The following is a 57245-nucleotide window of genomic DNA, read 5'->3' as shown; positions in this document are numbered from 1 at the left end:
CAGGCCAATGTGCATATTCATCAAGGTATTTCAGAAACAACTTTCTGTCACATGCGCACAACAAAAGACGCTACGTTAGGCATGCCACGCTTAATTTGGCCATCCGTACAGATCAATATGCGCGCTGGGGATTTACCGCCTGCCGAAGAAAATGGCACGTGCTACATTAAAACTCCCATTAACTTGGTATAGGATTCGCAATGAATCGATTACTCCGCTACTTACCGGCAACGGTATGGCTTAAAGACTACACCCGGACAGACATGCAAACGGACATGATGGCCAGTGTCATCGTGACCATCATGCTGATTCCGCAAAGCTTAGCCTACGCTATGCTAGCAGGCCTTCCGCCTGCCGTAGGTTTGTATGCCAGTATTTTGCCTTTGGTTGCCTATGCCTTATTTGGTTCAAGCAGAACGTTGGCTGTCGGACCGGTAGCGGTTGTTTCTATGATGACAGGCACAGCGGCGTTGCAATTCGCGGCGCCCAACACGGCGGAATATTTAGCGATTGTTATCTTGTTAGCCGCTATCTCAGGCCTGTTTTTACTGTTACTAGGGCTGTTTAAACTCGGCTTTCTCGCCAATCTACTCAGTCATCCCGTAATCTCTGGATTCATCAGCGCATCAGCGATCTTAATAGCACTGGGTCAAGTAAAGCATTTACTTGGAATACAGGCATCAGGTCACAACTTGATCGATATGATGACCACCTTGTGGTCGAATCTACCTCAAACTAATGTCGACACTGTTTTAATCGGTGTCAGTGCCGTGTTAGCACTGTATCTGCTACGCCAGCACTTTAAGTCAATATTAATCATGTTCGGCTTATCTGATCACCATGCTCAGCTCGCATCGAAAGCCGGCCCTGTATTGGTCGTCGTGATCATGACGTTAATCGTGGCGGTTTTCCAGCTGAACACTGAAGGGGTCAAAGTGGTTGGCGACGTACCAAGTGGGTTTCCACCACTGGCGTTACCTAAGATGGATTTTCTGATGGCGATGGACTTGCTCCCCGCCGCTATCCTGATCAGTATTGTGGGATTTGTTGAATCCGTATCAGTGGCTCAATCTTTTGCAGCCAAACGCCGTCAAAGTATCGATCCGAATCAAGAATTAGTGGGGCTGGGGGCGGCAAACTTAAGTTCTGCGTTTAGCGGTGGATTCGCTGTTACAGGTGGCTTTTCTCGCTCAGTAGTGAGCTTTGATGCGGGAGCAAAAACGCCGATGACGGGGGTTTTCACGGCACTGTTAATCTTGCTGACACTAAGCTTTTTAACCGGCGCGTTTTACTATCTTCCTAAAGCAGTATTAGCCGCAACAATCATTGTTGCTGTTGTACAGCTCATCGATCTGAAAAGTTTTATTCATATTTGGCGTTACTCTAAACAAGATGTCAGCGCCTTGCTGGCAACCTTCTTTATGGTACTTTTTGTCGGCGTTGAGGCAGGCATCATAACAGGTGTCAGCTTATCTTTGATTCTATTTCTTTGGCACGCTAGCCACCCGCACATAGCCGTAGTAGGACGTGTCCCAGGAACAGAGCACTTCCGTAATGTCGAGCGTTTCCAAGTGGAAACAAATTGCGAAGTACTAACGGTTCGTATCGATGAAAGTTTATTTTTTGCGAACGCGCGTATGCTAGAAGATAAAATCAATCAACTGGTTGCCGAGCAAAAACAAGTAAAAGACGTCGTTCTCATGTGTACCGCCGTCAACATGATTGATGCCAGCGCCTTGGAAAGTCTTGAGATGATCTGCGCACGTCTACAATCCACAGATATTCGGCTTCATCTTTCAGAAGTGAAAGGACCAGTAATGGATCGGCTCAAAGGGTCCGCTTTCATTTCTCATCTTACCGGTGAGATTTATCTTACGCAAAATCAGGCTTTTGAAGCACTATGCCATCAAGAAGGGTGATCACCAGATCCCCCTTCTTTTCTCGTTTCCGCTATTCTCCAGCTTCTTTAACCTGAATCACCATTCGATTTTTTTCCAATAACGCCGGGCCGATCCCTTTCACTTTGGTCAGGTCTTCAATCGTGGTAAAAGGGCCATTCTGATCACGATACGCAATAATAGCTTCCGCTTTACTTTGCCCTACGCCAGTCAATACCAGATCTAACTCAGCCGACGTTGCTGAATTAATATCTAAAGGCTCTACCGCCATGGAAAAAACAGGAAAAGACAACAGGGAAACGGCCACAATACGCTTAAGTAATGATTTCATTCGCATACTCCTTATGCAGGGTTAATGGCTTCATGCCAATCAAATAAAAAGCCGATCAACAATTTGATCGGCTTTCAGAATATCACATACGTAAGTCTGCTCAATGTTTATGCAACAACACCTAACTCATTATTGACCTGAGTTAATACTTGGATAGGATCTTGTGCTTGCGTAATAGGACGCCCCATTACGAGATAATGACTGCCTGCCGCCATGGCTTGTACTGGCGTCATAATACGTTTTTGATCGCCTTGGTCTGATCCAGCTGGACGAATACCTGGCGTCACCAGCACAAAGTCTTTGCCTAATGTTTCAGACAACATGGAAGACTCTTGAGCAGAGCACACCACGCCATCCATACCGGACGATTGCGCCAGTTTGGCTAAACGCATCACATGATCCTGTGGCGATAAGTCAATACCAACTTCCACTAGATCCGTTTCGTCCATACTAGTCAGCACTGTTACCGCAATCAATAGCGTATTGTGGTCGTGAATCTGAGCCAGTCCATTCGCTGAAGCCTCCATCATACGACGACCACCACTGGCATGAACATTGACCATCCAAACACCTGCTTTGGCTGCTACCGCTACAGCGTTGGCAACCGTGTTGGGGATATCGTGAAATTTAAGGTCTAAAAAGACATCGAAGCCTAACGTATGCAACTCATCCAAAATCGCCGGACCCGCTTTGGTAAACAACTCTTTACCAACTTTAACGCGACACAATTTTGGGTCTAAGCGCTTTGCCATCGCAGTAGCTTGTTCGATTGTCGGATAGTCTAATGCTACAACGATTGGGGATGGGCAAGTCATTTAAAATCCTCTGCAATAAAATCTATTCACCCTCTAAACCATGAATCGGTTTTACCGTGCCCCAGCTCTTGCAACTCGGACACTGCCAATGCAGCTGATGACCAGAAAAGCCACACTGACGGCAACGATGTTTTGGTTTAGAAGAGGTTAACTGTTCAATAAGTTCGTATAAGACACTTAAGTTTTCTTGATCGTGACCATCTGATTCCGCGCGCTGCATATCAATCAGCTCTTGAAACCCCTTAATCGTTGGATGGGCACGAAGCTGCGTTATTATAAACTGTTCTGCGAACTCTTTGTCATCTTGCGCGTAATGTTCCGTCAGAGCTCGTATTAAGGTTGCCGACGGGTGCATTTTAAGCTGTTCTTGCAAAAACTTAAGATAGCCACCACTGCCCCATACTTTTAAGTAGCTGTCTCGCAGCATAGGGATGACAATCGGTAAAAACTCATGATCCTGATCGGCTACGGATTTAAGCTCCTTTATGGCATCACGGTAGCGTTTCTGACTGAGGTAAATATCAGATAAACCAATACTGGCGCGCACACAATCAACATCCACATCAATGGCGGATTTGTATTTCTGAAAAGCCGTCGTCCATTGCTCTTTTTTGATGGCTTCTTCTGCCAATTCACAGTAAAAGTGCGCTAAACGCTGAGCTTGTTTACGTGTGGGGAAATCACTTTGAAGTTGATGACCCATGCGGATGGCTTTGTCCCAGCTCTGCTCGAACTCATACAAATCCACCAACAACGTAAAGATTTCTTTTTGAAACTCTGTTTTACGAGCAGCAATATTCAACAACAGGCGTTCAGCACGATCCAATAAACCGGCAGACATAAAATCGCTAGCGAGTTCTAGTTGAACAAGTCGCGTATCTCTAGGTGAGATGTCAGGGCGAGCTAATAGACTCTGATGAATATTGATCGCTTTTTGGATTTCTCCTTTCTTACGAAACAAGTTACCCAGCGTCAAATGGATATCGAAGGTATCAGAATTAACTTCTAATGAATCAACGAAGGCATCAATCGCTTCCGACTGCTGCCCATTAAGTAAATGATTTAGGCCCCGAAAATAATCGTTTGGGACTTTTTTAAAATCTTCTTTCTGATTTTCTTTAGTACGACGACGCCCTAACACCCAACCGATGAATAAGGCGACAAAGAGAACTACAAATAAGCCCCATTCGGTCAAGGGACTACTCCCGCTCCGCTAATTCGGTAGACAAAGATGCTTTGCGCAGATTATCAATTTCAGTTTGTAAATTCACAAGCTGCTTATTTTGCTTGCGCGCACGACGCTCTAATCTAAAAAGCAACATGCTAGACGATGCCAACGCCAAAATGACGCCTACTGCAAAAGCAATAATCATATACAAAGCGATACTTAACTCTGGCGATTGCCACAAAACCAGATCAAGCGTTATCACTTGTCCGTTTCGGATTGCAAAGAAAAGACCGATAAATAAGAAAAAAGCTAGGACTACTAAGAGTACCACTCGCTTCAGCCATTTAAGCATAAAACACCCATATACTGCGTCATTCAGCTTATTATGCCGTCGAGCAGAGAAAATTTCGATAGAAAATTAGCCAAACTCTTTCGTATCTGCGACAGAGTTCACTAATTCACGCAATTCTTTACCAGGCTTGAAGTGGGGAACGTACTTAGAGCCCAGCTCAACTGATTCACCAGTTTTAGGGTTTCGACCAATACGAGGTGCACGGTAATGCAGAGAGAAACTACCAAAACCACGAATCTCAATACGTTCGCCATTCGCCAATGCTTCAGACATATGCTCTAACATTGCCTTTACAGCCAACTCAACCTCTTTGACTGGTAGATGCGGTTGCTGGTCTATTAGCATTTCTATCAGCTCAGATTTTGTCATCAGTGTCCTCTCGACTATATTTTGATCACACCCTTAGACTAGCTAAATTTAGAAAGAAAGCAATAACTTAACGCGTATTAAGGACATTTTTCCCGCTTTTTTTGGCTTTCTATAACGATTATTTCTTCTAAGACTTTGGGATGACTAGCATCCAAAGAGGCGAACTTCTATAATTGCCGCCATTACTTAACACAAGTGGATATTAAACATGAGCTTCAAACACATTCCAGCTGGCCGCGACGTGCCAAACGACATCAACGTAATCATTGAAATTCCTGCCGAGGCAAACCCAGTTAAGTACGAAGTAGACAAAGACATGGACGCGTTGATCGTAGACCGTTTCATGACGGCGCCTATGTTCTACCCCGCTAACTACGGCTACGTAAACAACACACTAGCTGACGACGGCGACCCAGTTGACGTTCTAGTTATCACACCATATCCAGTGGTTGCTGGTTCCGTCATCCGTTGCCGCCCAGTTGGCGTACTTAACATGTCTGATGAAGCAGGTATGGACGCTAAGCTTGTTGCAGTTCCACATGACAAACTAAGCAAAGAATACACTCACATCCAAGATGTGAATGATATTCCTCAACTACTTCGCGACCAAATCGAGCACTTCTTCGAAAACTACAAGAAGCTTGAGCAAGGTAAGTGGGTAAAAGTTGAAGGCTGGGCAAATGCTGACGAAGCACGCAAAGCATTGGTTGAAGGCGTAGAAGCTTACAACGCTCAGTAATCGTTTGATTACAAGATGAACCAATAAAAAAGCCGACCCAATGGATCGGCTTTTTTCGTTTTAGCAAATACTAAGCCTAAACGGCAATTAGCCTTCTAATCCATCTAGGAAGCGCTCTGCGTCTAATGCCGCCATACAGCCTGTGCCCGCGGAGGTAATCGCTTGACGATAAATATGATCGCTCACATCACCTGCTGCAAACACACCTTCAATGCTGGTTTGCGTTGCGTTACCGTGTGTTCCGGATTGCACCGATAGGTAACCATCTTTCATGTCCAGTTGACCTGCAAACATGTCCGTATTTGGTTTGTGACCAATGGCAACAAAAAGACCGGCTACCGCTAGCTCTTTGAATTCACCTGTTTGATTATTCTTAATACGTACACCTGTCACACCCGAACCATCACCCAGTACTTCGTCTAATTCGCTGTGCCATTCGATGTTTACATTACCATTCTCTGCTTTTTCAAGTAACTTGTCGGACAAGATCTTTTCAGAACGGAATTTATCACGACGGTGAATAACCGTTACTGTTTTAGCAATGTTCGCTAGGTAAAGCGCTTCTTCAACGGCCGTATTACCGCCGCCGATCACGGCAACATCTTGGCCACGGTAAAAGAAACCATCACAGGTGGCACAAGCCGACACGCCTTGCCCCATAAATTTCTGCTCGCTTTCCATACCTAGGTACTGAGCACTCGCACCGGTTGCGATGATCAACGCATCACAGGTGTAAACACCACTGTCGCCTTCTAGACGGAATGGACGGTTTTGTAGATCTACTTTGTTAACGTGGTCAAAAATAATTTCTGTTTCAAAACGCTCTGCGTGCTGACGCATACGATCCATCAATTCAGGACCTTGCACACCGTTTACATCACCGGGCCAGTTATCTACTTCCGTTGTCGTGGTTAGCTGACCACCCATCTGCATGCCTGTTACCATAACAGGGTTAAGGTTGGCACGAGCCGCATACACTGCAGCAGTGTAACCAGCTGGGCCTGAGCCCAAGATCATTAATTTAGCGTGCTTAACATCGCTCATATGGAATGCTCCTTAAATTAAATATCCTAGCCGAGGTGTAACACGGCTTCGTTATGGGCGTAGGATAAAGAAACCGCTAGCAAATAGACACCGAAAAAAATTAATTGAGAAAATAGGGGTATTCTATGAATTTTGAGCACCGCAACAAGGGCACTCAGGGTCCGGAGACAACCGCATAGTGCGCCAATCACCGCTGAGCCCATCAAATAACTGCAATGACCCATGTTTAACTTGGCCCACTCCACTGAGTAACTTTATGGCCACAAGCGCCTGCTGAACTCCAATCGTACCAACAACAGGACCAATAATACCGTTGGTATTGCAGCTGAGCTGTTGATCTGACAAATCAGGGTATAAGCATTCATAGCAAGGCGTTACGTTTTGGTCGTAGCGAAAAGTGATCAACTGCCCTTCCCAACGAATGGCCGCACCACTGACTAAAGGACACTGACGCGCCAACGCCCAGCGATGCACCATTTTCCGTGTAGTGAAATTATCACAGCAATCCAAAATCACATCGGCGCCATCTAAGTATTGATCGATGTTTGCGGCACTCAAACGCGCATTGATTGGCACGATATCGACATGTTCATTGCGGGCGATCAACTGCTTATATGCAGCCGATACTTTAGGTTGTTCCACATCCTCCTGCGTATATAACACTTGACGCGGCAAATTACTGACATCAACAACATCATCATCAATCAGTGTTAATGAGCCAACCCCTGCTCCCACAAGATACGTGGCTGCAATGTTACCAAGGCCACCAGCCCCAATAATGACAGCGCGCTTGCCAGACAGTGACATCTGACCTTCAACATCAAAATTAGTAAGAAGCAATTGTCGACTGTAACGCATCAGCGCTTGTTCATTCATACCACTTATTTCCTGCCCGTATGGTCAATATTTTGTTAAAATGAGAGCAATTAACTGCTGGATTACAAAGATGAAATTTCCCGGTCGACGCAAACTTAAACATTACTTCCCAGTCACTCAGGCAAATTCCAATTTACCTAAGTCTGAAGTTCAGCCAAGCAAAGATACCTACATCGTCGGTTTAGATGAAACCATTGTCGATGTTATTGCAGCCGTCGAAGACGATTTTATGGCGCGACATGGTATCCGAAAAGGCTTATCAAACCTAGTCGACACAGAAACCGCGAGCAAAATCTATCGCGAACTGCTCGCAGAAGGACGAATATCTGATCATTTTGCAGGCGGTACGATTGGTAACACCTTGCATAACTACTCCGTTTTAGCCGATGACAAATCTGTACTGCTCGGAGTGATGTCTAATAGCATCATGCTTAATTCGCCAGAGTATCACTACATATGTCATACCAGCAGCAAGGTCGATATGAGCCACTTACAAGGTGTTGAGGAAGACATTGGCCGAGGTATTACACTTATAAGTCAAGATGGTGAGCGTACGTTTGCTATCGCCCCTAATGCGATGGACGATATCTGCCCAGAGGTTGTGACGGAAGAGATCATTTCTAATGCATCGGCCTTTGTTACCTGTGCCTATCCGCTTCGACACGCCAATAAGCCGATCAAAGCCACACTAATGAAATGTCTAGAACTGGCAAACAAGCATAATGTTCCCGTGGTGCTAACGCTGGGCACCCAGCATTTAGTCGAAGAATACCGTGATGAGATAGAGCACATTATCAAAGACTACGTGTCTGTCGTTGCGATGAACGAACAAGAAGCGCAAGCATTAACAGGTCAATCAAGCGTACTTCTGGCTGCGCAAACAGCCTTAGATTGGTGTGATATGGTGCTACTAACAGCGGGAGCGGAAGGGCTGTATCTATGTGGCTACAGTGATGACGTTCATAAACGTGAAACAACGCACCCCATTAAGTCCGCTGAGATAGCAGATTTCAATCGCTGGGAATTCTCTCGCCCTCAGCGCCAACAAGACTGCCAATCCCCTATAAAAGTATATTCGCACATTGATCCCTACATGGGTGGACCTGAGCGCATCCGCAATACGAATGGAGCTGGTGATGGCGCTTTATCAGCATTATTACATGACATCGCGGCCAATGGTTTTCATCAACAGCAAGTACCAAACAGCAGTAAGCACGAAACCAAGCATTTAACCTATTCTTCTTTCGCGCAAGTCTGTAAATATGCAAATCGTGTAAGCTATGAAATTCTAAGCCAACACTCTCCAAGGCTATCAAAAGGACTACCTGAGCGAGAAGACAGCTTAGAACAAGCCTATTGGGCTCGATAGAAAATTAAAAAGCCGACTTAGGAACTAAGTCGGCTTTTTAATATGGTACCAGTGGCCGGACTCGAACCGGCACGCTTTATAGGCAATGGATTTTGAATCCATCGTGTCTACCAATTCCACCACACTGGCTTTGAAATTGTGCCGCATATTCTAGCGTTTTTTAGAACACTGTCAATGGCTTAGTGGAAAATTATTCAAGTGTACTTAAAATACCTTGTGACCACACTAACGACTCAAAATAGTGTGCACTAAGTTGGTTACGAATCCCTATAGGAAGTTTGAAAAGTTCTTCTAACCTCCCTCGCTCCATGCACTCTACACTGTAAAGGACTTTCCCCAAGTTACCTTTATATTGTTTCAATGCGTCTTCTAACTCACTATTAAGTTTAATTTGCTGTAGTAACTCGCTTTTTGGAATCTGAAGAATTACATCCATCCCCGACATCAAACCAACCATAAACGCTTCATCACTGTTTATATGTTTAGATTGCAGCGCTATGAGCTCACAACACCGAGCCCGTGCTAAAAGCTGTCTAATATCAGTTGAATTGCTTTTATTGTTAGCGCTTAGCGCTATTAGCATTGTCCAACGCTTAAGCTGCGTTAACCCAAGATAGGTAACAGCCTCTTTAATCGAAGAAACAGACACCCTTAACCCAACGACTGGACTATTCAGCAAACGCAACATTTGGAAAGACAGTGCGGGAGCCTGTGCTACCAATTTAGACACTTCGTTAATACATACATCTATATCTTGCAATATATTAAGCAGGCGTAAGGCATTCTGCGTATCCGATTCTATACGTCGCCCTTTAACTATTTCAGGTCGACATAAATGATAGCCCTGAAAGTAATCAAACCCCATCTCAAGACACGACATAAACATCGCTTCATTTTCAACTTTTTCTGCAACTAACTTTAAGCCTAAATTTTTTAGTCGCTCAATCTCGTTGACAATGCTGCTTGGAGGAGTACTGAGCACATCAATTTTGACAATCGACATGTAAGGCAAAAGCGGCTGATAGGACTCTGTATATTCATAATCATCTAAAACAAAACGAAAGCCCTGCTCATGCCACCTTTTAATCGCCAAAATGAATTCAGGCGTAATCGTTTGATTTTCTAGAATTTCAATGAAGACGGTATCAGGGGAGATAGGAAAAAAAGCTTCTGACAACACAAGCTCTGCTGTCATGTTGATAAAAAAAGGCTGCCTAAGTTGAGTATTAAGTTCACTGATGCCCATGCATAAGTTCACCAACACTTGGCTTGTTGCCATTTGCGGGTTATCAAAGACAGCATACTCTTCATGCTCCCCGCGAAACAGTAATTCATAGCCAAACAGCTTTCGATTCCTGTCGAAAATAGGCTGTTGCGCCATTAAAAGTTGATCAAAAGCCACTGCTTCCATTATTGAGCACCCTCGATTCGCAAAAAAACTGTGAGCTTAATAAAACCAACGCTCCCAAAATGCCGATTCATGATAAACAGGAATTGTGTAAATTAATAGACTTCCCATGTAACGGTTTGTTTTTGTTGCTCTGATTTTATTGACATGCGATACCGACATCCATAAAATCCATTTCCGTTAATTAGTTCACATCTTTGAATTGATTGGGGCCTTAGCTCAGCTGGGAGAGCGGTTCGCTGGCAGCGAACAGGTCAGCGGTTCGATCCCGCTAGGCTCCACCATACTTCCTAACACTCGTCATATCCTCCCTAATACACAGTAAGACTAAAAACAGCATTATTTATGCATTTCGTATTGGCGCGTAGGGATTTTATATATGCGAATGCGGCTTAACGGATCTCCACTTATTGAGTAAAAAGCTGTAGGCAGCAAAACCACCAACGATAACATTACGACTATAATTCCCTTATTACAAAGTGATCCGAAATACGGGACAACCGAGTAATCATCTGTTAGTAGTTCGCACAAATAAGGGCATCGACGTAAATGAAAGATCTCTTCTCACAAATTGAATCGGAGCCTTTGTCTCTTTTGCCATACGATGGCGATGTAACGTATTACGGCCATTTGATTCAACCAGAGCAGTCCCACATTTACTTTAACCAACTACTTAACGAAATCGATTGGCAACATGATCAAGCCGTGATTTTTGGCAAACGCATCGTCACCAAACGTAAAGTAGCCTGGTATGCGGAACACGCCTTTCAATACACTTACTCTAAAACCACCAAAACAGCCAAGTTATGGACTCCTCTTCTATTAGAAATAAAAGAACACGTTGAACGACAGACGCAAGAACATTACAACTCCTGCTTATTGAATCTTTACCATGATGGTTCTGAAGGTATGTCTTGGCACAGTGATGCAGAACGCGAACTGGTCGAACAAGGCGTGATTGCGTCTCTAAGCTTTGGCGCAAAACGTAAGTTTTCTTTCAAACATAAAGACACTAAAGAAACCTATTCAGTTGAACTAGACTCGGGCAGTTTACTGGTTATGAAAGGCGCGACTCAACGCCATTGGTTACACAGCCTTCCGTCCACTAAAAAAGTCGACACACCACGTATCAACCTTACCTTTCGTCAGATTCGAACCGAGTAAATAGTAGTGGCTTTTCCACGTTTGAAATAGGATGGTTTTAGGCTACGTGTACCCTAACTTTTATGATAGGGTACACACACCTTTTTATATGATTGAGTAAGGAAAAATGGGTAAAGAAATTGTTTTAACCGGTATCACAACGTCGGGGACACCCCACCTAGGCAACTATGTTGGCGCAATTCGCCCAGCCATTGAAGCCAGCCAACGCGAAGACACAGAATCTTTCTTCTTTCTAGCCGATTACCATGCCTTGATTAAATGTCAGGATCCAGAGCGTGTAAAACAATCTCGTCTAGAAATCGCGGCAACTTGGCTAGCGTGTGGCCTAGATACTGACAAAGCAACTTTCTATCGTCAGTCTGATATTCCTGAAATCTCTGAGCTTAACTGGCTACTGACTTGCGTCACCGCAAAAGGTTTAATGAACCGTGCTCATGCTTATAAAGCAAGCGTTGATGACAATGTCAATAAAGGCCAAGACCCCGATTATGGCATCACAATGGGTCTATTCTGCTACCCCGTTTTAATGGCAGCGGACATTCTGGCTTTTAATGCCAATAAAGTTCCCGTCGGCCGCGATCAGATTCAACACATCGAAATGGCGCGCGATATTGGCTCTCGCTTCAACCATTTGTTTGGTGAGCATTTTGTCATGCCTGAGGCTGTGGTCGCTGGCGATGACAGTGCCATTTTAAAAGGCTTAGATGGCCGTAAGATGAGTAAGAGTTACAACAACACCATCCCACTTTTTGATACTGAAAAGAAATTAAAAAAAGGGATTAACAAAATCGTCACCAACTTGCTTGAACCTGGAGAGCCTAAAGACCCTAATAGCTCTACCGTATTTGATGTCTATAAAGCCTTCGCAACACCTGAACAAACAGCTGAGATGCACCAAAAATTCTTAGAGGGTATCGCTTGGGGTGAAGCTAAGAAGGAACTTTTTGAACTGATTAATAGTCAACTAGAAGAGCCAAGAGAAAAATATCTTGAGCTTATGGCGAACCCTGCCGAAATCGAAGCAGTTTTACAGGCCGGTGCTGAAAAAGCCCGTGCCCGAGCACGAGCTCTGATCTCTGACCTTCGTAAAGCAGTTGGTTTGGTTAACTTCGTCTGATTTGGAGAAATAACGTGAGAACATCAGTTTATGCCTTACTTATGGCATTTGTATTAGCAATCGGTATGGGAGGTTTTGCCTCTGATGCGGAAGCAAAACGTCTTGGTGGCAGCAAAAGCTTTGGTAAAAGTTTTTCTACCAGTAAAAGTGCAACTAGCCCGACAAGTAGCAGCACATCAAAAGCGGCTGCTGCAGGCGGTACTACTAAGAAATCCGGCTTCCTTGGCGGCTTAGGTGGTGGACTTTTAGGTGGCCTATTGGCGGGTGGCTTATTTGCCGCACTCATGGGCAGTGGTGCATTCGATGGTATTTCCTTTGGTGACATTCTACTGTTCGCAGTGATCGGCTTCTTGATCTACAAATTCTTCTTTGCCAAGAAACGTCAAGCTGCGCAAACAGCTGGCGCGCAAGGTATGTACCGTGAAATGCCTAATTCGACACGCGACAACGTACAGCCGTCACCGATGTCTGGTATTTCTGGCTTCGGCTCTCAACCTGAGATCCAACTTCCGCCAGGCTTTAATGAACAAGCCTTCATTGCTGAAGCCAAGAACCATTATGTGACGCTGCAAAAAGCATGGGACAACAACAACTTCGAAGAAATCAGTGACTACTTTAGCGCAGATGTTTGTGCTATGTTGCGTGAAGAGCGTGCTAAATATGGTTCAGATAAACCTCGCACAGAAGTCGTTTCCTTAATGGTAGACCTTGTTCGTGGTGAGTTTATCGGCTCAACAGCTTCTATTTCATTACGTTTTAGCGGTTGGATCAAAGAAGGTGATCAAACCACTGAAGCCAATGAAGTATGGCATTTAGAGAAAAACCTTGAAGATGCTCAAGGCAATTGGACAATTGTTGGCATACAACAAGACAACTAATTGTTACTTAATTTATCAAGCCAATGCGTTGTATTTCGTCTATTCTACTAAGTAAACGAGCAGCGCATTAGCGCATATCATCGGATTGATAATAGGTTTAGAGCCATGTCTGAATTAGCGACAATCAAAGAATCAGGAAATTTGCCTACTGAAAGTAAGAAGGGAGAATTACTTCAATACCTTACTTTCAAACTTTTGGATGAGACTTACGGCATCAATGTAATGCAAATCAAAGAAGTTTTGCGTTACAGTGAAATTGCTCCTGTTCCAGGAGCTCAGTCTTATGTCCTTGGTATCGTCAACCTTCGCGGTAATGTTGTAACGGTAATTGATACTCGTGTTCGATTTAGTTTACCTGAGTGTACTATTTCCGATGACACACGCATTATCATTATTGAACATGATGGCGAGCAAATAGGCATGCTAGTTGATGCTGTAAAAGAAGTATTTTACTTGTATCAAGGTGAAATCGAACAAAGCCCTAGTGTCGGTAACGATGAAGCGCTGATGTTTATCCAAGGTGTCTACCAGAAGGAAGAAGAGTTAGTGATTCTTCTGGACCTGAACAAAATGATTGATTCAGACAATGAGCAACTTGCGATTGGCTCGATGATTTAATGGTTGATTTTCAATAAAAAAGCAGCTTAGGCTGCTTTTTTATTGTGCGAAATACGGATATTAGAATTCGTTCATAGATTCATGAACATAATCCGGCAGATCTTTTTCTGCTGGAATCGGTGTTGATTTCCCAGCATCGTCTATAGCAACAAACTTAAACAGACCTTCTGTTACTTTTTCACGTATTCCGATCCGTCCTCGGCGAACCCATGCTTCCACATGAATATCCATGGAGGTACGCCCTACTGCTTTCACATACGTATAAACACCTAATATATCGCCCACCTTAACTGGACGAATAAAACTCATCCCATCCAATGAGACGGTCACCACACGTGACTGAGCACGTTGCCCAGCACAAATACCAGCCGCGATGTCCATTTGAGACACTACCCAACCACCAAAAATATCACCTGCTGGGTTTGTATCCCCAGGCATTGCTACGGTACGCGTAGTAAGGCGACCTTTTGTTTCGTTTACTTCCCCAGACATTCATTTCTCCTACTGTCGGAATCGACACTTTATAACAAAGCTGAGCATCAATATCAGTAACTGTTTTGACTCTTTAACTCCGCAGCACTCTGAATTAGCATTAGCAACGCGATTTCGCCTAGAAGGAAACAAAATTATGCGCCAATTTGATAGTAAACTCCCTAGTACTGGCACCACCATTTTTACGCAAATGTCTGAATTGGCCGCCAAACATCAAGCGATCAATCTCTCTCAAGGTTTTCCAGATTTTGATGGGCCAAGCGAGCTATTAAACCGAGTGGGTCATTACATTCAGCAAGGCGCCAACCAATATGCTCCGATGACAGGTGTTCCTACCCTGCGTCAGGCGATCCAAAGCAAGTTGTCGCGTTGCTACAATCACCAAGCCGATGTAGACACCGACATTACCGTCACATCCGGTGCGACAGAAGCCTTGTTCGCAACGATTTCAGCGTTTGTACAACAGGGTGATGAAGTCATTGTATTTGACCCAGCTTACGACTCCTATGATCCCACTATTCGCCTAAATGGGGGCATACCGGTGCACCTTGCCCTATTGCCACCCTCCTTTGCCATTGATTGGCAAACCGTCGCAAATGCCGTTACCGAGAAAACTAAGATCATTATCGTTAACTCACCTCATAATCCAACGGGGACAGTATTCTCGAGCAATGATTTAGATGCGTTGTACGAGTTAGCGGAGCAGCATGATTTATTAGTTCTGTCCGATGAAGTATACGAGCACATCGTATTTGAAGGCGCTGAACATCAAAGCGTGTTACGTCACAAGGCTCTAGCTAAACGCAGCGTTGTCGTGTCTTCATTTGGAAAGACGTACCATACAACAGGCTGGAAGATTGGTTACTGCGTTGCCCCCGCGGCATTAATGGCTGAGGTTCGAAAAGTCCATCAATATCTGACGTTTAGTTCCAGCACACCGATGCAGTTGGCTTTAGCTGACTATCTAGCGGCGCACCCCGAACACGATGAAATACTACCGAGCTTCTATCAGCAAAAACGGGATTTCTTCAATAAAGCAATGAGCAATAGCCGGTTCACATTTACACCGTCGCCAGGCACCTACTTCCAACTAATGGATTACAGTGCTATCCAAGATATACCTGACAGCGAATTTGCATTGTGGCTGATTGAAACCGCAGGTGTCGCGGCCATTCCGATTTCTGTTTTTTACCAAACACCGCCAGAAGACCTGCGTTTGGTACGTTTCTGCTTTGCCAAGCAAACAAGCACGTTAAGTGCCGCTGTTAAACAACTGGTCACGCTGTAGGTTAATTGACCTACACCTGATAACTTCGAGCCACCGCGCAGGTGGCTTTGGTGTTCTTGATTTTGTTTAAGCAGAGCTCCGGTGAGGCGCCTGTTCTACTTCTCGCGCCCACTAAGGCAGCCGACTCGGCAACGCCATATACACCAACGGTTTTAAACACATAGTCCGAGCGCGTACTCAGTAACGGCTCAACCTCTGATAGAGCGTGAGCTGAGTACGTTATAAAAGGCCATTGATACTTACGCGCCAATTCAATCAAATGCGTTTCATCGGCTTTAATATCGATACTGTAAAGTCCCGATACTTGCTCGGGTGTTAAGCCTATTTGTGCCAGCCCTTTCAGCATTAAGTCTTCTAAATAAGGTAATGGACAATGACGCTCGCATCCCATGCCAAGCGTATACACTGGATTTAAATAGGCATTAGCAGTGGTCATAACCAATTGCGCCCCCATTAACTCTGACATTTCCAGCCCCCACTGATTAGCGCCACCCTCATGTCCTGACAATAATGGAATCACGAATTGCCCTAATTCATCCATTACCAATACAGGGGGATCTTGGTGCTTGCTTGCAATGACGGGCGCTAGGGTACGCATGACAATGCCGGTAGCACAAATAAACAACAGCGCATCGCCCTCGCGAAAATAGCCTTGTACGACATCAGCAAACGGCTTGGGCTTAAAATGTAATTGGCTATGTGGTAACGCTGCATGAAGTTGCTTACCCAACGCCAGCCCTGCATCCGTTAAGGCAATGATACGTATCACCGTGTACCTCGCTCTTGACGTGTTATTACAAACAACGAAAAGTAAGGCCCAGCGTCATCCGCCAACTGACTCACATTTCGCTCAATACGCTCGTTGTCACGGCCGATGTGCTCAAGATACTGAGCATCCGCCACTCGCTGTGTCTCACGTAAGGCTTGCAAAATCTTCGATCGAGCACGCCCAGCCTTCATGATCACAACGGAATCATGTTGCTTAAGCGCTTCGCTTAATTGCTCCTGGGTATGACGACCACTCATGACACAAAAAGACTCTTTCAATACCACCAAAGGATGCTGTAACGCTGAAGCCGCCGCATGAACACTGGAAATACCAGGAATGACTTGTACTTTGAAGCGATGAATTAAGCGTTCCATCACATAAGCAAAAGAGCCAAAAAACAAGGGATCCCCCTCACATAAAAAAGCGACATCTAAGCCTTGCTCTAATGCGCAGGCGATTAAGGTGACTCCTTGATCATAAGCCTCATTCGCTGCATCCCGTTGCGTCGACATCGGCATTCCGATCACAATATCATCCAACTCTGGCTGACGACGATCTAAGGCAACCTGCGCAATTTGCTTGGCTTGAGATTGACCTGACTCACCAGCAAGATACGCAATAACATCGGCCTCTTCGATATGACGAACCGCTTTTAAGGTCAATAACTCAGGGTCACCTGGCCCTACACCTACTCCATATAAAATTCCGTGTGACGCCATTAGGCTTTCTCTCCTGATAAACATTTTTCAAAGCGCCACAAACTAACGGGTAAATGTGGTCGGCGTATACGTTTACCGGCCAATCGTTCGCCGCGATACACTTGAAGCGTTGAGCTTTCATCATAGGCATCTTGCGCCGTATCGCGTTTTGCTAAAAATGTCATGGTTTCCATCATCGTGGCATCGGTCACAGCATTGACTAACAACACGCCTCCTAAAGGCAAACGCTGCCATACCTCATCGAGAAGCGCCTGCATTTCACCATCACTCCCGCCAATAAAGACGCGCTTAGGTGCCGGTAAATTAGCCAACGCCTCTGGCGCTCGCCCTTGCACAACATGCAGGTTTTTGACCACGCCAAAACGCTCACGATTCGCCTCTAAGCATGATAATCGCGTGTCATGATGCTCTATTGCGAAGACCTCACTCTCGGGGTTCCAGTAAGCCAACTCAACGCTAACTCCGCCACAGCCAGCGCCGATATCCCATACAACTTCTTTGGCTTCAACACCAAGATAGGAAAGTACTGCTAAACGCACTTCGCGTTTGCTGATCATCCCTTGACCATCACCTTTATCTGTGACGAATAAACTATCTTTAAAACCCGGTGTGGAAGGCAAACGTCCCGGCTGAGCGCTGGTATTAACAATAACCACATTTAGGGGATCAAATGCGTCTTCCACATGAGCCAAGCTATTGGCCGTATAGCGAACCACACGTTCATGTTCGTAACCTAGGCGCTCGCAGACAAACAACTCACTCAAACCAAGTCCCATCTCAACACACTCTTTGGCAATGGCTTGAGGATTGTTGGTTTTGTCGGTCAGCAACAACAGCGTTTTAGATGGATGAAGCTGAGTACGAATCGAGGCCAACGGGCGGCCATGTACACTGAACACCTGAGCATTCTGCAGGGAGATCCCCAAACGATGACAAGCAGCTTGGATACTGGAAACATTTGGGTAAAAGCGCACTTCTTGATCACTAAAGCAACGATGTACCCATGCACCAATACCATAGTACAGCGGATCACCTGAGGCTAAAATCACCACACGCTGCACACCTAAAGAAGCCCATTCATCCATGTGATGCTTCAAGTCCTTTAGTTTAGGTAATAGATGCGTTTGCGCGGTGGTGCCATACATTTTCACCATCGACAACTGGCGCTCACTGCCCACCAATTTATCTGTCTCAGTAAGCTTAGCGAGTACTTCTTGCGCTTCTTTTGGTAATTGCGCCTGTTCATTTATCCCTAATCCAATAACATGAATTTTCACAGCATTCCCTACCCTGAATTTAATAATATTCGCCGATATTACAGCGTAATAAAGCGTTGCAGCTGGCCGATGTAACAGCACTGCCGCCCATGCGACCGAGTAAGGTCACACACTCAACGCCCAACACTTTATGGTCATTCCATAGAGCTTGCTTGGATTCAGCCGCTCCAACAAAACCAACTGGCATACCGATGATCAACGCCGGTTTTGGCGCGCCTGCACGAATCATTTCCAGCAAACGAAACAGTGCCGTAGGCGCATTGCCAATCAATACCACACTGCCGGCAAGATGCTCTTGCCAAAGACTTAAGGCGGCCATAGAGCGCGTCTCATCTTTACTTTTAGCCAGCTCAGCTGTTTTTGGATGATTCAAAAAGCACAAAGGCTCGCGTTCGATCATACGTTTGGTCACCCCCTGCTTCACCATTTCTACATCGCAAAGAATCGGACAGTTTTGCGCCAAGGCGATTCGGCCCATCTCACAAGCGTTATCACTTAAACGTATCTGTTTGGCGATATCTGGCAGCCCTAAGCTGTGTACGATTCGCATGACGACTTGTTGCGCATCACGGGATAAATGGTCTAATTGGGTTAAGGCACGAATTTGTCGAAAGCTTTCCTGCTCAATGCCCTGCGGGCTTGCATCGTATTTGTAAGTCACTGCTGTTGCGTTCCCTGAGTACGAGATGAAGTTGATACGATCGCTTGAACCGCATTAATGAGTTGAGAATATTCTGAAAAGGTTTGCTTAGCATCCCGTACAGTTGGGCGTTGATGCAGTAACACGGGGATACCTAGCTCACGTGCGGCTTCAAGCTTAGCTGAGGTCGAATCTCCCCCACTGTTTTTGGTCACGATCACATCAATTGCATGCGCTTCGAGTAGCTGTCTTTCGTGCTTTACATCAAACGGTCCAATGGCTTTTAACCAAGTAATGTTGGCGGGCACATCACATGTCGGCGACGCTACCGTACGCCAAACACCTTGCTCAAAAGAGCTTTGAGATGTTAATGCTTGAAGCAATGGAAGCGTCATCTGCCCTGCACTGAGTAAAGGTCGTTTAAAGCCGTTTAATTGCTCCAGTAACGTGTCATTATCAGCGTACTCGCGCCAGTCGTCTCCGGCTTGGGGTGTCCAAGCTGAGCGTAAAAAACGCCAAACAGGCACAGCTGTTTGTTCACCTGCTGCTATCGCTGCTGTACTCATATTCGCCGCATAAGGGTGAGTCGCATTAATCACTAAGTCTACCTGCCGCTCTTTTAGAAACATCGCTAGGCCACCAAACTGAGTAAAACCACCCACAAGCACCTCACAAGGCAGCGTCGGCACTCGAACTAATCCAGCAATGGAATACAACACCTCATGGCGTAACTGACTCAAACGCTCCGCCAAATGGCGACCATCAGCTGTGCCGCCTAACAATAGAATTCTCATAACCGCCCCTTTGGCTCAATGGCTTGCCCAACAAACTGCCCTTTACGGTCTATGGCCAGTACCTCTAAATCCATATGCGAAGGTATAAATCGTCGACAAAAGTCGAGTGCCTGCTGACAAACCGCATCCGCCAACGGCAGCGCTTCAGCCTGAGCAAACGTCAAAGCTTCGACACTGGTATTCGCCTGAGACATTGTCTTTTTCAGGGATTCACTGCCTCCCAGCGTACTCGCCAATTCAGCTAAGGACATTAAATCGATCGAGGATGCACGCGAGTTTAAATCCATGTGCTGCTGAGCCAATTTGCTGATTTTTCCAAAACCACCGCAAATCGTCAGTTTGTTTAAATGCATTGTTTGATTTTCAAGACGCCTCACATGCTTGAGTAATGCGCCAATAAAGTCACCCATTTCGATTAAGGCCATATCCTCTAAAGCATCACGCTCGCGAATGGCCGTTTCACTGGCATTTCCCGTTGTCGCGGCAATGTGATGATGACCATTGGCACGCGCCACATCAACCCCCTGTTGAATCGATGCGATGTAAGCACCACAGGAAAACGGACGCACAATTCCCGTTGTCCCAAGAATCGAAATCCCCCCCACTATCCCTAAACGAGGGTTCATGGTTTTCAGCGCGATCTGCTCACCCTTTTCAACGCCAACCGTCACTTTAAACCCACCTAAATAGGCTTGCTCTTTAGCCAAGGCTGTTAAATGGTCTGAGATCATTTTACGTGGTACCGGATTAATGGCCGGTTCGCCCACATCAAGCAGTAATCCTGTGCGAGTGACGATACCAACCCCTTGCCCTGCTGCAAACTGAATGCCTGTTTGTGGCGTAAGCGCTATTGTCACCCAAACCGTGGCACCATGTGTCACATCAGGATCATCGCCCGCATCTTTAACAGTAGATGCCGTCACGCTGTTGTTATGAACCTCGTAAGACGTGATAGTAAGCGGCACCTCTTGCCCTTTAGGCAACGTGATAAACACTTGCTCTGGTTGCGTTTTGCCCAACAACACCATCGCTGCAGCAACGCTGCAGGCGGTGGCACATGCCCCTGTCGTCAACCCTGACCGAAGAGGTTTGGCTTGCTCACTGCTTTCCGGCCACATACCGTATTACTCACTCTCGCCAAGAAACAGCGCGGCTGTGGCGGCAAAGTTCGAGGCAAAGAATAAATGCAGGTAACTGGCCGTCAGTCCTTTGTCGCGAAAAATAGGCTCCCCCGGCGCTGGATGTCGTTGGCGACGGCCATGACTGAGCGGCTCAGGCGTATTTTCACTTAAAGAACGATGATGCGCATGAGCGCGAATGTCTCCTTCTGGTAACGCAGCGGTTTGCATACCTTGGCAACCCCGCTTACCACGCATGGCGCCGTCACCTTGAATCAATCCCAACATTGGATAGGTGTTATGCTCCAAGTCAGTCAAGGTTTCTAAGCAATACAGCAGCCCACCGCACTCCGCTAATATCGGTTTATTTGCGGCAAAGAAGGTTTGGATTTGATCTGACATGACTCGATTTTCAGAAAGCTTTTGCGCATGCAATTCCGGATAGCCACCCGGTAACCATAGCGCATCCGCTGGCGGCAACAATCGGTCTCGCAACGGTGAAAAGAACGTCACCTGTGCACCTAGGGCTTGCAACACGCGCAGGTTGGCATCGTAGATAAAGCTAAAGGCTTCGTCTTTAGCAACAGCGATCGTTTTGCCCTGCAACGGTGTACCTACGTCTGCTTGAGGCGCTCCTTCTGGCGCATAAAATGCGATCGGTTCTGGGAGGGTTAATAAACTGGTATCTTCGGTTTCACTTAACCAACGAACGGCGGCACTAAAACACGCCTCTAGCTCATCGCCAACCTCTGACGCCTGAACCAATCCCAAATGACGCTCAGGCAGCGTCACTTCATCATTGCGCTTCAGACTGTTTAATAACGGTAAGTTCTTAGGCAAGGCATCACGGATCAATTGCGCATGACGCTCACTGCCACAACGGTTGGCGATCAACCCTGCGACTGTCACATCATCGCGAAAATTTGCCAAGCCAGTTGCTACCGCAGCGGCCGTTTGCGCCATCCCTTGAACATCCATAACAATCGCTACGGGTATCTTGAATCGTGCCGCCAAATCGGCGCTTGAGGGCTCTCCATCAAACATGCCCATCGCGCCTTCCACCAAGATTAAATCCGCTTCTTGCGCAGCGTCAAACAGCATTTTTTGACAATACTCGTCTCCAGCCATCCAAATATCCAATTGCTCAACAGGCTGCTTGGAGGCTTGCGCTAAAATCTGTGGATCAAGATAGTCTGGACCGGTTTTAAACACACGTACCACTTTCCCCTGCTCGGTAAAGTAACGTGCTAATGCCGCAGTAATGGTGGTTTTGCCTTGGTTAGACGCCGGAGCAGTTAAAAATAATGCGGGGCAATAGGCCACGTTTGTTGTCATTGTCATCACTTCTATTGAAAGTTGCTATGGAGCAAGTAGGTTGCTTAATGGAATGTAAACGGCCGACATGGCTTGCGCCAACTCCTGAGCACGACCACGCTTAACCGATGCGAGCTCTGTGTCTACGACAGTCAATTGTCCCGGCCATGATTGGTTCGCAAAAGCACCTGTGACTCGCCCATCGGTCAAAATATAACTGTACACTTCTAAATCTGGCTGTTGATGTTTGACTTGAGCCAAGTAGCGCTCAGCATCCTCAAGCGCTTGATTGATGGGCGTACCGCCTCCGGCTGTGAACACATCGAGTTGAGTGCGAATACTGTGTGGAGCACGTACCTGTGGTAGCAACCAATCGACCTGCTCGCCACCAAACCCTAAAATACTGATCCTTTCTCGTTGCAAATAGGCGCGCTCAGCAATGTCGAGTACCACCCCTTTGGCTTTAGCAAAGGTCTGATCACTCAACGTAGAACCGGAAGTATCTAGCAAAATACAATGCAAAACCACTTTGCCCTCACGGCCTTTACGCCGCACTAATTGTTGCGGAGGCCATTGTCCTAAACTGCTACGCAGCGTTTGCGCCATATCAATAGCGCCGGTTTGCCGCTTGCCTTGACGAGTGCCACCTTGATTTCCCCCACGCTGTTTGCCAGCACCGAAGGAGCCATAAAGGGACGGTCGAACCACAGCTTCGCTAAACAATCCGGTACTTAGCCCAAGCACGTCTTGGGTCGTTTGTAGTTCAGGGGGCATACTACCAAACTCACCAACAGATTCAGATTCATTCTGCGGTGAAGGTAAAGACTTTCCCGGCGTTGCTTCCTCCTGCTTCGACTCTGGCGGGCGCCTTGAACTCGGTGGCGGTGAGCTAGGAGGCGCGGAGCTTTTAGGAGCCTGAGCTTGCTGACGACGATGAGCTAACACAAACTCTTCAACTGCTTGTACATCGTCAATGGAAACGGTGTCCGTACCTCGCCATGCGGCATGAGCGACAGCGGCCCGAACCCAGACAATGTCAGCTCGCACACCGTCAACGTTTGCATCTTGGCAGCGGCTGGCAATATCCATGCGTAAAGCATCGGCACACTTAATCTTTGTTAAGCGTGTTTTGGCTTGGTTAATACTTTGGCGTAAATTGCGCTGTTTGTATTTAAAGGCATCGCAAAAACCTTTTGGGTCTTGGTCATATTCATCCCGTAATCGGACAATTTGCACGCGTTCCTCTAAGCTGTATTGATTCGATAAAGACACCATAAGACCAAAGCGATCTTTTAATTGCGGACGCAATTCGCCTTCTTCGGGGTTCATGGTGCCCACCAGCACAAATCGGGCTTTATGTTCGTGGCTGACGCCATCTCGCTCTACTCGGTTAACGCCACTGGCGCTGACATCCAACAGTACATCCACTAGGCTGTCAGGCAATAGATTCACTTCATCGACATACAGGATGCCTTGATCGGCTTTGGCCAACAACCCAGCTTGAAACCTGACGTGTTTGTCATTAAGTACCGCGTCGATGTCTAATGAGCCAAGTAATCGATCTTCCGTCGCGCCTAACGGCAAGGTGACAAATGGCGTATCCAATGCATCGTGTTGAGGCATGACTCCGGCTAACCCTCGGGCCAATGTTGACTTGGCACTGCCACGGGGACCGGCAATCAATACCCCACCAATACGAGGGTTAATAGCGCTTAGAATCAACGCCAATTTCAGAGTGTCTTGCCCTGCTACCGCGGTGAATGGAAAGTTACTGAACATCACATCTGCCATGAGTACCTACCGAAAAGGCTTCACTCTTGAAGCCTTTGTGTAAAACGAATCTCGAACCTTAGCGGCGCCCTGAAACCAAGTCAAATTGAAAACGCGCGCCATGACTTGAGTGTATTCGATGACACCCGGATAGCGTTACAATACGAACATCTGTTCAGGCTCACAGGAACGCTTTACATGAAACGCGCAAATGCTAACCGCAATACTATTGATATGAACATGCTTGGCGTGTTCCGTTACAGCAAACGCGCACTGGAATTGGTGTGGGCCACCTCCTCCCAGCTGACCATTGGCCTCGCTGTTCTAACGTTAATTGCAGGGGTGCTTCCGGCCGCTATGGCGTATGTGGGACAACTGATTGTCGATGCCGTGGTCGCCGCCATGGACAGCTATCAAACCACCGGGACCATTGATTACTTCCCGGCACTCTATTACGTCATGATCGAAGCCTTTATTGTGCTGATTATGAGTGGCAGTCAACGAGGGTTGGCAGCGTTGCAGGCGATTTTACGAGAGCTATTAGGTCAACGCGTCAATATGACTATTTTGGAGAAAGCACAATCCCTTTCACTGGCGCAATTCGAAGACTCTGAATTTTATGACAAGCTGGTTCGCGCCCGCCGAGAAGCCTCAAGCCGCCCGCTGGCATTGGTCAACAAAACGTTCGCCTTATTGCAGAATGGCATCTCTTTGATCAGTTTTGCTGTTTTGCTATGGCAGTTTTCGCCATGGGCATTAGTACTATTAGTGTTGGGTGCGTTGCCTGCGTTTATTGCCGAAGCGAAATTCAGTGGCGATGCGTTTCTATTAGCTCGCTGGCGTTCGCCGGAATTTCGCCAGCAAAACTACTTAGAGACTTTGCTGGCACGCGAAGACAATATTAAGGAAGTGCGCCTTTACCAGCTGAGCAAACGTTTTCTAGGGCGTTATCGAGACATATTTTTAAAGCTGTTTCGTGAGAACAAACGCTTAATAGTACGCCGCGAAACATGGGGCTTTGCACTTGGGTTTATCGGTACCTTAGTGTTTTATAGTGCTTATGGTTGGATCGTCACTTCGACGGTCATCGGTGCCGTTACGCTTGGTCAAATGACCATGTACTTATTACTGTTTAAGCAAGGCCAAGGTGCGGTGGCTTCTTCGTTAACCAGTATTAGCGGTATGTACGAAGACAACCTGTATTTATCAAACCTATACGAATACCTTGAACAGCCAACGCTAGCAAGTCAAATTGGGCAAACAGTTGGCCCTCAGCCGGGGGATGGCATCCGTTTTGAGCAAGTTAGCTTCTCTTATCCGGGAAATCCTGCGCCATCGTTAAACAATGTTGATTTACACATTCGCCCAGGCACCAGTCTTGCCATTGTCGGCGAAAATGGTTCAGGCAAAACCACGTTAATAAAGCTGCTTACCCGCCTTTACCAACCGACACATGGTCGTATCCTATTGGATGGCTTGGATCTAAAAGACTGGGATGAACAGGCCCTACTGACTCGTATTGGTGTGATCTTTCAAGATTTTGTTCGCTATCAATTTATCGTCGGTGAGAACATCGGTGCTGGAGATGAAACACGTTTTCATGATGAAGACGGCTGGCACCAAGCAGCAGAGTTGGGCAAAGCCACAGACTTCATAGGGGACTTAAGCGATGGCTACCACACACAATTAGGGCGCTGGTTCAAAGGCGGACAAGAGCTCTCCGGTGGCCAGTGGCAAAAGATCGCCCTAGCGCGCGCGTTCATGCGCGAAAAAGCCGATATATTAGTGTTGGACGAGCCCACCTCAGCCATGGATGCCGCGGCGGAGGCCGAGATATTTGCTCACTTTCAAGAGCACACCCAAAGCAAAATGGCAATTTTGATATCCCACCGTTTTTCGACGGTGCGCTTGGCCAACGAAATCATTGTCATGGAGCACGGTGAAATTAAAGAACGTGGTACCCATGAACAATTACTAGAACAAGCGGGACAGTACGCGCATTTGTTCGCGTTACAAGCCAAGGGCTACCAGTAAATCACTCATAAAAAAGCCGTGACGACCGTCACGGCTTTTAAAACTAAGCTTCTTTAGCGTTACTTCTCAGCACGGCCTGAGAATTTGCGCTCTTCTACATTCACGCGGATACGATCATTTGTACCGATGTATTCAGGCACTTGAATGGTTGCACCCGTAGACAATAATGCTGGCTTAGTGCGTGACGTTGCTGATGCACCTTTAATGGATGGGTCAGTCTCTGTTACCGTCAACTCGACCACTTGCGGTAGTTCTAATGCGACTGGCGCATCGTTTACCAACACCACTTGAATACCCGCCGTTTCTTCATTGAAGAACAAAGCTTCATCAGCAATCGCTTCTTTATTTAGGTTATAAGGCGTGTAGTCTTCTTGATCCATAAAGACGAAGTCGTCGCCATCCATGTACGAAAACATCGCTGGACGACGAATTAGGTCTGCTAGGTTTAGCATCTCTGAATCTTTGAATGTCTCATCGATTTTACGACCAGTCACCACGTCATACATACGCATGCGATATAGACTGCCTCCGGCACGGCCCTGTGGCACCGAACGCTCGATGTCACGCACAATATAAGTTTTACCATCGTAATCAACGGCTGTATTACGCTTAATTTCACTGGCTTTTGGCATGTTCTAATGTCCTAACGATTTTAAAAAACATTGTAATGCGCCGCAAATAGGCGCTGATGCAGATGCTAAGCGACTTGCTAAGTTTGTGCCAGTCTTTAATACTAATAACCACTCTGATCTAATCTACACTTATCAGCGTAAGCTACCTATGCCTTATCGGCCACATCACTCTAAAAAGGAAGCTCCATGCGCGAATTGTCTGAGATCGAGCAAATGCTTATCGACATAGCCAAAGGAAATCAACAAGCCTTCTCTGAACTTTATGACTGCACCAGCGCGAAACTTTATGGGGTTTGTCTACGTGTATTAGAGGACGAGGCAACAGCACAAGACGTTCTTCAAGAGGCATACATTAAAATCTGGCACAAGGCGGCTCAATACCAGTCAAATGGGCTAAGCCCAATGACATGGCTGATTACCATTGCACGTAACAGCGCTATTGATCGACGCCGATCTCAAGCCAGCAAGCCGACTGAATCCATGGAAGACTATGAGCTGGAATCACAGCAGGATGGCCCGGAGCAATGCGCCCATTCATCGCAAACTCAACGTCAATTGGAAGACTGTCTGAATACACTAGAGCCCGACCGCGCCGATGCCGTAAAAGGCGCTTACTTAGAAGGGTTAAGCTATGCCGATTTGGCAGAACAATTTTCTGTTCCATTGAACACGATGCGGACTTGGTTAAGGCGTAGCTTACTCAAACTACAGGGGTGTATGGGCCAATGAATTCATCACCAGAACAACATGTCATCGCAGCCGAGTACACATTAGGACTGCTATCATCAGCTGACGCGCAAGCCTTTGAACAAAAAATGCAGACGGACCCTGTTGCCAAAGCGGCCTATATTTATTGGGCAGAACATTTCGCAAACTTGTCGGATCAGTGGGATGAAAGTATTCCTCCAGAACACATTAAACACCAGCTAGAGAACTACCTAAAAGCACAATCAGACGTGATTCCTTTAACTAAACTCGACCAAAAAGAGAAATATCGGTCGCCTTTATGGGCGATGGCGGCTGCCGTGGTATTAGCCGTAGGCATTTGGTTAGCCATTCCTGCTCAATTTGAAGCGAATTATCAAACGCATTTAGTGTCTGAAACAACGGATCTGGTGGTTGATGTCTTTGTCGATGTAGACGACAAGCAATTGCGTATCGAACCTTTACAAGGCTCCGCTTCGTTAGAGGGAGATTATGAGCTTTGGGTTGCGATTGGTGATGGCGCGCCTATGTCCTTGGGCGTCTTAGACATCAACAATGTCCAAGAGATTTCATTGGATGTGAGCTGGTTAGCCGGACTCTCTAATGCGCATATGGCAATTAGTTTAGAACCTAAAGGAGGTTCACCGACAGGACAACCCACTGGGCCTGTGTTAGCCGTCGCCGACACAGTGGCACTTTAACTTAGTAGCACTGTAAGAAAAACGCACTTTGCGGCGTCTAAAGCCAAGAGAGATGAAACTTTCTTGGCTTTTTTTACGTCTCTTATAAGTATATTGATAATAGGAGTCACCTCATGAACAGACGTCACTTTTTAAAAGGCACGTTAGCCGTGGCACTAATGAGCCGTGGTATGACTGCAATCGCATCAGCGGTCAGCGAAGCCAACTATGAAATAACGAGAACAGAGGCGGAATGGCGCACACTACTGACAGACTTTGAATACCAAGTCATGCGTGAAGAGGCCACAGAACGTGCCTACTCAAGCCCACTTAACGATGAAAAACGTACAGGACTGTTCCACTGTAAAGGTTGCGATCTACCTCTTTATGATTCTGCAACGAAATTTGACAGCGGAACCGGCTGGCCAAGCTTTTACGACAGTCTACCTAATGCGGTCGGCACCAAAGATGATCGCAGCTGGTTCGTGACCCGCACCGAAGTGCATTGCCGTCGCTGCGGCAGCCACATGGGCCATATTTTCGAAGACGGGCCAAAGCCTACAGGCCTGCGCCATTGTATAAATGGTGTGGCAATGACTTTTCATCCAAATTAATTTTAAAAATTTTGAAACTTTCTGAATAACGCCACGTGTGTAGGAGTACAAGGTTCATAATTCATAACAAAACGGGAGCACTACCATGAAACTTCTTACAACACTAACGGTGACCACTGCATTAGCGATTACTGGCTGTTCAAGCACGCCATCAAGCCATGACAGCATGGCAGACAAACATGACAACCCTATGGTGGGCGGTGCACCGATGTACGCTAGCAAGAACATCATCGAAAATGCCGTAAACTCTAAAGACCACACGACTCTAGTGGCGGCAGTGAAAGCAGCAGGTCTTGTCGATACATTGCAAGGTGAGGGTCCATTTACAGTGTTTGCGCCAACGAATGCAGCGTTTGATAAATTACCTAAAGGCGCGGTAGCAAACTTGTTAAAACCTGAAAACAAAGCCGCTCTACAAGAAGTGTTAACCTGCCATGTCGTCGGCACCAATGCTCTATCAAGCGCGATCACTACCATGATTGACGATGATATGGGCGCTCACCCAGTACCCACATTAGGCGGTTGTATTCTAACCGCAACCTACAAAGGCGATACGATTATGCTGGAAGATGAAAACGGCCGTATGGCGCATGTCACCATCGCTGATGTGAAGCAGTCAAACGGTGTTATCCACGTCATCGACACAGTATTGCTGCCAAAATAGTCAGCTCTAAAAAATAAATCTGCTAACCGAACACTAAAAAGCCCAAACAGAGCGCTGTTTGGGCTTTTATAATGCGATCGATTTTACCACCAACGTGGTACACGATTGGTGTACTCTTGAAAGGTCTGACCAAAGCGATACCCTAAAATACGCTCTTCAGGAATAATTTGATAACGCGTCAAGAAGCAAACAAACGCAGCAATGTAAAGCACCATCAGCGGCGAACCTTGCCAGAACATATAACTGCTTAATAATAAAACAAAGCCCAAATACATAGGATTACGAGTTTTGCTGTAAATACCTGATGTTACCAGCGTACTGGACTGCGAGGGATCACGCGGATCAGGCGTTGTCTGATGAATCACAAACCACAACACACCTAGCACACAAAACAAGCCACCAACGACAAAACTCAACCACCCCAAAGCACATAAAAACCACCCTACCGAGTCAAATGCAGGTAAACACCCAGCACTGGCCCACATCACAGCCGCTGTTAAAATGAACAACAACGCTGGTGGGACTTTTAATTCAAGACTATCCATTTGCAACACCTCGTTAAAAAGCTATAGCAGGGATTTTGCCATACTCGTGTTTTCAAGCAAAACACCGAATCGCTCAATTTGATTGCGCTGAGTAGGTAAAAAGCCAAACTTCAGAAAAAACTCATACGCGGCATCCGACGCCTGGACTCGCCACTCTGTTTTATTTCCATAGTGATGGACGACATACTCTCTGGCCTTGATCACTAGGGCCTTTGCAATGCCTTGACGTTGAGCTCGCGGACACACATAAAGGCATTCAATATCGCCCTTTAGATCTAATTCAATAAATCCTAAGCACTCTTTATTTTGCTCCCCCAGAGCGACCCAAACCTTACGTTCTTGAAGCCGTTGGCGCCAGCTTGAAACCTCTAAACAGTCCGGGGCCCAAACAGACTTTTGCTTAGGTGAATAAATCACATCAGGAATGGCATGGACGCTACGGTGGCAAACATCCAATAACGTTCGATAGGACACCAACTCTTCATCGAAATGATCAATAACAACTTTTTGAGCGTTCATTAGGCGTGCTTGGTCTCATTGTTTTGCGCCCATTTTGGCGGACGATGATAGCGTCCAACAACCGAGCTTAATAATAGGAATGCTAATAAAGAATACAGCAGACTCCACCCGTCGAGTACAAGTACCGCGACAGACAGCACACATAAGTCAGCAATGAGTGTGGTACGACTCGCGTGTATGTTAAAACGACGCTCTAAATAGACCGCCAAAATATTTAAACCACCTAGTGATGCATTGTGACGAAATAAAATGATCAAACCAAACCCTACCAGCATACCGCCTAAGATCGCCGCGGCAATTGGATGAATCTCAAGATGTACGATATGACGGAACAATTCAGATAGCAGGGACAATATGCTCACCGCAGCAAAGGTACGAAACGCAAATTCTTTGCCGAGCGCGCGCCACGCTAAAATGTAAAAAGGTAAATTTAAAACGAAAAATAATTGTCCGAAGCTTAAACTGGTCAGTTTTAACAGAATCATGCCGATGCCTGCGGTACCGCTGATCAAAAGACCGACTGAATTCAGAATATGCAGGCCTAGGGCCACGAGGATGCAGCCTTCAAGAATTGAAAGCCATTGATGTGTCAGTTTCATAGTTGTTTTCCCAATCATCACGCTTACTTTTGGTTGAGCGCAGGTTAGTAACGTAAACCTCTTGTGGAGGTATTAACGCGGGTGTTAGCACCGTGTCTAATTTGATCAATGCATAACGTATACCAATAATGGGGCTGAATTATGGGAGATTTTCGAAGAGAATGCACCTTTTTAAGGGTACTTTTGCTATTACGTGAACAAGTTGGTGCAAAGGACGACCACATAGTATGCAGTCGTCCTTAATCTATTAACGGGTTCTGCTTGCTGCAGGTCGTTTCGATTTTGAACGGTTCGCACCACCACCTGTTTTAGCTGGACGGCTCTCTGTGCTGGACGCATTTGTCTTATTTTGCTTGCGCTGAGTACGCTCGTTTTCAGCGATTTTTTCAAACGTAGGACGATTACTAGAGTGCGATGCACCCGTTTTTTGCCCTGGTTTGGCTTTCGTTGGACGACGTGGCGTACGCTTGTCTTTTTCTTCGTCTGGTACCAATTGACCTTTGCCATTACCAATCAGATCAGCACGCCCCATGACTCGCAAGGTCTCACGTAACGCAGGCCAGTTACTTGGATCATGATAACGTAAGAAGCCTTTTTGAGTCGTTCGCTGCTTGTAGTCTTTCGGGATGTAAACATCTTCACTCTTGTAGGTCACCCCTTGTAATGGGTTTTTACCTGAATGATACATCGCTGTTGCTAACGACATTGGCGATGGGTAGAACGTTTGCACCTGATCTGGCTTGAAGTCATTTTCTTTCAACCAGACCGCTAAATTCATCATGTCTTCATCGCTAGAGCCTGGGTGAGCCGCGATAAAGTAAGGAATCAAATGCTGTTTCTTACCCGCTTCTTTTGAATACTTATCAAACATACGCTTGAAGCGATCATAAGTGCCCATACCCGGTTTCATCATTTTCGACAGGGTACCCATTTCAGAGTGCTCTGGCGCAATTTTTAATAACCCGCCGACGTGATGTGTTACTAATTCGCGCACATACTCGGGGTCTTCTACCGCCAAGTCGTAACGTAAACCTGATGCGATCGAGATTTTATGAATACCTTCCACAGAGCGTGCTTTGCGATAGAGTGACGTCGTCGCGCTATGATCAGTCTTAAGGTTTGAACAGATCGTTGGGTACACACAAGACAACTTACGACACGACGCTTGAACCTCATCATCGTTACAGTTCAACGTATACATGTTCGAAGTCGGTCCACCCAAGTCAGAAATGTGACCGGTAAAGCCGGGCACCTTTTGCTTGATGTCTTCGATTTCATTTAGGATCGATTCATGCGAACGCGATTGAATGACACGCCCTTCATGCTCAGTAATAGAGCAGAACGTACAACCACCAAAACAACCTCGCATAATATTGATCGACGTTTTGATCATGTCATAGGCTGGGATACGCGCTTTCTGATATTTAGGGTGTGGTACACGAGCGTACGGTAAATCGAACACACCATCCATTTCTGGGGTTTCCAATGGAATTGGCGGTGGATTAACCCAAATCTCTTTTTTACCATGCTTTTGAATCAAGGCACGCGCATTGTGGGGGTTGGATTCCATGTGCAAAATACGCGAAGTATGTGCGTATAACACAGGGTCTTTTGATACTTTTTCAAAAGACGGTAAGCGAATATAGGTTTTCTCAGGGTTGAGTTTCTCACCTTTACGTAACGGCGCTGGAATCACACGAATCGGCATGACATCGTCGTCTTCTTGCTCACCAGTTTGACACTTACCTTCCGGAATGTATTCGTAGGGGCTATAAATTTTATCTACTTTGCTCGGCCAATCAACACGCGTCGAGTCGATTTCAGTGTAGCCACCTGGAGGCGTATCACGAATAATCGTGGTACCTCGGATGTTTTCCAGTTCATCCATTTTTTTACCGGCGGCGACGGCATGAGTCACATCAATGATGGCGCGCTCAGCATTACCGTAGAGCAAGATGTCGGCGGTAGAGTCCACTAACACGGAACGACGAACTTCATCATTCCAATAGTCATATTGAGCGATACGACGCAAGCTCGCTTCGATACCACCGATCATCACCGGAACGTCATGGAAGGCTTGTTTACAACGTTGCGAATAGACAATAACTGCTCGATCAGGACGTTTGCCACCTGCACCATAAGGCGTATAGGCATCGTCGTTGCGAACTTTAAGGTCGGCCGTGTAACGGTTGATCATGGAATCCATGTTACCCGCTGTCACACCAAAATACAGATTTGGACGACCCAAGCGCATGAAGTCATCAGGGCTGCGCCAATCGGGTTGATCAATAATACCGACACGAAAACCTTGAGCCTCCAAGACACGGCCCATTACTGCCATGCCAAAGCTTGGATGGTCTATATAGGCATCGCCGGTGACGATGATAACGTCACAGCTGTCCCAGCCTAAGGCATCCATTTCTTCGCGGGTAGTCGGTAAAAATGGCGCAACGCCATAACATTCGGCCCAATACTGGGGGTAAGAAAATATATCTGGAGCGGTTTTGTGTCGTTTGGTCATAAGAACTCTATCCCAAGCGATGTTCGCTTGGGAAATTGATGAATCAGGAATCGTGAATGACGGCTATTATCCCAGAAAAATACTCAGGTATATAGGGATATTATTAACCGGTAATCCGCCACACACTTTCTTCATAAAAAGTGCGTTCATGACTTTGATAACGTTCATCTAATTGGAGTAGATCTTCACTGGCTAATTTTCGTATCCAGTCACCCCACAATTCGTTCACCTCAAAGTCCAAGACCGAAAATGGAGGTCCAGCTTGATCGCCATCATAACTTAATGTAATGAGCAGCAAAGTTGCTTCCGGGGTGAGGCGCTGCTTTGTATGAAGTACATATTGCTCACGCTTTTCTTCAGGTATCGCAACCAATGCGGCACGGTCATAACAAGCATCAAAACCTGTTTCGTGAAAATCAAAGTAGTCCCCTTCCACAATACGTAAGGCTAACCCATGTGCAGTATGAACTTTTAGACTGCCAACTTGCTCTGTTTGATACGTTAAATCGTTATCGCCAAAGAACTCAACCACGGCCATCGGTGACAGCTCAACACCTGTTACATCGTAGCCTTGGTTCGCTAGCCATAACAAATCGGCTGACTTGCCACATAATGGCACCAGTACCTTGGCTCCTCGACCAATCTGAGGCCAATACTGAATTAACCATGGATTGACTTCATCTCGATGAAAGCCTATTCGACCCGCTTGCCAGCGTTCTAACCAAAATTCATTTGTAACCACGCGCACCTCTAGGATGTGTTAACATTTTACTTCTTTACAGTCGTTATATTACTTATTATAGAAAAAGCTTATACCAATAACATGACAGCAAATATGCAGAAAATATCCCTATGTCGTTAGATTCCGCACCGGACCATATTAAACTAGCCGTCGACTTAATCGCACTGCTAGAAGAAAATGAAATTCCCAATGAAACGGCTATTGCCGCACTTAAAATTGTTTTACAGGACTGCGAACAAAAAGCCGCTAGCTCGATATCTGAGACCTAGCCGCCCTCGGAGCGAAATACTGATGAAGCGTCTCTTTTGGCACTTCTAACACAGACGCATGCTGCCATGTAGGCGTTTGATCTTTATCGACCAGCAAAGCTCGAACTCCTTCACAAAAGTCACCATGCACACTGATGTTGACGGATAATACGGTTTCACGTTGAAAAACGGATTCTAATGTTTGCCCTATCCCCCAGTTTAACTGCTCCAATATCAAACAGGCTGACAGCGGACTGCCTTTAAGAAAGTTATCGCGCGCAGCTTGCAAAGTTGAGCTATCAGTCTGATATTGCTTCATCGATTGATAAATATTGACGATGTCACCACTCATTAAGTTTTTCAACGCTTTGTCATGAGACATCAACTCCGGACGTAATAAAGGCACCTCATCAGCCAGCGTAAAGCCGTGCAATACTCGTTCAATATGATGAGCAACCTGGTTACGCTCAGAATTATCTATCGTACCGGATGCCAATTGCTGCAATACCTGTGTATAAGCGTCATCACATACGTAGTGCGTAGCTAGACCTAACTCACAGGCGTCTGTCGCATTAACTTGATACGCTGTTAGCGCCAAGAAACGCGCATAATGTTCGGGGAGTTGATTCAAAAAATAGCTGGCACCGACATCCGGATATAAGCCAATTTTGATTTCGGGCATCGCCAGTCGACTCGAAGGCATGACCACTCGATAATCGCCTCCCATGAACAGTCCCATACCGCCGCCCATAATATAACCATGACCCCAACTAATGACCGGTTTTTGATAGCGTTGGATTAATAAGTCCAATTGGTATTCACTACCAAAATACCGCTCACTAAACAGACCATTGTCATCCTGTTCAATCAGTGATCGATACACATCGACCACATTTCCTCCAGCGCAAAAGGCTTTTTCACCGGCACCTTCTATCCAAACCGCTGAGATAACGGGATCTTCTTGCCATACGAGTAACTGTTCAGAGATCGCTTCAATCATCTCAAGATTTAAAGCATTTAATGTGCGGGGTGAGGCAAGCCGAATGACCCCTAATTTGAAATGGCTAGCAAATGGTAGGGTTGAAAATTCCACCGATTGAGACATAAGCGCTCCGTTATTATTTTTCTTTGTGTGTCCAATTGCCTTCAAAGTAGCGGATCGTCTTTTATAGAACAATAGCTTTAAGACTAATGTCGAGCACAGACAAAAAAACCCTGCTAAGTTGTCGCCTAGCAGGGCTTTTCATATCTTTTGACTTGAATTACTTCTTCGGCGCGTATGGGTTATCCGACGATTTAAATTCAAACGAAATAGGCGTTCCCGTAATGTTTAAAACGGTACGGAATTTATTCTCTAAGTAACGCTTGTAGCTACCCGGTAATGAATTGGTTTGATTACCATGCACAACAATACGTGGAGGGTTTGAACCCCCTTGGTGAGCATAACGCAATTTGATACGGCGGCCTTTTACCATTGGTGGTTGATGCTCTGAAACCGCATCTTCAAGAATCTTAGTGAGTCGATTGGTAGACCATTTGGCATAACAAGATTCGTAAGTTTCCTCAATAGTGTCATACAGATCGCCCACGCCCGTTCCATGTAACGCGGAAATGTAGTGGACTTTCGCATAAGGCACAAACCCTAAACGACGCTCAACTTCTTTCTTAATATGTTCACGTTCGTCTTTTTTCAGACCATCCCATTTGTTGATGGCAATCACCAATCCACGACCGGCATCCAAGGCATAACCAATCATATGAAGATCTTGTTCAACCAAGTCTTCATGCGAGTCAATCACACAAATAACAACGTTAGCGTCTTGGATTGCTTGCAGTGTTTTAACAATCGAGAATTTCTCAACGGCTTCAGTAACGTGCTTACGACGACGCACCCCTGCCGTATCAATCAAGGTGTAGTCTTTGTCATGACGTTTATAAGGTATATAGACACTGTCACGGGTCGTCCCTGGCAAGTCATAAACAATTACACGCTCTTCACCCAACATGCGGTTTACTAGCGTCGACTTACCTACATTAGGGCGGCCGATGACACCGATACGAATACCTTTTGCATTAAACTCGATTTGCTCGCGTGCTTCGGCAACACGCTCAGCGAACGGCAACATGACGATATCAATCAGCGATCGCACACCTTTACCATGGGCTGCAGCGATAGAATACAACTGTCCCATACCTAGCGAGTAAAAGTCTGCTAATGCAATGTCTTCATTAATACCATCTGTTTTGTTGACCACTAAGTAAATCGTCTTTTCAGAACGACGTAAATGATTGGCGATCATTTCATCAGCAGGGTTTAAACCATGGCGGCCATCAACCAAAAACAGCACCACATCGGCTTCTTCAATAGCAAGTAGCGACTGACGTGCCATATGCTCATCAATACCCTGCTCGTCACCACTGATACCACCTGTATCAATAACGATAAATTCGTGCTCACCCGCTTTGCCATCGCCGTATTTACGGTCACGAGTTAAGCCTGGGTAATCTGCAACAAGCGCATCGCGCGAACGCGTCAGCTGATTAAACAGAGTAGATTTTCCAACATTGGGTCGACCGACCAATGCAATAACTGGGATCATTTTTTCAACCTATAAAAATACAAAGTGGCTGCTACGCCTTTTGAGCGAAGCAGCCTCTTTAAAAAGTGCTTTGAGCTTCCGCTCTTGACTACATCTGTTACCAATAGTGTAACGCAGTCACATTCGCTGTTGGCGTAAGTATAAACAATTGTTCATCATTCGACACCATGCGACTGCCAGCAGGACGTTTCGAGTCCGCCAGCGTCCACGCTTCCACTTCACCCGTGGTTCGATTTAACAAATGGATCCAACCACCACGATCCAAAACAGCTACGTATTCTTTATAAAATACAGGCGATGCCAAATCGCGCTCTTTTAAAGAGTCGTTTTGCCAAAGCGTAGAACCATTACGAGCGTTAAGTGCATAGACCACATTATCTTGATCAATAATGGTTAATTCATTACCTTTCACATCCACACCGACCGCACTGGAAATATTACGCTGCCAAACAGGACGACCTGTTTGCGGTGCGAGCGCAGTTAATGTGCCATTATAAGCCACAGAATAGATCAACCCGTTTTCGAATACTAAACGGCCGCTAATATCAGTCAAACGCTCGATTTCGTAACGACCTTCGGGTTTACCCACTGAGTATTCCCAAATCTGGTCACCAGTACGTAAGTTATACGCTTTGACCTTACCACTGGCGAAGCCTGCAATCACTTTGCCGCTTTCGATAATCGGGGCACTTGTACCACGAACGGTTAGAGCCGGAATATCTTCTTTATCTCGCCACAACGTTTTGCCCGTCGCAGCGTCCATAACGGTTAACCATCCATCACCCGTCTGAACCGCAACACGGCCTTCACCGTTACCTGTCTCAGACAAGATTTCGGACGTTAAAGACTGAGTCCATAGTACTTTTTGCTCAGCCAGTGATGCTGCGACCAATTCACCGTCAAAAGTACCAAAAAAGAAAGTATCGCCATCGCGAGAAACACCCGCACTCGGACGATATCCTGTTTCTAGGTGTTTCACTTGTTGACCATTTGCTTGAGCCAATTCATATAAAGCACCGCGACTCGTTACTAATGCTAGCGTGCCATCCTGCGCCACGATATTAAATGTCTCAGTTTGCTCACCTGCGCCACCATTTACTTTGGTACGCCAGTTAGCATCGAAGTACACTTCTTGATCGACGCCAGAAGGTGGCGGTAACAGTCGTGTTGAACAACCTTGTAGCAATGCAGCACTTACAACGGCTGCCGCGATCATTGGCTTCCACATAGTCAACTAGCCCTTCACCAAATCCTTCATTTTGATCTCTAATAGAGGATGCTGTGCATCTTCTCCCATTGCAGCTGCAGCACTTTCATAAGCTTCACGAGCTTGCTTTCGCTTACCCTGAGCCAATAAAATGTCGCCGCGCAGCTCTTCAACTTGTCCAGCAAACTCAGCTTGTGACACCGCACTAAGTGTTGTCATCGCTGCATCGTATTTTTCTTGCTCAGCCTGAAGTCGCGCAATTCGAATATTTGCTACGGCATCAAATGACGCATCTTCTGACTGCTCTACAACCTTTGATAGAGCACTCTCAGCGGCGTCATAATCACCCGCTTGAGCATCAATGCGTGCAACAAATAATTGGCTAAACACAGCATAGCCTGTGTCATCGTAATCATCTGCTAATTGCTGAGCAATAAAGCGCACCGTTTTCTGGTTTTCTTCTTTGTCCAGATCCGCCGCTGCTTCGGTTAGGTTTTGGTACAACGATGAGGCCTCAGAAATATGATTAGCTTGGCTGTTCTGCCAAGCTTGGAGCCCAAAGTAACCGCCTACACCAACGGCTACAGCTAACACTAGAGAGGTGCCGTTTTTCTTCCACCAGCTTTTAAACGCTTCAATCTGTTCTTCTTCAGTCTTTAATTCAGACACACTTTGTTCCTCATAATCCTATTGCGAACGATGGCACCCGCAGTGCCCTTAGCCGTTTAGCTTCTCTAGCAAATTACCGACTAAATCAGAATTGGCGCAAGAAGTCTGCTCACCCGTCTGCATGTCTTTTACCTGCACAACGCCCTCTTCTACTTCGCTATCACCAATAATCAATGTGAATCGCGCACCAGACTTGTCGGCTTTTTTCATTTGATTTTTAAAATTACCACCACCGCAATGGCGCAACACAGTCCAATTTTGACCGGCATTACGTAACGATTCGGCCACAACAAATGATTGAAGTTCCGCAGCATCACCAAATGACACCATAAATACATCGGTTGTATCTTTTGCTTCGCTCGGAATTAAATCTAGCGTTTCTAGCAATAACACTAAGCGCTCAACCCCCATAGCAAAGCCTACCGCAGGGGTAGCTTTACCACCGAGTTGCTCAACTAAGCCATCATAACGACCGCCTGCACAGACAGTTGCTTGAGCACCAAGGTGCGATGTCACCCACTCAAATACTGTTTTACCGTAGTAGTCTAAGCCACGCACAAGTTTGTTATTAATCACAAACGGCACATCATTGGCTTTTAAGATCGCCTGAAGGCGGTCAAAATGCGCTTGAGATTCTTCGTCGATAAAATCCTCTAGGCTCGGTGCATTAACCAATACCTTCTGAGTATTTTCGTCTTTTGAATCCAAAATACGCAATGGATTAGTGGATAGACGACGTTGACTGTCTTCGTCCAACTGATCTTTGTATTGTGTTAGGTACTCAACCAACGCAGCTTTGAAAGTTTCACGCGCTGCGGCAACACCAATCGTATTCAGTTGCAACTCAACGTGTTCAAGTAACCCCAGTTTTTTCCACAAACGCGCTGACAAAATAATCAGTTCGGCATCGATGTCCGGTGTAGCCATGCCAAAAGACTCGACACCAATCTGATGAAATTGACGGTAACGACCTTTTTGTGGGCGTTCGTAACGGAACATAGGACCGACATACCAAAGGCGTTGCGTTTGATTAAACAACAACCCAGCTTGGTCTGCAGCTCGCACACAACTTGCAGTCCCTTCAGGACGCAAGGTCAGCGATTCGCCATTACGGTCATCAAAGGTGTACATTTCTTTTTCAACAATGTCCGTTGTCTCACCGACACCACGCTTGAACAACTCAGTATGCTCAACGATAGGAAAACGAATTTGCTGGTAGCCGTAGCCCGATACAACTTGAGCTACTGTTTTTTCAAGATACTGCCAAACTGAAGATTGACCTGGCAGAATGTCGTTCATTCCGCGAATTGCTTGTACTTTACGACCCACTGTTCGTGCCCTTATGACTTAGCGATAAGATTCAATTCTTGTTTCTCTTTCTCCAAGGCTTTGTCTCGAATCATTCGTTCAAGATCGTCAACCAAGGTTTCGTTTTTAACTTTTGTATTGGGCTTGCCATCTAAGTAAACCAAGTTATTTGGGCTACCGCCAGCTAAACCTAGGTCAGCCTCTTTCGCTTCACCTGGACCATTCACTACACACCCAATAACCGCAACATCCATAGAGACTTTAATGTCCTCTAGACGCTCTTCTAACTCATTCATCGTTTTGACTACGTCGAAATTTTGACGCGAGCAGCTTGGACAGGCAATGAAGTTAATGCCACGATTACGCAGCTTCAAACTACGCAACATATCCCAACCCACTTTGACTTCTTGCACGGGATCAGCAGCTAATGAAACCCGTAAGGTGTCGCCTATGCCATCCATCAACAATAAGCCTAAGCCAATGGAGGATTTCACTGTCCCTGAACGTAAACCACCTGCTTCAGTAATCCCCAAATGAAGGGGATTATCAATCTGGCTTGCGATTTTACGGTAGGCTTCTACGGTCATAAAGACATCCGAAGCTTTTAAACTGAGTTTAAACTCTTGGAAGTCCAGTTCATCAAAATATTCGATCTGACGAAAAGCCGACTCAACCAGAGCATCGGGCGTTGGTTCACCGTATTTTTTCTGCAAGTCTTTTTCCAACGACCCTGCATTCACACCAATACGAATCGGAATGTTCTTATCACGAGCACAATCCACCACAGCACGGATGCGATCTTTATTACCGATGTTACCCGGGTTAATACGCAAACAATCAACACCGTACTCAGCCACTTTCAAAGCGATTTTGTAATCGAAGTGGATGTCTGCCACCAGCGGTAGATCAACTTGCTCACGAATAGACTTAAATGCTTCTGCAGCATCTAACGATGGAACAGAGACACGTACAATATCTGCGCCAGCGTCTTGCATCGCACGAATTTGAGCGACCGTTGCCGCAACATCACAGGTTTCTGTGTTTGTCATACTTTGCACACTAATCGGTGCATCGCCGCCAACCGGTACATTTCCCACCATAATTTGGCGGGAGTGGCGACGTTTAATTGGAGATTCGAAATGCATGCTTATCTCTACTCAAGCTCAAAACGAGCTAGATCTTTACGTATATAAGTGGAAAAGTCGAATGGCTCTCCCTTGTATAGGAGCTCAGTCACGCCACGGGCATACCCTAACGTTACTCGATATGGGGCCTGACCGTCTAATTCAAGACTGCTACCAGCGGATTTTACACCAGAAAAGATAACACGGCCTGTGCTATCGCGTACTTGTGTCCAACAATCCGCATCAAACGTCATCACAATATCATGATTAAAAGCCGGTGATTCAATTTCAATGGGAGCTGGAGCAGGCTCTGGCTCGCGAGTGGCTTCAACAACGTCTTGCGGATCAACTCCCGCATCTTCAAGTAAGGCAATGGTTTCTGCCGAAAGACCGGTCACTACATCAGCCGCTTCATCCAAGACTGTTTGCGTTTCAATATTCGACAATGCGGATAAATCAAGCGATTCTAAATCCACCTCAGGCTCATTAAGTTCAGGGGCGGCCTGATCACCAGTTGGTGCATCTGTCTTAACAAACTCTTCTTCGACAGGTGTACCGTTTTGATTTTCATTTAACTCGGCAGATTGTTCTTGCACCACAGGATCTTGCTGCACATCAGGCTCAGAGGATTGGGCTGGCCACCAAAATGCGACGAACGCAATAATTGCAACAATGATAGCTGAAACAATGACAAAGATAGGGTCACGACCTGAAGCTTGAGATTTCACATTGTCCACAGGACGAATGTTGCTTTCTTTTACGGACTGCTGCTCATCAAATGCAGCTAAAACAGGACGATGATCTTCTCCCAACAAACGGCAATAGCTTTTAATATAGCCACGAGCAAACGTCGTTGACCGAAAACGAATGAAATCATTGTTTTCTAATGCATAGACATGCTCGATAGAAAGCTTTAATTCCGTCGCCACTTGGCGCTCATCTATAGCCAGGGTCAGACGTTTCGCCCGCAAACTCTGGCCAATATCCAGCGTTTTTCTTTCTTGTTCGCGAGCGATATCCATCTCTAAATCAGTTGTCATGGTATTACCTTGGTATAGCAGGCATGGAAGCGCTGGGCTACCCAAATGTATGGTCAGTTTCATGCGGGTGGATCGCACGACAGACAAAATGGTAGCGTTTGATTAAGTCCAATGAAGCGGACAATAAATGCCTGAATATTAATAAAAAGCGCTTTCTTTTATAAGCTTTGTATTAAATCAAGATTGTTGCCGCCCATCAAACCAATCACGCGAAAATGATGAAAATCTTTTCTATCAACGGCAAGTTTCTAAGTAAATCTGACATGTTACTTACAAGTCACGCCTATTCACTTAAAAACTGCCTTTTTGAACAACCTTATTCTGATACTTGGCGCAATTCGATGTACTTTTGCGAACGACGCGTTTTATCCATGAAATCGCCAACCAATTGACCACATGCAGCATCAATATCATCACCGCGAGTGGTACGAACCGTTACTGTATATCCATCATCGGCTAAGATTTTTTGGAAGCGTCGCGTCTGATTATTTGACGGTTTGTCGTAACCAGAGTTCGGGAAAGGATTAAACGGAATCAAGTTGATTTTACATTCTAAATCCTGCAACAACGTCGAGAGCTCACGTGCATGCACCTCTTGGTCATTGACGCCTGCCATCATTGTATATTCGATGGTGATATGTCGTTTATCAGGAAGGTTATCAAGATAATGCTGACACGCCTCGAGCAACTGTTCGATTGGGTATTTCTTATTAATTGGCACCAGTTCATTTCGCAGTGCATTGTTAGGCGCGTGCAATGAAACCGCTAATGAAACATCGGTACGTTTTACGAGATCGTAAATTCGCGGCACCACACCAGATGTACTCAGTGTTACGCGACGCTTTGATAAGCCATACGCATTGTCATGCATCATCAGGGTCATGGCATCCACTACTGGCTCGAAATTCATCAAAGGTTCGCCCATGCCCATCATCACTACATTTGTCACGCGACGCGGGCCACTCGGATCCATTGGACCAAAAGATTTAATCGCAATCCAAACCTGGCCAATGATTTCTGCAGCCGTAAGATTACGGTTAAAGCCCTGTTTACCTGTCGAACAAAAGCTGCAATCTAAAGAGCAACCCACTTGCGAAGAGACACATAATGTTGCGCGATCACCATCAGGAATTAATACCGCTTCAACGCAGTTGTTTTGACCACCTTCAGTACGAATGATCCACTTACGCGTGCCATCTGTAGAGATGTTTTGAGAAACGATTTCAGGTGCACGAATTTCACAAATCGTTTCAAGCTTCGCACGCAGTTTTTTACTGACATCCGTCATCTCTTCAAAGGACTCTGCGCCCTTTTGATGAATCCATTTCATCACTTGCGTTGCACGAAATTTCTTTTCGCCAATCGACTCAAAAAACTCAATCAGTTTCTCTGGAGAAAGGCCAAGTAGGTTTACTTTTGCGGTGTCAGTCATAAATATCAATCATTCGCCCTAAAGCGTTAAGTGTAGACAAAAAAGCTTCTGAAAAACGTTAATCTTTTCAGAAGCCTCTGCAAAGAAGCGGGCCATAGGCCCGCTTCTCTATAACCATCTTTCCAAAAAAGAAAAGAGAGGTTTAAAATCAATTACTTACCAAAGAAGTAAGCAATTTCACGTGCAGCAGACTCAACAGAGTCAGAACCGTGAACAGCGTTCGCATCGATAGATTCAGCGTAGTCTGCGCGTAGAGTGCCAGCCGCTGCTTCTTTAGGGTTAGTCGCACCCATTAGTTCACGGTGACGTAGAACAGCGCCTTCGCCTTCAAGAACAGAAACAACAACAGGACCAGAAGTCATGAATGCAACTAGGTCTTTGTAGAATGGACGCTCTTTATGCTCAGCGTAGAAACCACCCGCTAGCTCGTCGTCTAGTTGGATCAATTTAGCTTCAACGATTTTCAAACCAGTACGCTCGAAACGAGAGTAGATTTCACCGATTACGTTTTTAGCAACAGCATCTGGCTTGATGATAGATAGAGTGCGTTCTAGCGCCATGATAAACTCCAAAATTGTATTTCTAAGAGTACGCGATATTGCGGACTCGACTAATAAGTTTTAGCGCGTGGATTATACGCATGTCTTGATGAAATTTGTATGCGTCCACAGGCTTTTTTAAGGATAATAACGGAAAATATATCCTTTTTTCCGTTATTAAGCGCCACGCAGTTGTAACACAGCGTTTTTGACGGTTTCAATAACAAAGTCGATCTCTTCTTCCGTGGTAAAGCGGCCAACCGACATACGCAATGAGGCATGCGCCAGCTCGTCGGATAGCCCAATGGCTCGCAGCACATACGATGGTTCTAGACTTGCTGAGGTACAAGCGGAACCAGAAGAAAGCGCAACATCTGATAATGACATCAATAATACTTCACCTTCTACACCATCGAAGCCCACGTTAACGACACCTGCAACTCGATTTTCAGAGTCGCCATTCAGATGTACTCCAGGCATTTGAGCTAGGCCATTCCATAACTTTTCACGAAGAGCACTGATACGAGCACAGTCGTCAACCATATCTGCTTTTGCAATCGCAAACGCCTCTCCCATCCCAACTATCTGATGAGTAGCAAGCGTACCAGAACGCATACCACGCTCATGGCCACCACCGTGCATTTGCGCTTCGAGCTTCACCTTAGGAATACGGCGCACATACAAAGCGCCAATTCCTTTCGGACCATACGTTTTATGGGCAGTTAGCGACATCAAGTCCACTTTCATGGCATTCACATCAATGGAAACTTTACCGGTGGTTTGCGCAGCGTCAACATGAAAATAGATGCCTCTTTGACGCGTTTCATGGCCAATCGCTGCAATATCTGTCACAACACCCAGCTCATTATTGCCGTGCATCAGTGACACAAGAATGGTGTCTTCACGCAATACCTCAACAACACTAGACACGGTAATTTCACCCCGTGCATTCGGCTGTAAGTAAGTTACCTCAAAACCTTCTTGCTCAAGCTGACGACAAGGGTCAAGCACTGCTTTGTGCTCAATCATCGAGGTTACAATATGACGCCCTTTAAGTTTATTGGCATGCGCCACACCCTTAATCGCTAAATTGTTTGCCTCGGTTGCCCCCGATGTCCATACGATTTCACGCGCTTCTGCTGCAATCAATTCTGCTACCTGTAAACGCGCATCTTCAACAGCCTCTTCAGCACGCCATCCAAATAAATGCGATCGCGAAGCAGGATTGCCAAAATTGCCGTCTTGCGTCAAACATTGCATCATTTTTTCGGCGACACGAGGATCAACTGGCGTAGTCGCTGAGTTGTCGAGGTAAACAGGTGTTTGCATGGAAATTCTCCAAGGTAACGCAAAAATTAAAAACTAAACAGACGCTTTCGCAATGGCTTGCACACGACCCACAATCGAACGCAGGCCATTACCACGAGTCGGGCTAAGATGGCTCTCTAAATCCAACTCAGAGAAATATTTGTCGATATCAAAACCAATGATTTCAGCCGGCGTTCTTTCGTTGTAAGCCGCCATCACAACACCTAACAAGCCTCGGACAATCACTGCATCACTGTCTACTGAGAAGGTCAACACCTCTCCTTTGACAGGATCTTGCGTAGCACCTGGCTGAATCCAAACGTTGCTTTGACAGCCTTTCACTAAGCGCTCAGGTGTCCGCCAAGCGTCATCAAATTCAGGCAGTGATTTACCTAAATCAATAATGTATTTGTACTTGTCTTCCCAATCATCAAAAAAGGAGATGTCATCAATAATTTCTTCTGTCGTCGGTAAAGACATAATGCCTCGCTTGTTGTGCGGTCCAAAAAGAAAACGGCCAATGGGTTAAGCATTGGCCGCTGGGTATTGTAATCGATTTTATGCTCAAACTGTATGCGTTAGAAGAACAAGCCCGCTTCGAGCTGAGCTTCTTCACTCATCATGTCACGAGACCAAGGTGGATCAAACACCAGTTCCACATGAACGTCAGTAACGTTCGGAACTTTCGCAACACGATACTTAACATCACTGACTAATACTGGCCCCATACCACAACCAGGCGCCGTCAACGTCATATTAATGTCGACACGCTTACTGTCTGCATCAATCGCAACACTGTATATCAATCCTAAAGACACTAAGCTAATCGGAATTTCTGGGTCGTATACACTATCAAGCGCTTTCCAAACTTGATCTTCTACTACCTGACCAGAACCATCGTCATTAAAGCTCAGCACTTCAGGCTCTTGACCAATTGCATCCGCATCGGTGCCATCAATGCGCAGCATGTTACCTTGAAAAGTAACGGTGTAGTTACCACCTAGTGCCTGATTGATCGTAATAAACTGACCTTCAGGGATGGTGGTAGGATCACCACTCGGTACTCGGCGAGCAGGACACTCGCGTTGAGTTACGACCATTTTTTGCATGCTATTAATTCACACTAAAGCTTTCGCCACAGCCACACTCAGCTATAACGTTAGGATTATTAAATTTCACGACCTGATTGATCCCTTCTTTAACAAGATCAATTTCAGTACCTTGCAGAAGCGTCAATGACTGATCATCAATGGCCAATTTAACACCATCAAAATCTATAATCGCATCACCTGCTTCTGGCGCACTTACAATATCTAATACGTAAGCATAACCAGTACAGCCACTTTCTTTTGTACTTAACCGAACCAAGCTGGCTTCAGCGGTCAACTTCGAGGCAAAGAACTTACGTGCTGCATCGGTTAACGTCACGCTTTGGTTCGGATCAAATGTTTCTGTCGACATAATATGCCTCCTAGGCCAACATCATGTGAACTTTCTTCAATGCTTTGAAGAACAGTTCCACTTCTTCAATTGTGTTGTAGATAGAGAAAGACATACGGGCGGTTCCAGGGACACCAAAACGTGCCATTAATGGCTGGGCACAGTGATCTCCCGTACGAATAGCAATACCTTGGCGGTCCAATAAGAATCCAATGTCAGCTGGGTGACCTTGATCGAGCACGAAACTAAATGCTCCGACTTTTTGCTCCGCTTCGCCAATCATACGTAAGCCATCAAACTCTTTGGCAAGCTCTGTTGCGCGAGACATCAATGCCTGCTCATGGGCCGCAACCTCAGCATGATCAAAAGCATCGAACCAACGAATCGCCTCACCTAAAGCAATCGCATCACCCACATTTGGCGTACCCGCTTCTAGACGATACGGTAAAACGTTCCAAGTGGCATCTTGAAGCGTTACCGTTGCAATCATCTCACCACCGGTTTGCCATACGGGCCACTCAGCCAATAATGCTTCTTTGCCCCATAAAACTCCCACGCCCATTGGTGCGTAAATTTTATGGCCCGAGAATGCATAAAAATCACAGCCTATCGCTTGCACATCCACATCACCATGAGCAATGCCTTGCGCGCCATCCACCAACACCCACGCATCGAATTTCTTCGCTTGTTCTGTTAACCACGCAATAGGGTTAACCGTTCCCAGCGAGTTCGATACATGTGGAAAAGCAACCAGTTTGGTATTTTCATTTAACAATGAAACATACGCATCTAAGTCAAGCTCGCCTTTATCCGTCACGGGTACGGTACGTAATGTCGCACCCGCCACTTTACAGGCTTGCTGCCAAGTAACGATATTGGCATGATGCTCCATCCCCGTCACAATCACTTCATCAGTGCTTTTCAGCAACTTAGACAAACCGTTAGCAATCATATTAATGCCTTCGGTTGTGCCCGATGTCCAAATCACTTCTTCACGCTTTGGCGCATTAATAAAGTCTTTAACGATGTCGCGCGCGTGTTCAAATTTACGCGTTGCTTCGTCGGCTAGACGATGAGCACCACGATGTACATTTGAATTATAAAGAGAGTAATACTCCACCAGCGCATCGATAACACACTGCGGCTTCTGAGTCGTCGCTGCATTATCAAGATAGACCAGAGGGTTGCCATCGATTTCGCGTTTTAAAATTGGAAACTGCTCACGAATAGCAGCGACATCAAGACTCATATGCTTCTCGCTTATTTTACTTCCATCTGAGCAAATCGATCACGAATAATCGGACGTACCCATTCTGCTAGTGCAGCAGTAGGCATCTGATCAATCAACTCATTAATAAACCCAAAACTCAGCATTAGCTGTGCTTGAGAACGACTTACGCCACGTGTTTGTAGGTAGTACAATGCTTTTTTGTCGATCTCTGCAATGGTTGCACCATGGGCACAACGCACATCATCGGCATAGATCTCTAACTCAGGCTTAGTATTGATTTCCGCTTTATCGGACAACAAAAGGTTGCGATTATTTAGCTCTGCAAGCGTCTTTTGCGCATCACGATGAATATGAATACGGCCATTGAACACTGCGCGACTGCGATCACCCGCTATACCACGAATATTCTCTTCCGTTGTACAGTTTGGTACGGCATGCTCAACGTTTGCGTGTAAATCAAATAATTCAGTGCCATCTAATAAATAAATCGCATTTAACTTAGCTTCGGCTTTTTCACCTGCATAAATGATATCGGTATCGATACGCTGCAAATCACTACCAAAGCCAATAATGCTGCTGTTTAGCGTCGCTTTACCCAGCAATTTAAAGTGACTGCCACCCAAAGCAACATTATCACCCGCTTGCAATGCAAAACGGTAATGCTCGAGATGAGCTTCAACACCAATCAGAAATTCGGTGTAAGCCGTTGTTAATGTCGCGCCATGCGCTTCAGCATTTTCAACAACTTTTAACGCAGCGCCCGCTTCTAGCTCAACCACCACGCGAATATGACCTTGTGCGCCATTGCTTAGTAAATTATTGATTCGTAAAACCGAGTCAATTTTTACGTTCTCAGCAACAGTAACCACAGCGACATCGGCGGCTAACACATCATTAACTAAGCCAAAAATATGACGTTCAGGCTTAATCGTAGTGAACAAATCAGACTCTTGCATTTCAATGGTAAGACCTTCAGGTAGGTCTTCTGGCATTGAAACCAATTGACCATCTACAAACGTCAACTCTAGGAAATCAAGACCCACTACGTCTACTGGCGCTAGCTCAGGTGACTCTTCTTTAACAACCGCTGAACTACGCTCAACAGCACGAAGCGGCGTGTATTTCCATGCTTCAGTTTTACGGCTAGGCCATTTCGTATCTTTCAGCAGCGCCAATGACACAGCACGCTGATCTGCAAAACCATCTTGGATGCTATCTGCATGAGCGATGGCGTGTTGTAACCATTCACTCATGATTAATCCTCAATTTCGTCTTCTGTAGGCTCTGTTTGCAGCCAAGCGTAACCTTGCGCTTCCAGCTCTTTCGCTAGAGAGGCGTCGCCACTCTTAACAATTTTACCGTCTGCTAATACGTGCACGAAATCTGGTTTGATGTAGTCCAGAAGACGCTGGTAGTGGGTAACAACAATAAAGCTGCGCTCTGAATCACGCTGACTGTTTACACCATTTGCAACCACTTGCATCGCGTCGATATCCAAACCTGAGTCTGTTTCATCAAGGATGCACAGCTTCGGCTTAAGAAGAATCATTTGCATGATTTCATTACGCTTCTTCTCACCGCCTGAAAACCCTTCGTTAACACCACGCTTCAAGAATGAAACAGGTAAGTTAACTTGCTTACACGCTTCTTTGGCAAGCTTCAAAAACTCAGCTGACGTAAGCGCTTCTTCACCACGAGCTTCACGTTGAGAGTCAACAGACACCTTTAAGAATTCAAGGTTACTAACGCCAGGAATCTCGACTGGATATTGGAACGCTAGAAATAGGCCGGCACGTGCACGCTCTTCTACATCCATATCAAACAGATCTTGACCATCCAGCGTTGCCGAACCGCTGTCTACTTCGTAACCATCTCGACCTGAAAGCACATAACCTGTTGTTGATTTACCTGCACCGTTCGGGCCCATGATGGCATGAACTTCACCAGGTTTAATGTCTAGGTTGAGACCTTTGAGAATGTTTTTTTCTTCTACACTTGCGTGCAAATCTTTGATCGATAACAAAACGTTTTCGTTTGACATGTTCAATGGGTTCCTCAACCTAACCTACAGAGCCTTCAAGGCTAATTTCGAGAAGTTTGCCCGCTTCAACGGCAAACTCCATAGGGAGTTCTTTAAATACTTCTTTACAGAAGCCGTTTACAATCATCGATACCGCTTTTTCAGGATCAACTCCACGCTGTCGACACAAAAACATCTGATCATCACTTACTTTCGATGTCGTCGCCTCGTGCTCAACAATCGCTGATGGATTGCGGCTTTCTACGTATGGGAATGTGTGAGCACCACACTGATCACCGATCAGTAATGAATCACACTGAGTAAAGTTACGCGCACCTTCCGCACCTGGATTCATTCGCACAAGACCGCGGTAGGAATTATTACTCTTACCGGCAGAAATACCTTTCGAAATGATCGTTGATTTGGTGTTCTTACCAATATGGATCATTTTTGTACCGGTATCCGCCTGCTGGCGACCACGCGTCAAGGCAACAGAATAGAATTCACCAATACTGTTATCGCCTTTTAAGACACAGCTTGGGTATTTCCACGTAACAGCAGAACCGGTTTCTACCTGAGTCCAAGAAATCTTGGCATTGGTATGGCATATCCCACGCTTAGTTACAAAGTTATAAATACCGCCTTTACCGTCTTCATCACCTGGATACCAGTTTTGAACCGTTGAGTATTTAATTTCTGCATTGTCCAACGCAACCAATTCAACAACCGCGGCGTGCAATTGATTCTCATCACGCTGAGGTGCTGTACAACCTTCAAGATAACTTACGTGAGAACCTTCATCGGCAATGATCAAGGTGCGCTCAAACTGCCCCGTATTTTGCTCGTTAATACGGAAGTAAGTTGATAGCTCCATTGGACAACGAGTGCCTTTGGGGATGTAGACAAATGAACCATCTGTAAACACAGCGCAGTTAAGTGCTGCGAAATAGTTGTCTTTTGTCGGTACGACGCTACCAATGTACTTTTTAATTAGGTCTGGATATTTATGAACCGCTTCTGAAATAGGGCAGAAAATAACGCCTGCTTCTTCTAACTTTTCACGGAAAGTCGTTACAACTGAAACAGAGTCAAATACTGCGTCAACAGCAATGCCTGCCAACATTTGCTGCTCGACTAACGGAATTCCCAGCTTTTCGTAGGTACGTAAAAGCTCTGGATCCACTTCATCAAGAGACTTAGGCTTGTCTTTCATACTCTTTGGTGCAGAGTAATAAGACACCGATTGCAAGTCAATTTTAGGATAGGACAGATGAGCCCAATCAGGCTCTTCCATTTCTTGCCAAACACGAAACGCTTTAAGACGCCACTCGAGCATCCATTCAGGTTCACCTTTGACCTCAGAGATTCGGCGAATCACGTCTTCATCGAGACCAGGCTCGAAGGTTTCTGATTCCACTGCAGAAACGAAGCCCGCTTCGTACTCTCGAGCTAACGCCTTATCAATCTGCTCAGTCATATTAGAAACTCACTCATTCTTCCAGGGACATGCCCTGCTAGTTGTGTTCGTTAACCGATGAGGGCTGCAGAGATCTTCTCTTGAGAAGCTGTAGCCGACACCTTGCCGTCTTTATTTTGTCGCTCGGCAACAAGCCGAACATCTTGGCGATTGACCAATTTCTCAAGACTAATTTGACTCAAAAAATCATGGATCTGATCACTCAAATCACACCATAAATGATGCGTCAGGCAAGTATGACCACCTTGGCAATCACTCTTCCCTTGGCAACCTGTTGCATCTACAGATTCGTTTACCGCATCCACAATCTGCGCCACATAAATTTCACTTCGATCGCGACTCAAGCGATATCCGCCACCTGGACCCCGAACACTGGTTACTAACTCTTTTTTACGGAGCTTTGCAAACAGCTGCTCAAGATAGGACAAAGAGATACTTTGCCTATTCGATATATCTGAAAGCGAAACAGGTCCATTGTCTGTGTGCAGCGCTAAATCAAGCATTGCAGTTACCGCGTAACGACCTTTTGTTGTTAAGCGCATAAACTTTCCACTTAAGTGCTAATGAATATTTCGATCATACACAAAACCTACTATTTTGATCAAGTATTTACCTGACAAATTTAGTAGGTTATTAGCACATATTTAGAATCTGCGGTATTTTAAGGGCAACACTACTAAAACTGAATAAATTCCAGCATATTTGTTGTTATATCTTTATGGTTTTATCCGATACGTATAAGAAGTAATCAAATCGCTAGCAGCTAAGAGGGTATCTATGAGTCAATCAGCAGGAAATAAAGATCAGTCGGACGCTCAAGACAGCACCCCCCCCAAAAAAAGTAAGCTACCAATTGGCTTAGTCGTTAGCTTTTTACTTTGCTTTCTCATCAGCGTATCCGCTTCAGCGGCTCTGACATACTTTCTTACGTCTTCAAACAATAACGAAGAAATGATGGCAGAGACACAAACCAAAGTAGAAAATCAATTGAATGCTATGCGCCAGAGTATAGAGCAGCAAAACACTCAGTTAAGTGCCATAAGCGCCGAAAACGAAACACTTAAAACCTATCTACGCCACAGCAGCGCCAATGCACTAAAGAATATTTTGATTGATCAAGAAGAGAATATTCAGGCCTACCTTGCAGTAATGAGGCAGGCAATTGGTGACTTAAGTGACATGCTACCAAACAGCTCTGACTGGGAAACCACCTACCAATATCAAATGGATTTAGCGCTTAAAGCAAGCATGGAGCGAACCACTCTACTCAACCTTTTGAAGACAGGTGAGCCACAACAGAACAATTCTTCTTTACCACCAAAATCTCCAACAAAAAGCAACTAACAGCAAAAAGCCCAGCTTACAAACTGGGCTTTTTTTCAGCGGCACTTCTATAACTTAAAACTCTGGCACCGATGCCTGCGCGGCCAACTCTCTGCGCTTACGTCGCTCAGCCATAATGTCTTTTCGTCCAATATAAATCAGCGGCACCACAATTAAAGCAGCGCCAAGCAATAAACTCATATCAACCGTTTCAGCAAACATAAACCAACCAGCAAATATCGCAAACAATAGACCAGAGTATTCTGCTGAACTCACTTGGCTAGACGCCACATAACGATATCCAACCAAGCAACCTAAGCTATACAGCACCGAACAAATCGACGCACCAAATGCCAGCCCAAGCTGCTCCCAAGAAAGAGAACCGCCTTCCCATATTGCAAGGCCACCGGCTAAAGGCAATGCACACATTTGCGCTATAAATAATCCATGCATCGCTCCCTGCCCTTCAGGCAACTTACGAACCAGTAAGCTATTAACAGCCAGAACGAATGCGAATCCTAACGCACTTAACATCCCCCAGCCAATATAGCTTGGTTTAAGAATCACTAGCACACCTAAGAAGCCGGATACCGCTGCAAAAACCACCGTCTTAGTGAGCCTCTCCTTATAAAAGATAACCGCTAACAAAATAATAAAAATTGGTGCTGTATAGAAAACCGCATTCGCCGTCGCGAGAGGTAGCTGGGATAAGGAAATCACCAACAACACCGACGTAAGAATCCAAAGGTTACCTCTTAAAATATGTAACTTTAGCCCCTCTAATGGACGCTCAACTCGTTTGCCGACAACAAATGGAAGCAGCACAAGACACATAAAGAGAACGCGATAAAACGTAAACTGGAAAACAGCTTCGTTAGCATTGGCAAGCTTTACCAATACATCACATACTGTCGCCATTAAGTTACCCATCACTAACACTAAAATGGCACTACTGATTGTTTTACCTGACACGGCAATACACCTTTCATCAAATTACTAATTGGCGCGGAGTATAGAGAGGATATAGAATTCAATAAAATGATATAATTTACTTTAGTATTAGTTTTTTAGATAGATAAATATGAACCTACCTCCTCTCAAAACACTACCTGTATTCGAAGCCGTTGCGCGATTGAATAGCTTTTCACTTGCCGCAAACGAGCTGCACATTACCCAAAGTGCAGTTTCTCATCACATCAAAACACTTGAAGATCACCTTGGAGAGCAGCTCTTTATCCGCTCAGGAAGAAAGCTAGAATTGACCACTGAAGGCAAACTCTATCTTGACAATATCACCGGCTCTTTAAACCAAATAGCTCGGGCAACAGAGAATGTAAAAGGTGTTACTGAAACAAAATTGAGGCTGGCTGTTTACAGCTCATTTGCCGTTTACTGGCTTATCCCACGTTTACCAAACCTTAAGCGACAATATCCAAACTTAGATCTCACCATTGAAATGACGTTCTCTGAGCCTGAGCTATCAGATAGAACAGCAGACTGTTTTATTACTATTGAAAGTGAAAAACGAGGATTTGATTTTGAATGGTTTTATACGGAACGATTATTCCCAGTATGCAATCAAAGCTTTTATCAAGAGCTTTTGTCTGAGCTTAATGTATTCAGTGATAAGGAACTGCAACTCGAACTAAAAACAAACCCTGAAATACTAGCAAGGTTTCCATTAATTACGTCCTACAGCATGTATGAGAGTTACGCTGAAGACTGGAGAAGATGGTTTAAGGAACAGGGTAAAGAGCTACCTGATGACATCAACTTTCATCGGTTTAGCCATCTAATGCTTGCTCATGAGGCAGCAGCGCACTCCTTAGGCATCGCGCTAGTCAACGACTATATGTTTAACGAAAACGACCCTAAGGATGGGCTAATCAAACTGCCCTGTGTTGCACATAATGCTGAAGACCGATTTTATATTGCCTACAAACACAGCAGAAGGCATGAACCAGCGCTTAAGCAGCTAAGACACTGGCTGAGAAATGAGCTTAATGAGCTAACTTAGATTTAGTATAATTATCAGACGTAACTCGTGAAGCGGCTTTATTTTGTTTCACCGCAGCACAGACGAAATAAAGCAGCTCCGTCGCCGCAATCATGACTATTGCGTAACCGAGTAACTCTGTTCCCTCCTCCACTACATTTTTCACTGAACGTACGTATGCATCGCCCATCAAACTATGCCAAAAACTAGTTCGTCCAAACATTCGAGAAAAGGCCAACACTATAACCAAACCAGACACAACAAACCCGAAGCTAGAGGTCTCCGAAAAGTGCTTTAACGAGTAGTAGCTTTCTTTTACTTGATGGCGCAAATAATAAAGCGTCATCGCCAGAATACTGCCCACAAACAATTGCCAAGCACCGTCGAATACATAGAGATCCAAGAATGAATCTGATTCACGGACAAACATCATAAACATTAAAGCACTGAGTAAAATACATGCCTGACGCAGTGGCTTAGAAAAATACGCACACACCAAAAAAGTTAACGCACTAGAGAATGTAAATAAATCCTGCATTCTCTCTACCAATGATGACTCACTGTACTCTGCAGCCGTACCCAGCTGATAAGCTTCTAAAGAAATACAGTGAGCCACCCCGACTAATGCAAATAGATAAATAAAACCTCGAAGAAAAAACATCACATCACCTAGCAGACTTTTATTAAGTTAATATTAAATAACTTAAGTTTTTATATACATAGCCGCTTTGGTTGTTCCTAAGTAGTTATCATTAGTCAAATACCGTGCACTAACTCGCCTATAGGTAGAGCAAGAAACTTAATTTAACCCGCTAACTCGACTAATCGAGCTAAGTTGATCGAGAGTGTTTACGAGAATCAGTCAAAACATATCAAGTAAGCCCTAGCCTTTTCATGTTACGCGTCGAAGTATGAGACAGGCGCAAGCGGGGCATAAAAGAGGATGCGCAATCTAGCTGCGTTGATGCGTTGAGTTCGGGATGGGATCAGATGATGCTCTGTCTCTGTTTTTCTGAACACCTTCTCTGACTGATGCCATAAGACGCACGCTTTTGATGTCACGCGCTGACGCGTCGAAGCATGAGACAGGCGCAAGCGGGGTACAAAAGGGATGCGCAATCTAGCTGTGTTGAGGTGTTGAGATGAGGAAAACCGCAGACACAAAAAAGCCCTGACAGCATTGCTATCAGGGCTTCCTTTGTATGATGCTTGACGACGACCTACTCTCACATGGGATCTCCCACACTACCATCGGCGATGGCGCCTTTCACTTCTGAGTTCGGGATGGGATCAGGTGGTTCAACGCCTCTATGATCGTCAAGCAAACGGGTTTGCGATCGTTTTGGGGGGCTTCTGTTTGCCTTAGCCAAAACACGCAAGTTCGTGAACTTGAGTCTTTAACAATAAAACTTTTGAAATAGTGATAACCAAGTATCAAACCAGTGTTGGTATCGTAGTCTGTAGTACAGCGAGTATGTTTTCTTCACACTCTTAAAACCATTTTGGTGTTATATGGTCAAGCCTCACGAGCAATTAGTATTGGTTAGCTCAATGCCTCACAGCACTTACACACCCAACCTATCAACGTCCTAGTCTCGAACGGCTCTTTAGGGCACTTTAAGTGCCAGTGAGATCTTATCTTGAAGGAGGCTTCCCGCTTAGATGCTTTCAGCGGTTATCCCGTCCGAACATAGCTACCCG

The 57245-nt window shown here is 45.6% G+C and carries 60 protein-coding genes, 2 tRNA genes and 2 rRNA genes (1 of these 64 running past the window's edge); 18 read left to right on the top strand and 46 right to left on the bottom strand.

Annotation, left to right across the window (positions count from 1 at the left end):
* Both AYW76_RS07845 and AYW76_RS07840 read left to right on the top strand, forming a co-directional pair.
* Positions 1–192: the end of an MBL fold metallo-hydrolase gene (locus AYW76_RS07845; RefSeq protein WP_067218180.1), read on the top strand. It extends 678 nt beyond the left edge of the window; the window shows 192 of its 870 coding nt (coding positions 679–870); the start codon falls outside the window, past its left edge; it ends in the stop codon at positions 190–192.
* An 8-nt stretch (positions 193–200) separates the two neighbouring features.
* Positions 201–1919 (top strand): SulP family inorganic anion transporter, encoded by a 1719-nt coding sequence (locus AYW76_RS07840; RefSeq protein ID WP_067218177.1) that lies wholly within the window; start codon positions 201–203, stop codon positions 1917–1919.
* Between the two features lie 31 nt (positions 1920–1950).
* Here AYW76_RS07840 and AYW76_RS07835 read toward each other — a convergent pair whose 3' ends face one another.
* The 5 genes from AYW76_RS07835 to ihfB all read right to left on the bottom strand — a co-directional run bounded on the left by AYW76_RS07835 (position 1951) and on the right by ihfB (position 4933).
* Positions 1951–2229: a ComEA family DNA-binding protein gene (locus AYW76_RS07835; protein WP_067218174.1), complete on the bottom strand. Its 279-nt coding sequence runs from the start codon at positions 2227–2229 to the stop codon at positions 1951–1953.
* Between the two features lie 107 nt (positions 2230–2336).
* On the bottom strand, positions 2337–3044 hold the full coding sequence (pyrF, locus tag AYW76_RS07830) for an orotidine-5'-phosphate decarboxylase (protein WP_067218171.1): 708 nt from the start codon (positions 3042–3044) through the stop codon (positions 2337–2339).
* 22 nt (positions 3045–3066) lie between these two features.
* A complete protein-coding gene (gene lapB / locus AYW76_RS07825) occupies positions 3067–4239 on the bottom strand; it encodes a lipopolysaccharide assembly protein LapB (protein ID WP_067218168.1) in 1173 nt (390 codons plus the stop codon).
* 4 nt (positions 4240–4243) lie between these two features.
* On the bottom strand, positions 4244–4564 hold the full coding sequence (locus AYW76_RS07820) for a lipopolysaccharide assembly protein LapA domain-containing protein (RefSeq protein ID WP_067218165.1): 321 nt from the start codon (positions 4562–4564) through the stop codon (positions 4244–4246).
* 66 nt (positions 4565–4630) lie between these two features.
* Entirely contained in the window at positions 4631–4933 is a 303-nt protein-coding gene (gene ihfB / locus AYW76_RS07815; protein ID WP_067036425.1) for an integration host factor subunit beta, read from the bottom strand.
* Between the two features lie 208 nt (positions 4934–5141).
* On the opposite strand from ihfB, the gene ppa reads away from it, so the two are divergent.
* On the top strand, positions 5142–5672 hold the full coding sequence (gene ppa, locus AYW76_RS07810) for an inorganic diphosphatase (protein ID WP_067036423.1): 531 nt from the start codon (positions 5142–5144) through the stop codon (positions 5670–5672).
* Positions 5673–5759: 87 nt separating this feature from the next.
* Here ppa and trxB read toward each other — a convergent pair whose 3' ends face one another.
* Together trxB and AYW76_RS07800 are read right to left on the bottom strand one after the other, a co-directional pair.
* Complete coding sequence (gene trxB, locus AYW76_RS07805; RefSeq protein ID WP_067218161.1) at positions 5760–6716, bottom strand: thioredoxin-disulfide reductase; 957 nt, start codon at positions 6714–6716, stop codon at positions 5760–5762.
* Positions 6717–6839: 123 nt separating this feature from the next.
* Entirely contained in the window at positions 6840–7592 is a 753-nt protein-coding gene (locus tag AYW76_RS07800; RefSeq protein ID WP_067218158.1) for a HesA/MoeB/ThiF family protein, read from the bottom strand.
* Between the two features lie 70 nt (positions 7593–7662).
* Here AYW76_RS07800 and AYW76_RS07795 point away from each other — a divergent pair, with 70 nt between their 5' ends.
* Complete coding sequence (locus AYW76_RS07795) at positions 7663–8961, top strand: inosine/guanosine kinase (RefSeq protein WP_067218155.1); 1299 nt, start codon at positions 7663–7665, stop codon at positions 8959–8961.
* A 43-nt stretch (positions 8962–9004) separates the two neighbouring features.
* On the opposite strand, the gene AYW76_RS07790 is transcribed toward AYW76_RS07795, so the two are convergent.
* Together AYW76_RS07790 and AYW76_RS07785 are read right to left on the bottom strand one after the other, a co-directional pair.
* Positions 9005–9090: transfer RNA gene (locus tag AYW76_RS07790), tRNA-Leu, on the bottom strand.
* 61 nt (positions 9091–9151) lie between these two features.
* Positions 9152–10372 carry an EAL and HDOD domain-containing protein gene (locus AYW76_RS07785; RefSeq protein ID WP_067218151.1) on the bottom strand — a complete coding sequence of 407 codons (1221 nt, stop codon included), beginning with the start codon at positions 10370–10372 and terminating at the stop codon, positions 9152–9154.
* 205 nt (positions 10373–10577) lie between these two features.
* Here AYW76_RS07785 and AYW76_RS07780 point away from each other — a divergent pair.
* From AYW76_RS07780 to AYW76_RS07760, 5 genes are all read left to right on the top strand, one after another.
* Positions 10578–10653: transfer RNA gene (locus AYW76_RS07780), tRNA-Ala, on the top strand.
* Between the two features lie 265 nt (positions 10654–10918).
* Positions 10919–11533 (top strand): alpha-ketoglutarate-dependent dioxygenase AlkB family protein, encoded by a 615-nt coding sequence (locus AYW76_RS07775; RefSeq protein WP_067218147.1) that lies wholly within the window; start codon positions 10919–10921, stop codon positions 11531–11533.
* Positions 11534–11639: 106 nt separating this feature from the next.
* Entirely contained in the window at positions 11640–12650 is a 1011-nt protein-coding gene (locus AYW76_RS07770; RefSeq protein ID WP_067218145.1) for a tryptophan--tRNA ligase, read from the top strand.
* A 14-nt stretch (positions 12651–12664) separates the two neighbouring features.
* A complete protein-coding gene (locus tag AYW76_RS07765; RefSeq protein ID WP_067218141.1) occupies positions 12665–13528 on the top strand; it encodes a Tim44 domain-containing protein in 864 nt (287 codons plus the stop codon).
* A 105-nt stretch (positions 13529–13633) separates the two neighbouring features.
* On the top strand, positions 13634–14146 hold the full coding sequence (locus AYW76_RS07760; RefSeq protein ID WP_082866155.1) for a chemotaxis protein CheW: 513 nt from the start codon (positions 13634–13636) through the stop codon (positions 14144–14146).
* 60 nt (positions 14147–14206) lie between these two features.
* Here the strand turns inward: AYW76_RS07760 and AYW76_RS07755 are convergent, their stop codons facing one another.
* Positions 14207–14638: an acyl-CoA thioesterase gene (locus AYW76_RS07755; RefSeq protein ID WP_067036386.1), complete on the bottom strand. Its 432-nt coding sequence runs from the start codon at positions 14636–14638 to the stop codon at positions 14207–14209.
* Between the two features lie 136 nt (positions 14639–14774).
* Between AYW76_RS07755 and AYW76_RS07750 the strand changes: the two genes are divergently transcribed.
* Positions 14775–15926, top strand: a complete 1152-nt coding sequence (locus AYW76_RS07750) for a pyridoxal phosphate-dependent aminotransferase (protein ID WP_067218138.1) — start codon at positions 14775–14777, stop codon at positions 15924–15926.
* A gap of 10 nt (positions 15927–15936) precedes the next feature.
* Here the strand turns inward: AYW76_RS07750 and AYW76_RS07745 are convergent, their stop codons facing one another.
* From AYW76_RS07745 to AYW76_RS07710, 8 genes are read right to left on the bottom strand one after another with little or no spacing between them, the layout of a single operon-like run.
* Positions 15937–16695: a cobalamin biosynthesis protein gene (locus tag AYW76_RS07745; RefSeq protein WP_067218135.1), complete on the bottom strand. Its 759-nt coding sequence runs from the start codon at positions 16693–16695 to the stop codon at positions 15937–15939.
* Positions 16692–17414 (bottom strand): precorrin-2 C(20)-methyltransferase, encoded by a 723-nt coding sequence (cobI, locus tag AYW76_RS07740; protein WP_067218131.1) that lies wholly within the window; start codon positions 17412–17414, stop codon positions 16692–16694. The genes AYW76_RS07745 and cobI overlap by 4 nt, the downstream gene beginning before the upstream one ends.
* Positions 17414–18691 (bottom strand): bifunctional cobalt-precorrin-7 (C(5))-methyltransferase/cobalt-precorrin-6B (C(15))-methyltransferase, encoded by a 1278-nt coding sequence (locus AYW76_RS07735; RefSeq protein ID WP_067218128.1) that lies wholly within the window; start codon positions 18689–18691, stop codon positions 17414–17416. Before AYW76_RS07735 ends, cobI begins: the two co-directional genes overlap by 1 nt.
* Positions 18692–18710: 19 nt before the next feature.
* Positions 18711–19352, bottom strand: coding sequence for a precorrin-8X methylmutase (locus tag AYW76_RS07730; protein WP_067218125.1), 642 nt, complete (start codon positions 19350–19352; stop codon positions 18711–18713).
* Positions 19349–20125 carry a precorrin-6A/cobalt-precorrin-6A reductase gene (locus tag AYW76_RS07725; RefSeq protein ID WP_067218122.1) on the bottom strand — a complete coding sequence of 259 codons (777 nt, stop codon included), beginning with the start codon at positions 20123–20125 and terminating at the stop codon, positions 19349–19351. Before AYW76_RS07725 ends, AYW76_RS07730 begins: the two co-directional genes overlap by 4 nt.
* On the bottom strand, positions 20122–21243 hold the full coding sequence (locus AYW76_RS07720; RefSeq protein WP_067218119.1) for a cobalt-precorrin-5B (C(1))-methyltransferase: 1122 nt from the start codon (positions 21241–21243) through the stop codon (positions 20122–20124). The genes AYW76_RS07725 and AYW76_RS07720 overlap by 4 nt, the downstream gene beginning before the upstream one ends.
* Before the next feature lie 6 nt (positions 21244–21249).
* The gene (locus tag AYW76_RS07715; protein ID WP_067218116.1) at positions 21250–22578 is read right to left on the bottom strand and encodes a cobyrinate a,c-diamide synthase; all 1329 of its coding nucleotides are present in this window, start codon (positions 22576–22578) and stop codon (positions 21250–21252) included.
* Between the two features lie 24 nt (positions 22579–22602).
* Positions 22603–24348, bottom strand: a complete 1746-nt coding sequence (locus AYW76_RS07710; protein WP_067218113.1) for an AAA family ATPase — start codon at positions 24346–24348, stop codon at positions 22603–22605.
* A 177-nt stretch (positions 24349–24525) separates the two neighbouring features.
* Here AYW76_RS07710 and AYW76_RS07705 point away from each other — a divergent pair, with 177 nt between their 5' ends.
* On the top strand, positions 24526–26361 hold the full coding sequence (locus AYW76_RS07705; RefSeq protein WP_067218110.1) for an ABC transporter ATP-binding protein: 1836 nt from the start codon (positions 24526–24528) through the stop codon (positions 26359–26361).
* Between the two features lie 59 nt (positions 26362–26420).
* On the opposite strand, the gene efpL is transcribed toward AYW76_RS07705, so the two are convergent.
* A complete protein-coding gene (gene efpL / locus AYW76_RS07700; RefSeq protein ID WP_067218107.1) occupies positions 26421–26993 on the bottom strand; it encodes an elongation factor P-like protein EfpL in 573 nt (190 codons plus the stop codon).
* A 186-nt stretch (positions 26994–27179) separates the two neighbouring features.
* On the opposite strand from efpL, the gene AYW76_RS07695 reads away from it, so the two are divergent.
* The 4 genes from AYW76_RS07695 to AYW76_RS07680 all read left to right on the top strand — a co-directional run bounded on the left by AYW76_RS07695 (position 27180) and on the right by AYW76_RS07680 (position 29656).
* Positions 27180–27722 carry a sigma-70 family RNA polymerase sigma factor gene (locus tag AYW76_RS07695; RefSeq protein ID WP_067036349.1) on the top strand — a complete coding sequence of 181 codons (543 nt, stop codon included), beginning with the start codon at positions 27180–27182 and terminating at the stop codon, positions 27720–27722.
* Complete coding sequence (locus AYW76_RS07690) at positions 27719–28399, top strand: anti-sigma factor (protein WP_067218104.1); 681 nt, start codon at positions 27719–27721, stop codon at positions 28397–28399. Before AYW76_RS07695 ends, AYW76_RS07690 begins: the two co-directional genes overlap by 4 nt.
* A 113-nt stretch (positions 28400–28512) precedes the next feature.
* On the top strand, positions 28513–28992 hold the full coding sequence (gene msrB / locus AYW76_RS07685; RefSeq protein ID WP_067218101.1) for a peptide-methionine (R)-S-oxide reductase MsrB: 480 nt from the start codon (positions 28513–28515) through the stop codon (positions 28990–28992).
* Positions 28993–29077: 85 nt separating this feature from the next.
* On the top strand, positions 29078–29656 hold the full coding sequence (locus tag AYW76_RS07680) for a fasciclin domain-containing protein (protein WP_067218097.1): 579 nt from the start codon (positions 29078–29080) through the stop codon (positions 29654–29656).
* 83 nt (positions 29657–29739) lie between these two features.
* Here AYW76_RS07680 and AYW76_RS07675 read toward each other — a convergent pair whose 3' ends face one another.
* The 5 genes from AYW76_RS07675 to AYW76_RS07655 all read right to left on the bottom strand — a co-directional run bounded on the left by AYW76_RS07675 (position 29740) and on the right by AYW76_RS07655 (position 34582).
* Entirely contained in the window at positions 29740–30201 is a 462-nt protein-coding gene (locus tag AYW76_RS07675; protein WP_067218093.1) for a methyltransferase family protein, read from the bottom strand.
* A gap of 21 nt (positions 30202–30222) precedes the next feature.
* Positions 30223–30720 (bottom strand): GNAT family N-acetyltransferase, encoded by a 498-nt coding sequence (locus tag AYW76_RS07670; protein WP_067218090.1) that lies wholly within the window; start codon positions 30718–30720, stop codon positions 30223–30225.
* The gene (locus tag AYW76_RS07665; protein WP_067036335.1) at positions 30720–31319 is read right to left on the bottom strand and encodes a YitT family protein; all 600 of its coding nucleotides are present in this window, start codon (positions 31317–31319) and stop codon (positions 30720–30722) included. Before AYW76_RS07665 ends, AYW76_RS07670 begins: the two co-directional genes overlap by 1 nt.
* Before the next feature lie 247 nt (positions 31320–31566).
* Positions 31567–33840: a YgiQ family radical SAM protein gene (locus AYW76_RS07660; protein WP_067218087.1), complete on the bottom strand. Its 2274-nt coding sequence runs from the start codon at positions 33838–33840 to the stop codon at positions 31567–31569.
* Between the two features lie 103 nt (positions 33841–33943).
* Positions 33944–34582 carry a class I SAM-dependent methyltransferase gene (locus tag AYW76_RS07655; protein ID WP_082866154.1) on the bottom strand — a complete coding sequence of 213 codons (639 nt, stop codon included), beginning with the start codon at positions 34580–34582 and terminating at the stop codon, positions 33944–33946.
* A 110-nt stretch (positions 34583–34692) separates the two neighbouring features.
* On the opposite strand from AYW76_RS07655, the gene AYW76_RS07650 reads away from it, so the two are divergent.
* The gene (locus AYW76_RS07650) at positions 34693–34851 is read left to right on the top strand and encodes a DUF2496 domain-containing protein (RefSeq protein WP_067218084.1); all 159 of its coding nucleotides are present in this window, start codon (positions 34693–34695) and stop codon (positions 34849–34851) included.
* On the opposite strand, the gene AYW76_RS07645 is transcribed toward AYW76_RS07650, so the two are convergent.
* The 18 genes from AYW76_RS07645 to iscR form a co-directional block, all read right to left on the bottom strand.
* Positions 34829–35935: an enoyl-CoA hydratase/isomerase family protein gene (locus AYW76_RS07645; RefSeq protein ID WP_067218081.1), complete on the bottom strand. Its 1107-nt coding sequence runs from the start codon at positions 35933–35935 to the stop codon at positions 34829–34831. The two genes, AYW76_RS07650 and AYW76_RS07645, sit on opposite strands and share 23 nt — an antisense overlap.
* 157 nt (positions 35936–36092) lie before the next feature.
* Complete coding sequence (der, locus tag AYW76_RS07640) at positions 36093–37430, bottom strand: ribosome biogenesis GTPase Der (RefSeq protein WP_067036322.1); 1338 nt, start codon at positions 37428–37430, stop codon at positions 36093–36095.
* Between the two features lie 97 nt (positions 37431–37527).
* The gene (gene bamB, locus AYW76_RS07635; RefSeq protein ID WP_067218078.1) at positions 37528–38658 is read right to left on the bottom strand and encodes an outer membrane protein assembly factor BamB; all 1131 of its coding nucleotides are present in this window, start codon (positions 38656–38658) and stop codon (positions 37528–37530) included.
* 6 nt (positions 38659–38664) lie between these two features.
* Positions 38665–39306 carry a YfgM family protein gene (locus tag AYW76_RS07630; protein ID WP_067218076.1) on the bottom strand — a complete coding sequence of 214 codons (642 nt, stop codon included), beginning with the start codon at positions 39304–39306 and terminating at the stop codon, positions 38665–38667.
* A gap of 48 nt (positions 39307–39354) precedes the next feature.
* Positions 39355–40635 (bottom strand): histidine--tRNA ligase, encoded by a 1281-nt coding sequence (hisS, locus tag AYW76_RS07625; RefSeq protein WP_082866153.1) that lies wholly within the window; start codon positions 40633–40635, stop codon positions 39355–39357.
* A gap of 11 nt (positions 40636–40646) precedes the next feature.
* The gene (ispG, locus tag AYW76_RS07620) at positions 40647–41759 is read right to left on the bottom strand and encodes a flavodoxin-dependent (E)-4-hydroxy-3-methylbut-2-enyl-diphosphate synthase (protein ID WP_067218074.1); all 1113 of its coding nucleotides are present in this window, start codon (positions 41757–41759) and stop codon (positions 40647–40649) included.
* A gap of 8 nt (positions 41760–41767) precedes the next feature.
* Positions 41768–42778, bottom strand: coding sequence for a RodZ domain-containing protein (locus AYW76_RS07615; RefSeq protein ID WP_197467785.1), 1011 nt, complete (start codon positions 42776–42778; stop codon positions 41768–41770).
* A gap of 316 nt (positions 42779–43094) precedes the next feature.
* Positions 43095–44210: a 23S rRNA (adenine(2503)-C(2))-methyltransferase RlmN gene (rlmN, locus tag AYW76_RS07610; protein WP_067036308.1), complete on the bottom strand. Its 1116-nt coding sequence runs from the start codon at positions 44208–44210 to the stop codon at positions 43095–43097.
* Between the two features lie 152 nt (positions 44211–44362).
* Positions 44363–44770: a nucleoside-diphosphate kinase gene (ndk, locus tag AYW76_RS07605; RefSeq protein WP_067036305.1), complete on the bottom strand. Its 408-nt coding sequence runs from the start codon at positions 44768–44770 to the stop codon at positions 44363–44365.
* 156 nt (positions 44771–44926) lie between these two features.
* Positions 44927–46078, bottom strand: a complete 1152-nt coding sequence (locus AYW76_RS07600) for an IscS subfamily cysteine desulfurase (RefSeq protein WP_067218070.1) — start codon at positions 46076–46078, stop codon at positions 44927–44929.
* Between the two features lie 33 nt (positions 46079–46111).
* Positions 46112–46537 (bottom strand): SufE family protein, encoded by a 426-nt coding sequence (locus AYW76_RS07595; RefSeq protein WP_067036299.1) that lies wholly within the window; start codon positions 46535–46537, stop codon positions 46112–46114.
* Between the two features lie 98 nt (positions 46538–46635).
* Positions 46636–47166 (bottom strand): putative Fe-S cluster assembly protein SufT, encoded by a 531-nt coding sequence (sufT, locus tag AYW76_RS07590; RefSeq protein ID WP_067218067.1) that lies wholly within the window; start codon positions 47164–47166, stop codon positions 46636–46638.
* A 4-nt stretch (positions 47167–47170) separates the two neighbouring features.
* The gene (locus AYW76_RS07585) at positions 47171–47518 is read right to left on the bottom strand and encodes a HesB/IscA family protein (RefSeq protein ID WP_067218064.1); all 348 of its coding nucleotides are present in this window, start codon (positions 47516–47518) and stop codon (positions 47171–47173) included.
* Positions 47519–47528: 10 nt separating this feature from the next.
* Positions 47529–48746, bottom strand: a complete 1218-nt coding sequence (locus AYW76_RS07580) for an aminotransferase class V-fold PLP-dependent enzyme (RefSeq protein WP_067218056.1) — start codon at positions 48744–48746, stop codon at positions 47529–47531.
* A gap of 11 nt (positions 48747–48757) precedes the next feature.
* A complete protein-coding gene (gene sufD / locus AYW76_RS07575; protein ID WP_067218053.1) occupies positions 48758–49981 on the bottom strand; it encodes a Fe-S cluster assembly protein SufD in 1224 nt (407 codons plus the stop codon).
* Between the two features lie 2 nt (positions 49982–49983).
* Positions 49984–50769, bottom strand: a complete 786-nt coding sequence (gene sufC, locus AYW76_RS07570; protein WP_067036283.1) for a Fe-S cluster assembly ATPase SufC — start codon at positions 50767–50769, stop codon at positions 49984–49986.
* A 19-nt stretch (positions 50770–50788) separates the two neighbouring features.
* A complete protein-coding gene (gene sufB / locus AYW76_RS07565) occupies positions 50789–52225 on the bottom strand; it encodes a Fe-S cluster assembly protein SufB (RefSeq protein ID WP_067036280.1) in 1437 nt (478 codons plus the stop codon).
* Between the two features lie 50 nt (positions 52226–52275).
* Positions 52276–52767 (bottom strand): Fe-S cluster assembly transcriptional regulator IscR, encoded by a 492-nt coding sequence (gene iscR / locus AYW76_RS07560; protein WP_067036278.1) that lies wholly within the window; start codon positions 52765–52767, stop codon positions 52276–52278.
* Positions 52768–53002: 235 nt separating this feature from the next.
* On the opposite strand from iscR, the gene AYW76_RS07555 reads away from it, so the two are divergent.
* Entirely contained in the window at positions 53003–53569 is a 567-nt protein-coding gene (locus AYW76_RS07555; protein ID WP_067218049.1) for a hypothetical protein, read from the top strand.
* Positions 53570–53623: 54 nt separating this feature from the next.
* On the opposite strand, the gene AYW76_RS07550 is transcribed toward AYW76_RS07555, so the two are convergent.
* Positions 53624–54520 (bottom strand): DMT family transporter, encoded by an 897-nt coding sequence (locus AYW76_RS07550; protein ID WP_067218047.1) that lies wholly within the window; start codon positions 54518–54520, stop codon positions 53624–53626.
* 109 nt (positions 54521–54629) lie between these two features.
* Here AYW76_RS07550 and AYW76_RS07545 point away from each other — a divergent pair, with 109 nt between their 5' ends.
* Positions 54630–55565, top strand: a complete 936-nt coding sequence (locus AYW76_RS07545; protein ID WP_067218044.1) for a LysR substrate-binding domain-containing protein — start codon at positions 54630–54632, stop codon at positions 55563–55565.
* On the opposite strand, the gene AYW76_RS07540 is transcribed toward AYW76_RS07545, so the two are convergent.
* From AYW76_RS07540 to AYW76_RS07530, 3 genes are all read right to left on the bottom strand, one after another.
* The gene (locus tag AYW76_RS07540) at positions 55549–56205 is read right to left on the bottom strand and encodes a hypothetical protein (RefSeq protein WP_067218040.1); all 657 of its coding nucleotides are present in this window, start codon (positions 56203–56205) and stop codon (positions 55549–55551) included. The genes AYW76_RS07545 and AYW76_RS07540 overlap by 17 nt on opposite strands.
* A 546-nt stretch (positions 56206–56751) precedes the next feature.
* Positions 56752–56866: ribosomal RNA gene (gene rrf, locus AYW76_RS07535) — 5S ribosomal RNA — on the bottom strand.
* Between the two features lie 190 nt (positions 56867–57056).
* Positions 57057–57245, bottom strand: a 23S ribosomal RNA gene (locus tag AYW76_RS07530); the annotation flags it as partial.

Origin of the sequence: Marinomonas gallaica, from assembly GCF_001639745.1 — a bacterium.
Taxonomy (GTDB): Bacteria; Pseudomonadota; Gammaproteobacteria; order Pseudomonadales; family Marinomonadaceae; genus Marinomonas; species Marinomonas gallaica.
This window is presented reverse-complemented; position numbering and strand designations above follow the sequence as displayed.

What these genes read in the sequence shown, in the direction of transcription:
- AYW76_RS07840 (WP_067218177.1), top strand. Translation starts at nt 201, where the DNA reads ATGAATCGATTACTCCGCTACTTACCGGCAACGGTATGGCTTAAAGAC.
- AYW76_RS07835 (WP_067218174.1), bottom strand. Translation starts at nt 2,229, where the DNA reads ATGAAATCATTACTTAAGCGTATTGTGGCCGTTTCCCTGTTGTCTTTT.
- pyrF (WP_067218171.1), bottom strand. Translation starts at nt 3,044, where the DNA reads ATGACTTGCCCATCCCCAATCGTTGTAGCATTAGACTATCCGACAATC.
- AYW76_RS07820 (WP_067218165.1), bottom strand. Translation starts at nt 4,564, where the DNA reads ATGCTTAAATGGCTGAAGCGAGTGGTACTCTTAGTAGTCCTAGCTTTT.
- ihfB (WP_067036425.1), bottom strand. Translation starts at nt 4,933, where the DNA reads ATGACAAAATCTGAGCTGATAGAAATGCTAATAGACCAGCAACCGCAT.
- ppa (WP_067036423.1), top strand. Translation starts at nt 5,142, where the DNA reads ATGAGCTTCAAACACATTCCAGCTGGCCGCGACGTGCCAAACGACATC.
- trxB (WP_067218161.1), bottom strand. Translation starts at nt 6,716, where the DNA reads ATGAGCGATGTTAAGCACGCTAAATTAATGATCTTGGGCTCAGGCCCA.
- AYW76_RS07800 (WP_067218158.1), bottom strand. Translation starts at nt 7,592, where the DNA reads ATGAATGAACAAGCGCTGATGCGTTACAGTCGACAATTGCTTCTTACT.
- AYW76_RS07795 (WP_067218155.1), top strand. Translation starts at nt 7,663, where the DNA reads ATGAAATTTCCCGGTCGACGCAAACTTAAACATTACTTCCCAGTCACT.
- AYW76_RS07785 (WP_067218151.1), bottom strand. Translation starts at nt 10,372, where the DNA reads ATGGAAGCAGTGGCTTTTGATCAACTTTTAATGGCGCAACAGCCTATT.
- AYW76_RS07775 (WP_067218147.1), top strand. Translation starts at nt 10,919, where the DNA reads ATGAAAGATCTCTTCTCACAAATTGAATCGGAGCCTTTGTCTCTTTTG.
- AYW76_RS07770 (WP_067218145.1), top strand. Translation starts at nt 11,640, where the DNA reads ATGGGTAAAGAAATTGTTTTAACCGGTATCACAACGTCGGGGACACCC.
- AYW76_RS07760 (WP_082866155.1), top strand. Translation starts at nt 13,634, where the DNA reads ATGTCTGAATTAGCGACAATCAAAGAATCAGGAAATTTGCCTACTGAA.
- AYW76_RS07755 (WP_067036386.1), bottom strand. Translation starts at nt 14,638, where the DNA reads ATGTCTGGGGAAGTAAACGAAACAAAAGGTCGCCTTACTACGCGTACC.
- AYW76_RS07750 (WP_067218138.1), top strand. Translation starts at nt 14,775, where the DNA reads ATGCGCCAATTTGATAGTAAACTCCCTAGTACTGGCACCACCATTTTT.
- cobI (WP_067218131.1), bottom strand. Translation starts at nt 17,414, where the DNA reads ATGGCGTCACACGGAATTTTATATGGAGTAGGTGTAGGGCCAGGTGAC.
- AYW76_RS07725 (WP_067218122.1), bottom strand. Translation starts at nt 20,125, where the DNA reads ATGAGAATTCTATTGTTAGGCGGCACAGCTGATGGTCGCCATTTGGCG.
- AYW76_RS07720 (WP_067218119.1), bottom strand. Translation starts at nt 21,243, where the DNA reads ATGTGGCCGGAAAGCAGTGAGCAAGCCAAACCTCTTCGGTCAGGGTTG.
- AYW76_RS07715 (WP_067218116.1), bottom strand. Translation starts at nt 22,578, where the DNA reads ATGACAACAAACGTGGCCTATTGCCCCGCATTATTTTTAACTGCTCCG.
- AYW76_RS07710 (WP_067218113.1), bottom strand. Translation starts at nt 24,348, where the DNA reads ATGGCAGATGTGATGTTCAGTAACTTTCCATTCACCGCGGTAGCAGGG.
- AYW76_RS07705 (WP_067218110.1), top strand. Translation starts at nt 24,526, where the DNA reads ATGAAACGCGCAAATGCTAACCGCAATACTATTGATATGAACATGCTT.
- efpL (WP_067218107.1), bottom strand. Translation starts at nt 26,993, where the DNA reads ATGCCAAAAGCCAGTGAAATTAAGCGTAATACAGCCGTTGATTACGAT.
- AYW76_RS07695 (WP_067036349.1), top strand. Translation starts at nt 27,180, where the DNA reads ATGCGCGAATTGTCTGAGATCGAGCAAATGCTTATCGACATAGCCAAA.
- AYW76_RS07690 (WP_067218104.1), top strand. Translation starts at nt 27,719, where the DNA reads ATGAATTCATCACCAGAACAACATGTCATCGCAGCCGAGTACACATTA.
- msrB (WP_067218101.1), top strand. Translation starts at nt 28,513, where the DNA reads ATGAACAGACGTCACTTTTTAAAAGGCACGTTAGCCGTGGCACTAATG.
- AYW76_RS07680 (WP_067218097.1), top strand. Translation starts at nt 29,078, where the DNA reads ATGAAACTTCTTACAACACTAACGGTGACCACTGCATTAGCGATTACT.
- AYW76_RS07675 (WP_067218093.1), bottom strand. Translation starts at nt 30,201, where the DNA reads ATGGATAGTCTTGAATTAAAAGTCCCACCAGCGTTGTTGTTCATTTTA.
- AYW76_RS07670 (WP_067218090.1), bottom strand. Translation starts at nt 30,720, where the DNA reads ATGAACGCTCAAAAAGTTGTTATTGATCATTTCGATGAAGAGTTGGTG.
- AYW76_RS07665 (WP_067036335.1), bottom strand. Translation starts at nt 31,319, where the DNA reads ATGAAACTGACACATCAATGGCTTTCAATTCTTGAAGGCTGCATCCTC.
- AYW76_RS07660 (WP_067218087.1), bottom strand. Translation starts at nt 33,840, where the DNA reads ATGACCAAACGACACAAAACCGCTCCAGATATATTTTCTTACCCCCAG.
- AYW76_RS07650 (WP_067218084.1), top strand. Translation starts at nt 34,693, where the DNA reads ATGTCGTTAGATTCCGCACCGGACCATATTAAACTAGCCGTCGACTTA.
- AYW76_RS07645 (WP_067218081.1), bottom strand. Translation starts at nt 35,935, where the DNA reads ATGTCTCAATCGGTGGAATTTTCAACCCTACCATTTGCTAGCCATTTC.
- der (WP_067036322.1), bottom strand. Translation starts at nt 37,430, where the DNA reads ATGATCCCAGTTATTGCATTGGTCGGTCGACCCAATGTTGGAAAATCT.
- bamB (WP_067218078.1), bottom strand. Translation starts at nt 38,658, where the DNA reads ATGTGGAAGCCAATGATCGCGGCAGCCGTTGTAAGTGCTGCATTGCTA.
- ispG (WP_067218074.1), bottom strand. Translation starts at nt 41,759, where the DNA reads ATGCATTTCGAATCTCCAATTAAACGTCGCCACTCCCGCCAAATTATG.
- AYW76_RS07615 (WP_197467785.1), bottom strand. Translation starts at nt 42,778, where the DNA reads ATGACAACTGATTTAGAGATGGATATCGCTCGCGAACAAGAAAGAAAA.
- rlmN (WP_067036308.1), bottom strand. Translation starts at nt 44,210, where the DNA reads ATGACTGACACCGCAAAAGTAAACCTACTTGGCCTTTCTCCAGAGAAA.
- ndk (WP_067036305.1), bottom strand. Translation starts at nt 44,770, where the DNA reads ATGGCGCTAGAACGCACTCTATCTATCATCAAGCCAGATGCTGTTGCT.
- AYW76_RS07600 (WP_067218070.1), bottom strand. Translation starts at nt 46,078, where the DNA reads ATGCAAACACCTGTTTACCTCGACAACTCAGCGACTACGCCAGTTGAT.
- AYW76_RS07595 (WP_067036299.1), bottom strand. Translation starts at nt 46,537, where the DNA reads ATGTCTTTACCGACGACAGAAGAAATTATTGATGACATCTCCTTTTTT.
- sufT (WP_067218067.1), bottom strand. Translation starts at nt 47,166, where the DNA reads ATGCAAAAAATGGTCGTAACTCAACGCGAGTGTCCTGCTCGCCGAGTA.
- AYW76_RS07585 (WP_067218064.1), bottom strand. Translation starts at nt 47,518, where the DNA reads ATGTCGACAGAAACATTTGATCCGAACCAAAGCGTGACGTTAACCGAT.
- AYW76_RS07580 (WP_067218056.1), bottom strand. Translation starts at nt 48,746, where the DNA reads ATGAGTCTTGATGTCGCTGCTATTCGTGAGCAGTTTCCAATTTTAAAA.
- sufD (WP_067218053.1), bottom strand. Translation starts at nt 49,981, where the DNA reads ATGAGTGAATGGTTACAACACGCCATCGCTCATGCAGATAGCATCCAA.
- sufC (WP_067036283.1), bottom strand. Translation starts at nt 50,769, where the DNA reads ATGTCAAACGAAAACGTTTTGTTATCGATCAAAGATTTGCACGCAAGT.
- sufB (WP_067036280.1), bottom strand. Translation starts at nt 52,225, where the DNA reads ATGACTGAGCAGATTGATAAGGCGTTAGCTCGAGAGTACGAAGCGGGC.
- iscR (WP_067036278.1), bottom strand. Translation starts at nt 52,767, where the DNA reads ATGCGCTTAACAACAAAAGGTCGTTACGCGGTAACTGCAATGCTTGAT.
- AYW76_RS07555 (WP_067218049.1), top strand. Translation starts at nt 53,003, where the DNA reads ATGAGTCAATCAGCAGGAAATAAAGATCAGTCGGACGCTCAAGACAGC.
- AYW76_RS07545 (WP_067218044.1), top strand. Translation starts at nt 54,630, where the DNA reads ATGAACCTACCTCCTCTCAAAACACTACCTGTATTCGAAGCCGTTGCG.
- AYW76_RS07540 (WP_067218040.1), bottom strand. Translation starts at nt 56,205, where the DNA reads ATGTTTTTTCTTCGAGGTTTTATTTATCTATTTGCATTAGTCGGGGTG.